Annotated in this window: 54 protein-coding genes (2 of these 54 running past the window's edge); 31 read left to right on the top strand and 23 right to left on the bottom strand. The window is 71.7% G+C overall.

From position 1 onward, the window contains the following. Together ACFWRT_RS31245 and ACFWRT_RS31240 are read right to left on the bottom strand one after the other, a co-directional pair. Positions 1-500: the 5' portion of a ribonuclease FAU-1 family protein gene (locus ACFWRT_RS31245; RefSeq protein ID WP_380954002.1), read on the bottom strand. Its footprint begins 13 nt before the window's first position; 500 of the gene's 513 nt are visible here — the first part of the coding sequence; the start codon lies at positions 498-500; its stop codon lies off the left edge, out of view. Then, a complete protein-coding gene (locus ACFWRT_RS31240; protein ID WP_380954000.1) occupies positions 481-1,401 on the bottom strand; it encodes a GNAT family N-acetyltransferase in 921 nt (306 codons plus the stop codon). Before ACFWRT_RS31240 ends, ACFWRT_RS31245 begins: the two co-directional genes overlap by 20 nt. 127 nt (positions 1,402-1,528) lie before the next feature. Here ACFWRT_RS31240 and ACFWRT_RS31235 point away from each other — a divergent pair, with 127 nt between their 5' ends. Then, a complete protein-coding gene (locus ACFWRT_RS31235; RefSeq protein ID WP_380954014.1) occupies positions 1,529-1,903 on the top strand; it encodes a GntR family transcriptional regulator in 375 nt (124 codons plus the stop codon). Positions 1,904-2,013: 110 nt separating this feature from the next. Here ACFWRT_RS31235 and ACFWRT_RS31230 read toward each other — a convergent pair whose 3' ends face one another. Beyond that, positions 2,014-3,108, bottom strand: a complete 1,095-nt coding sequence (locus ACFWRT_RS31230; protein WP_380953999.1) for a DUF5925 domain-containing protein — start codon at positions 3,106-3,108, stop codon at positions 2,014-2,016. A gap of 211 nt (positions 3,109-3,319) precedes the next feature. Here ACFWRT_RS31230 and ACFWRT_RS31225 point away from each other — a divergent pair, with 211 nt between their 5' ends. Both ACFWRT_RS31225 and ACFWRT_RS31220 read left to right on the top strand, forming a co-directional pair. Then, on the top strand, positions 3,320-4,129 hold the full coding sequence (locus ACFWRT_RS31225; protein WP_380953998.1) for an SGNH/GDSL hydrolase family protein: 810 nt from the start codon (positions 3,320-3,322) through the stop codon (positions 4,127-4,129). Positions 4,130-4,370: 241 nt separating this feature from the next. Then, positions 4,371-4,634, top strand: coding sequence for a hypothetical protein (locus tag ACFWRT_RS31220; protein ID WP_380953997.1), 264 nt, complete (start codon positions 4,371-4,373; stop codon positions 4,632-4,634). Positions 4,635-4,713: 79 nt separating this feature from the next. Here the strand turns inward: ACFWRT_RS31220 and ACFWRT_RS31215 are convergent, their stop codons facing one another. Beyond that, a complete protein-coding gene (locus ACFWRT_RS31215) occupies positions 4,714-5,910 on the bottom strand; it encodes a CaiB/BaiF CoA transferase family protein (protein ID WP_380953996.1) in 1,197 nt (398 codons plus the stop codon). A 141-nt stretch (positions 5,911-6,051) separates the two neighbouring features. Beyond that, positions 6,052-7,335 carry a type ISP restriction/modification enzyme gene (locus ACFWRT_RS31210; RefSeq protein ID WP_380953994.1) on the bottom strand — a complete coding sequence of 428 codons (1,284 nt, stop codon included), beginning with the start codon at positions 7,333-7,335 and terminating at the stop codon, positions 6,052-6,054. 955 nt (positions 7,336-8,290) lie between these two features. On the opposite strand from ACFWRT_RS31210, the gene ACFWRT_RS31205 reads away from it, so the two are divergent. The 4 genes from ACFWRT_RS31205 to ACFWRT_RS31190 all read left to right on the top strand — a co-directional run bounded on the left by ACFWRT_RS31205 (position 8,291) and on the right by ACFWRT_RS31190 (position 12,947). After that, positions 8,291-9,790: a sensor histidine kinase gene (locus ACFWRT_RS31205; protein ID WP_380953993.1), complete on the top strand. Its 1,500-nt coding sequence runs from the start codon at positions 8,291-8,293 to the stop codon at positions 9,788-9,790. Next, positions 9,720-10,379: a response regulator transcription factor gene (locus ACFWRT_RS31200; RefSeq protein ID WP_380953991.1), complete on the top strand. Its 660-nt coding sequence runs from the start codon at positions 9,720-9,722 to the stop codon at positions 10,377-10,379. Before ACFWRT_RS31205 ends, ACFWRT_RS31200 begins: the two co-directional genes overlap by 71 nt. Positions 10,380-10,742: 363 nt before the next feature. Beyond that, positions 10,743-11,342 (top strand): carbonic anhydrase, encoded by a 600-nt coding sequence (locus ACFWRT_RS31195; RefSeq protein WP_380953989.1) that lies wholly within the window; start codon positions 10,743-10,745, stop codon positions 11,340-11,342. A gap of 129 nt (positions 11,343-11,471) precedes the next feature. Beyond that, positions 11,472-12,947, top strand: coding sequence for a SulP family inorganic anion transporter (locus ACFWRT_RS31190; RefSeq protein WP_380953988.1), 1,476 nt, complete (start codon positions 11,472-11,474; stop codon positions 12,945-12,947). A 435-nt stretch (positions 12,948-13,382) separates the two neighbouring features. Here the strand turns inward: ACFWRT_RS31190 and ACFWRT_RS31185 are convergent, their stop codons facing one another. Continuing rightward, positions 13,383-14,591 (bottom strand): PP2C family protein-serine/threonine phosphatase, encoded by a 1,209-nt coding sequence (locus tag ACFWRT_RS31185; protein WP_380953986.1) that lies wholly within the window; start codon positions 14,589-14,591, stop codon positions 13,383-13,385. Next, on the bottom strand, positions 14,588-16,195 hold the full coding sequence (locus ACFWRT_RS31180) for a CHASE3 domain-containing protein (RefSeq protein ID WP_380953984.1): 1,608 nt from the start codon (positions 16,193-16,195) through the stop codon (positions 14,588-14,590). Before ACFWRT_RS31180 ends, ACFWRT_RS31185 begins: the two co-directional genes overlap by 4 nt. A 112-nt stretch (positions 16,196-16,307) precedes the next feature. Here ACFWRT_RS31180 and ACFWRT_RS31175 point away from each other — a divergent pair, with 112 nt between their 5' ends. Then, positions 16,308-17,081 carry a response regulator gene (locus ACFWRT_RS31175; protein ID WP_380953983.1) on the top strand — a complete coding sequence of 258 codons (774 nt, stop codon included), beginning with the start codon at positions 16,308-16,310 and terminating at the stop codon, positions 17,079-17,081. A gap of 193 nt (positions 17,082-17,274) precedes the next feature. Here the strand turns inward: ACFWRT_RS31175 and ACFWRT_RS31170 are convergent, their stop codons facing one another. Beyond that, positions 17,275-17,709: a GNAT family N-acetyltransferase gene (locus ACFWRT_RS31170; protein ID WP_380953982.1), complete on the bottom strand. Its 435-nt coding sequence runs from the start codon at positions 17,707-17,709 to the stop codon at positions 17,275-17,277. Between the two features lie 476 nt (positions 17,710-18,185). Beyond that, a complete protein-coding gene (locus tag ACFWRT_RS31165) occupies positions 18,186-18,452 on the bottom strand; it encodes a LysR family transcriptional regulator (protein ID WP_380954013.1) in 267 nt (88 codons plus the stop codon). A gap of 63 nt (positions 18,453-18,515) precedes the next feature. Here ACFWRT_RS31165 and ACFWRT_RS31160 point away from each other — a divergent pair, with 63 nt between their 5' ends. Further along, positions 18,516-18,929 carry a CTP synthase gene (locus tag ACFWRT_RS31160; protein WP_380953981.1) on the top strand — a complete coding sequence of 138 codons (414 nt, stop codon included), beginning with the start codon at positions 18,516-18,518 and terminating at the stop codon, positions 18,927-18,929. A 111-nt stretch (positions 18,930-19,040) separates the two neighbouring features. Continuing rightward, the gene (locus ACFWRT_RS31155; RefSeq protein ID WP_380953979.1) at positions 19,041-20,063 is read left to right on the top strand and encodes a DMT family transporter; all 1,023 of its coding nucleotides are present in this window, start codon (positions 19,041-19,043) and stop codon (positions 20,061-20,063) included. Between the two features lie 94 nt (positions 20,064-20,157). Here the strand turns inward: ACFWRT_RS31155 and ACFWRT_RS31150 are convergent, their stop codons facing one another. The 7 genes from ACFWRT_RS31150 to hmgA form a co-directional block, all read right to left on the bottom strand. Further along, on the bottom strand, positions 20,158-20,307 hold the full coding sequence (locus tag ACFWRT_RS31150; RefSeq protein WP_380953977.1) for a hypothetical protein: 150 nt from the start codon (positions 20,305-20,307) through the stop codon (positions 20,158-20,160). Positions 20,308-20,588: 281 nt separating this feature from the next. Further along, complete coding sequence (locus ACFWRT_RS31145; protein ID WP_380953976.1) at positions 20,589-20,795, bottom strand: hypothetical protein; 207 nt, start codon at positions 20,793-20,795, stop codon at positions 20,589-20,591. 62 nt (positions 20,796-20,857) lie between these two features. After that, positions 20,858-21,658: an ABC transporter permease gene (locus ACFWRT_RS31140; protein WP_380954012.1), complete on the bottom strand. Its 801-nt coding sequence runs from the start codon at positions 21,656-21,658 to the stop codon at positions 20,858-20,860. A gap of 6 nt (positions 21,659-21,664) precedes the next feature. Further along, positions 21,665-22,528, bottom strand: coding sequence for an ABC transporter permease (locus ACFWRT_RS31135; protein WP_380953975.1), 864 nt, complete (start codon positions 22,526-22,528; stop codon positions 21,665-21,667). Further along, on the bottom strand, positions 22,525-23,496 hold the full coding sequence (locus tag ACFWRT_RS31130; RefSeq protein ID WP_380953973.1) for an ABC transporter ATP-binding protein: 972 nt from the start codon (positions 23,494-23,496) through the stop codon (positions 22,525-22,527). The genes ACFWRT_RS31135 and ACFWRT_RS31130 overlap by 4 nt, the downstream gene beginning before the upstream one ends. 154 nt (positions 23,497-23,650) lie before the next feature. Beyond that, a complete protein-coding gene (locus tag ACFWRT_RS31125; RefSeq protein WP_380954010.1) occupies positions 23,651-24,424 on the bottom strand; it encodes a GntR family transcriptional regulator in 774 nt (257 codons plus the stop codon). A gap of 272 nt (positions 24,425-24,696) precedes the next feature. Beyond that, complete coding sequence (gene hmgA, locus ACFWRT_RS31120) at positions 24,697-26,028, bottom strand: homogentisate 1,2-dioxygenase (protein ID WP_380953972.1); 1,332 nt, start codon at positions 26,026-26,028, stop codon at positions 24,697-24,699. A 195-nt stretch (positions 26,029-26,223) separates the two neighbouring features. On the opposite strand from hmgA, the gene ACFWRT_RS31115 reads away from it, so the two are divergent. From ACFWRT_RS31115 to ACFWRT_RS31085, 7 genes are all read left to right on the top strand, one after another. After that, positions 26,224-26,835, top strand: coding sequence for a TetR/AcrR family transcriptional regulator (locus tag ACFWRT_RS31115; protein ID WP_380953970.1), 612 nt, complete (start codon positions 26,224-26,226; stop codon positions 26,833-26,835). A gap of 196 nt (positions 26,836-27,031) precedes the next feature. Then, positions 27,032-29,272 (top strand): molybdopterin-dependent oxidoreductase, encoded by a 2,241-nt coding sequence (locus ACFWRT_RS31110; RefSeq protein ID WP_380953969.1) that lies wholly within the window; start codon positions 27,032-27,034, stop codon positions 29,270-29,272. A 192-nt stretch (positions 29,273-29,464) separates the two neighbouring features. Continuing rightward, positions 29,465-30,904, top strand: a complete 1,440-nt coding sequence (locus ACFWRT_RS31105; RefSeq protein WP_380953967.1) for a CitMHS family transporter — start codon at positions 29,465-29,467, stop codon at positions 30,902-30,904. Beyond that, complete coding sequence (locus ACFWRT_RS31100; protein WP_380953966.1) at positions 30,904-32,259, top strand: MFS transporter; 1,356 nt, start codon at positions 30,904-30,906, stop codon at positions 32,257-32,259. The genes ACFWRT_RS31105 and ACFWRT_RS31100 overlap by 1 nt, the downstream gene beginning before the upstream one ends. Positions 32,260-32,416: 157 nt before the next feature. After that, a complete protein-coding gene (locus ACFWRT_RS31095) occupies positions 32,417-33,823 on the top strand; it encodes an ABC transporter ATP-binding protein (RefSeq protein WP_380953964.1) in 1,407 nt (468 codons plus the stop codon). Positions 33,824-33,991: 168 nt separating this feature from the next. Beyond that, positions 33,992-35,386, top strand: a complete 1,395-nt coding sequence (locus ACFWRT_RS31090; RefSeq protein WP_380953962.1) for an aldehyde dehydrogenase family protein — start codon at positions 33,992-33,994, stop codon at positions 35,384-35,386. A 46-nt stretch (positions 35,387-35,432) separates the two neighbouring features. Beyond that, on the top strand, positions 35,433-36,512 hold the full coding sequence (locus tag ACFWRT_RS31085; protein WP_380953961.1) for a Zn-dependent alcohol dehydrogenase: 1,080 nt from the start codon (positions 35,433-35,435) through the stop codon (positions 36,510-36,512). A gap of 72 nt (positions 36,513-36,584) precedes the next feature. Here the strand turns inward: ACFWRT_RS31085 and ACFWRT_RS31080 are convergent, their stop codons facing one another. Together ACFWRT_RS31080 and ACFWRT_RS31075 are read right to left on the bottom strand one after the other, a co-directional pair. Then, on the bottom strand, positions 36,585-37,565 hold the full coding sequence (locus ACFWRT_RS31080) for a DMT family transporter (protein WP_380953959.1): 981 nt from the start codon (positions 37,563-37,565) through the stop codon (positions 36,585-36,587). 398 nt (positions 37,566-37,963) lie between these two features. Beyond that, a complete protein-coding gene (locus ACFWRT_RS31075; RefSeq protein ID WP_380953958.1) occupies positions 37,964-38,641 on the bottom strand; it encodes a TetR/AcrR family transcriptional regulator in 678 nt (225 codons plus the stop codon). A gap of 88 nt (positions 38,642-38,729) precedes the next feature. Between ACFWRT_RS31075 and ACFWRT_RS31070 the strand changes: the two genes are divergently transcribed. From ACFWRT_RS31070 to ACFWRT_RS31055, 4 genes are all read left to right on the top strand, one after another. Next, positions 38,730-39,881: an acyl-CoA dehydrogenase family protein gene (locus ACFWRT_RS31070; protein ID WP_380953956.1), complete on the top strand. Its 1,152-nt coding sequence runs from the start codon at positions 38,730-38,732 to the stop codon at positions 39,879-39,881. 103 nt (positions 39,882-39,984) lie between these two features. Next, positions 39,985-40,302, top strand: a complete 318-nt coding sequence (locus ACFWRT_RS31065) for a YiaA/YiaB family inner membrane protein (protein WP_380953955.1) — start codon at positions 39,985-39,987, stop codon at positions 40,300-40,302. 68 nt (positions 40,303-40,370) lie between these two features. Further along, positions 40,371-41,000 (top strand): TetR/AcrR family transcriptional regulator, encoded by a 630-nt coding sequence (locus ACFWRT_RS31060; protein ID WP_380953953.1) that lies wholly within the window; start codon positions 40,371-40,373, stop codon positions 40,998-41,000. Between the two features lie 43 nt (positions 41,001-41,043). Next, positions 41,044-42,189 (top strand): substrate-binding domain-containing protein, encoded by a 1,146-nt coding sequence (locus tag ACFWRT_RS31055; protein ID WP_380953951.1) that lies wholly within the window; start codon positions 41,044-41,046, stop codon positions 42,187-42,189. Here the strand turns inward: ACFWRT_RS31055 and ACFWRT_RS31050 are convergent. Then, positions 42,146-42,628, bottom strand: coding sequence for a MarR family winged helix-turn-helix transcriptional regulator (locus ACFWRT_RS31050; protein WP_380953950.1), 483 nt, complete (start codon positions 42,626-42,628; stop codon positions 42,146-42,148). The two genes, ACFWRT_RS31055 and ACFWRT_RS31050, sit on opposite strands and share 44 nt — an antisense overlap. Positions 42,629-42,983: 355 nt before the next feature. Here ACFWRT_RS31050 and urtA point away from each other — a divergent pair, with 355 nt between their 5' ends. The 5 genes from urtA to urtE are packed head-to-tail and all read left to right on the top strand — an operon-like array spanning position 42,984 to position 47,794. Further along, positions 42,984-44,231: an urea ABC transporter substrate-binding protein gene (gene urtA, locus ACFWRT_RS31045; RefSeq protein WP_380953949.1), complete on the top strand. Its 1,248-nt coding sequence runs from the start codon at positions 42,984-42,986 to the stop codon at positions 44,229-44,231. Beyond that, positions 44,228-45,112, top strand: a complete 885-nt coding sequence (gene urtB, locus ACFWRT_RS31040) for an urea ABC transporter permease subunit UrtB (protein WP_380953947.1) — start codon at positions 44,228-44,230, stop codon at positions 45,110-45,112. Before urtA ends, urtB begins: the two co-directional genes overlap by 4 nt. Beyond that, positions 45,109-46,272, top strand: a complete 1,164-nt coding sequence (urtC, locus tag ACFWRT_RS31035) for an urea ABC transporter permease subunit UrtC (protein WP_380953945.1) — start codon at positions 45,109-45,111, stop codon at positions 46,270-46,272. The genes urtB and urtC overlap by 4 nt, the downstream gene beginning before the upstream one ends. Then, on the top strand, positions 46,269-47,090 hold the full coding sequence (gene urtD / locus ACFWRT_RS31030; RefSeq protein WP_380953944.1) for an urea ABC transporter ATP-binding protein UrtD: 822 nt from the start codon (positions 46,269-46,271) through the stop codon (positions 47,088-47,090). Before urtC ends, urtD begins: the two co-directional genes overlap by 4 nt. Before the next feature lie 5 nt (positions 47,091-47,095). Beyond that, on the top strand, positions 47,096-47,794 hold the full coding sequence (gene urtE / locus ACFWRT_RS31025) for an urea ABC transporter ATP-binding subunit UrtE (protein WP_380953943.1): 699 nt from the start codon (positions 47,096-47,098) through the stop codon (positions 47,792-47,794). Positions 47,795-47,878: 84 nt separating this feature from the next. On the opposite strand, the gene ACFWRT_RS31020 is transcribed toward urtE, so the two are convergent. Beyond that, positions 47,879-48,340: a MaoC family dehydratase gene (locus ACFWRT_RS31020; protein ID WP_380953942.1), complete on the bottom strand. Its 462-nt coding sequence runs from the start codon at positions 48,338-48,340 to the stop codon at positions 47,879-47,881. 135 nt (positions 48,341-48,475) lie between these two features. Here ACFWRT_RS31020 and soxR point away from each other — a divergent pair, with 135 nt between their 5' ends. Beyond that, complete coding sequence (gene soxR / locus ACFWRT_RS31015; protein WP_380953941.1) at positions 48,476-48,964, top strand: redox-sensitive transcriptional activator SoxR; 489 nt, start codon at positions 48,476-48,478, stop codon at positions 48,962-48,964. A gap of 60 nt (positions 48,965-49,024) precedes the next feature. Here soxR and ACFWRT_RS31010 read toward each other — a convergent pair whose 3' ends face one another. After that, positions 49,025-49,765, bottom strand: a complete 741-nt coding sequence (locus ACFWRT_RS31010; protein WP_380953939.1) for a 3-keto-5-aminohexanoate cleavage protein — start codon at positions 49,763-49,765, stop codon at positions 49,025-49,027. A gap of 71 nt (positions 49,766-49,836) precedes the next feature. Next, positions 49,837-50,460 carry a hypothetical protein gene (locus ACFWRT_RS31005; RefSeq protein ID WP_380953937.1) on the bottom strand — a complete coding sequence of 208 codons (624 nt, stop codon included), beginning with the start codon at positions 50,458-50,460 and terminating at the stop codon, positions 49,837-49,839. Positions 50,461-50,822: 362 nt separating this feature from the next. Here ACFWRT_RS31005 and ACFWRT_RS31000 point away from each other — a divergent pair, with 362 nt between their 5' ends. Together ACFWRT_RS31000 and ACFWRT_RS30995 are read left to right on the top strand one after the other, a co-directional pair. Then, on the top strand, positions 50,823-51,296 hold the full coding sequence (locus ACFWRT_RS31000; protein WP_380953935.1) for a hypothetical protein: 474 nt from the start codon (positions 50,823-50,825) through the stop codon (positions 51,294-51,296). 50 nt (positions 51,297-51,346) lie between these two features. Further along, complete coding sequence (locus ACFWRT_RS30995) at positions 51,347-51,829, top strand: GNAT family N-acetyltransferase (protein WP_380953933.1); 483 nt, start codon at positions 51,347-51,349, stop codon at positions 51,827-51,829. 119 nt (positions 51,830-51,948) lie between these two features. Here ACFWRT_RS30995 and ACFWRT_RS30990 read toward each other — a convergent pair whose 3' ends face one another. Continuing rightward, the gene (locus tag ACFWRT_RS30990) at positions 51,949-53,214 is read right to left on the bottom strand and encodes an exo-beta-N-acetylmuramidase NamZ family protein (protein ID WP_380953931.1); all 1,266 of its coding nucleotides are present in this window, start codon (positions 53,212-53,214) and stop codon (positions 51,949-51,951) included. A 199-nt stretch (positions 53,215-53,413) separates the two neighbouring features. On the opposite strand from ACFWRT_RS30990, the gene ACFWRT_RS30985 reads away from it, so the two are divergent. Further along, positions 53,414-54,187, top strand: a complete 774-nt coding sequence (locus ACFWRT_RS30985; RefSeq protein ID WP_380953929.1) for an SDR family oxidoreductase — start codon at positions 53,414-53,416, stop codon at positions 54,185-54,187. Further along, on the top strand, positions 54,184-55,477 hold the 5' portion of the coding sequence (locus tag ACFWRT_RS30980) for an AMP-binding protein (RefSeq protein ID WP_380953927.1). Its footprint extends 392 nt past the window's final position; the window shows 1,294 of its 1,686 coding nt (coding positions 1-1,294); it begins with the start codon at positions 54,184-54,186; its stop codon lies off the right edge, out of view. The genes ACFWRT_RS30985 and ACFWRT_RS30980 overlap by 4 nt, the downstream gene beginning before the upstream one ends.

The raw sequence follows: 55,477 nt of genomic DNA, 5'->3' as shown, positions 1-55,477 counted from the left end.
GCCGTCAGCCCCTCCGCCCGGGCCAGCCGCTCCAGCTCGTCCAGGGCTTCGGCGGCCGAGCCGGCTGCCTCGGGGTCGCGTGCGGCCAGGCCGCTCGCCTCGAACTCGTCCTCGTCCAGCCGCAGTACGGAGGAGCCGTCCGCCGACACCCACAGGTCCAGGTCCAGGTCCTCGACCGTCAGCACCCCGTCGGCCAGGACCGCCGGACGCGTGATGTCGCAGTACCAGCCCTTCAGTTCGCCGTCGGCGGTACGGACCTCCTTCACCGCGAACCACCGGTTCCGCCAGTAGTGCTCGGTGAACACATCGCCCGGCTCGAACCGGACGAACCCGAAGTCCCGCACCCCGGGCGCGGCCCACGGCGCCCGGACGGTGACCCGGGTGCCGTCGTCGCGGACCAGCTCCGCCGGATACCTGATCTTGGTGCGGCCCGCCTTGGTCAGGGCCACGACCACGCCCTTGGACCGGGGCACGCGGGGCTCAGCCGAGGCTGCGGGCATGGCGGACCTCCGTGGCGCAGACCGTGTAGCCGAACCACTTGTTGATGGCCAGCATCGGGCCGTTGCCCGTGTCGTTGGCGGTGTAGGCGTCCGTGTAGCCGGCCGCCCGCGCCCGGTGCAGCGAGTCGTTCTTCGCCAGCTTGGCCAGGCCCCGACCCCGGAACGCCCGCAGGGTGCCGGTCATGTTGCTGGAGTACGTCCGGCTCCCGTCGGTGCCGGCCGCGCTGAACGCCGCCACCCGGCCGTCCACCAGGACCACCGTGGTCAGAGCGGCGTCGAACGTCGGGTGGCGCCAGATGTTCGTCAGCCAGTCCTCGTAGTCGTCCAGCTCGGTGGGGATGTCGGTCGGTTCGTCCAGCGTCACCTGGGCGTCCGCGTCGAAGAGCGGCCGGGGATCGTCGGCGAAGTCGGACCCCGGCCTCAGCTCGGCGCCCGCCGGGACCTCCTGGAGCGGCGGCAGGGCGCCGCCCGCCAGGTCCAGGTGCTGGAAGTGGGCGGAGCGGCCCGGCCGGTAGCCCCGGCCACGCGCGAACTCCAGGCTCTCCGGCGTGTCCAGCACCCAGGCGTGCACGACCGTGGCCCCCGCCTGCGCCAGATGCTCCTCCGCCGTGCTCAGCAGCAGCGAACCCGCCCCGTGGCCCGTGTGGCCGGGGAGCACGTGCGGGGTGCAGAACCCCTGGCCCGGCTCCGTGCCCTCGTGGGCGATGCCGGCCTGCGCGGTGCCGATGATCTCGCCGTCCCGCTCGGCCACCAGCAGCCGGTAGTGCCGGTCCGGATGGGCGTGGGCCAGATCGTGGGTCACCTGCTCGGGGGTGGACACCAGGTAGGGGACGGACGCCCGCCGGACGCGGGTCCACGCCTCCGCGTCGGATGGCCGGAAGTCGCGCACAATCACAGTCATGCGGCGGAGGTTACGCGCGGCCCCGCCGCGACCGCCTCCCCTTTTTCCGGCCGTGGTGCCGCCCGTGAGGGACAATCGGCGGGTGACTGAGAAGCCCGCTGCTGCGAAGCCCGCGACCGAGAAGCCCGTGACGGAGAACATCGTCCTGGACCCGCACTCCGGCATCGCCCCGTACGAGCAACTGCGTACCCAGCTCTCCGAACGGGCCCGTTCCGGCGCGCTCCCGGTCGGCCACCGGCTCCCGACCGTACGCGGCTTCGCCGAGGAGCTGGGCCTCGCCGCCAACACCGTGGCCAAGGCCTACCGCGCGCTGGAGGCCGACGGCGTGATCGAGACCCGGGGGCGCAACGGGACCTTCGTCGCGGCCGCCGGGGGAGCGGCCGAGCAGAAGGCGGCGACCGCCGCACAGCTGTACGCCGAGACCGCCGAGCGACTCGGCCTCACCCGGCAACAGGCCCTGGCCCTGGCCAAGGACGCGGTGCGGGCCGCGTACGGGGACTGAGGCCCGCGCCCCCCCGGCGCCCCTGAGGCCCGCGCCCCCGGCGCCCCTGAGGCCCGCCCCCCCCGAGCCCACCCCCGTACAGCCCCCCGAGCCCACCCCCGTACCGGCGGCTACAGATACAGCCCCGCGTCCGCCCCCGCGTCCTGCTTCGGCACCGACGCGGGGCCGATCCCCCGGCGCAGCGCGTACAGCTCCGCGAGCGAGCTGCCCTCCCGGCTCACGCCCTCCTCCGTGCCCAGCCAGGCCACCGACTCCCGGCGGGTCAGCGGGCCCACCTCGATCCGGGCCAGGCAGCGGCCCGGCCGGACGACCGCCGGGTGCAGCCGCTCCAGGTCCTCGTTGGTGGTGACGCCGACCAGCACGTTCCGGCCCTGGCCGAGCAGACCGTCCGTCAGGTTCAGCAGCCGGGACAGCGCCTGGCCCGCGGTGTGCTTGGCCTCGCCCCGGATCAGCTCGTCGCAGTCCTCCAGGAGCAGCAGCCGCCACCGGCCCTTCGCCGTGCCGTCGTCCTCGCCGATCGCGATGTCCATCAGATAGCCGACGTCGTTGAAGAGCCGCTCCGGGTCCAGTACGCAGTCGACCTGGCACCAGTCGCGCCAGGAGCGGGCCAGCGTGCGCAGCGCGGACGTCTTGCCGGTGCCGGGCGGACCGTGCAGCAGGAGCAGCCGGCCCGCGATGTCGTCCGGGGTGACCTTCATCAGCCGGTCCATGGCGTCGGCCACCGGGGCGGTGTAGTTGGGGCGGACCTCGTCCCAGCTCCCGGCGGTGATCTGCCGGGTGGTGCGGTACGGGCCGCGGCGCGGGGAGACGTACCAGAAGCCCATGGTCACGTTGTCGGGCTGCGGCTCCGGTTCGTCCTGGGCGCCGTCGGTCGCCTGCCCGAGGACCTTCTCCGCCAGCTCGGCGCTGGTCGCGGTGACCGTGACGTCCGCGCCCCGGCTCCACCGCGAGATCAGCAGGGTCCAGCCGTCGCCCTCGGCCAGCGTGGCGCTGCGGTCGTCGTCACGGGCGGACCGCAGCACCGAGGCGTGCGGGGGCAGCAGGGTCGCCCCGGCCTTGACCCGGTCGAGGGAGGAGCTGTGGGAGTACGGCTGCTCGCCCGTCGCGAAGCGGCCGAGGAAGAGCGCGTCGACGACGTCGGAGGGGGAGTCGCTGTCGTCGACGGTGAGCCGGATCGGCAGAGCGGACTCGGGGTTGGCAGACATGGCGCCCATGATCCGGCACGGGACCACCCCCCGCACCCAGGTTTCATCAGCCCGGGCCACCACCCGACACCGGCGCGTCAAGGCGCGCGCGTTGAACTCCGGACGGCGGACGGAAGCACTCATCACTTATTTTTGGCATGAACACTTCCAGAGAGCCGGGTGCGCTGCTACTACGGAGTAACGCAGTTACCCCTGCTCAAGGAGTCCCCCCATGAAAATGTCCAGACTCGTGGCGTTCTCGTCCTCGCTCCTGCTCGGTGCCGCCCTCGCCCTGACCGGTGCGGGGATCGCGAGCGCCGATTCCTCCGCCCAGGCCGTCGACTACGTCGCCCTCGGCGACTCGTACTCCTCCGGCGTCGGCGCCGGCAGCTACGAGAGCTCCAGCGGCGACTGCAAGCGCAGCACCCGCGCCTTCCCCAGGCTCTGGGCCAACGCCAACTCCCCCTCCAGCTTCGCCTTCACCGCCTGCTCGGGCGCCAGGACCAACGACGTCACCAGCGGTCAGCTCGGACCGCTCAACGCCTCCACCGACCTTGTCTCGATCTCCATCGGCGGCAACGACGCGGGCTTCGCCGACGTCATGACGACCTGTGTCCTGCAGTCCGAGGCCACCTGCCTCAACCGCATCGCCACCGCCCGCGCCTACGTCGACTCGACCCTGCCCGCCCGGCTCGACTCCGTGTACTCCGCCATCAAGGCCAAGGCCCCCTCCGCCCGCGTCGTCGTCCTCGGCTATCCCCGCTTCTACCAGCTCGGCGGCAACTGCGTGGCCGGCCTCAGCGAGAGGGAGCGCTCCGCCATCAACGGTGCCTCCGACCACCTGAACACCGCCACCGCCAAGCGCGCCGCCGACCACGGCTTCACCTTCGGTGACGTCAGGACGACCTTCACCGGGCACGAGATCTGCTCCAGCAGCTCGTGGTTGCACAGCGTGAACTGGCTCAATATCGGTGAGTCCTACCACCCCACCGCCGCCGGACAGTCGGGCGGCTATCTGCCGGTCTTCAAGTCGGCTGCCTGATAGGCGAGTTGCGCGACAAGTCGACTTTCCGAGCGGGAGGTCCCGGCCGTCGGGGCCTCCCGCTCCGTCGAGCAATCCATCCGAACTGTCCGAAGTCGCCCCGGAATCAGGCGGATTCGGTAACTGATCGTCAACCTCCTTATAGGTGTGCTGGTCCCGCAGGCGGGATACCCGTGTGTCACCGTGGGGCGATAGGGTTAACCTGCCCGGACCGGGTGCCCTCGTACGGGTGGGGAGTGACATGGAACAGATAACGGTGCGGAGCAGGCCTCGGGTGCCTGCCATCACCTGCGGAAGCGGTGCGACCAGTAGGCGCCTCGACCGCCATCTCGCGGTGCTCGGCGGCCCTGTCGTCCCGCAGCGCGAGTCGGCGGAAGCGACGCTGCTGATGCGCGAGCTGACCTCGCGTGATGCCGCGCACACCCGTCGGAGCAGGAGCGCCCGTGTGTCGCTCTTCGCCCCGCTGCGGCGACTGCGGCGTTCGCTCTTCGGCAGCCGCCACTGACCGACGTACGTCGATCACCGGGCCGGCCCGATGTCCGGGGCGGCCCTGCCGCTCGGTCCACCCCACCGCTCGGGGTGGCTCAGGCGATCACTCCGTCCCGGCGCAGCGCCGATGTCTGCTCGTCCGTCATCCCCAGGGCTCGCAGCAGCGCATCGGTGTGTTCACCCAGCGCCGGTACGGCACCCATCGAAGGTTCCGGGCCGCCCGGCAGCGTGATCGGCGGCAGCAGCGACCGCAACGGCCCGACCGGTGAATCCACTTCCCGCCACCGGTCCCGCGCCGCGAGCTGCGGGTGCGCCGCCACATCGGCCACCGTGTTCAGCCGGGCGCACGCGATCCCCGCCGCCTCCAGCGCGTCCAGCGCCTCCTGACCCGTCAGCCGCGCGAGCGCCCGCCCCACCACCTCGTCGGTCCGCTTCCGGTTGGCCGTACGCGCGGTGTTCGTGGCGAAGTCCGGGTCGTCAGCCAACTCAGGCCGTACGAGCACCTGTTCGGCGAGCCGCCGCCACTCCCGGTCGTTCTGCACGGAGAGCAGCACCTGTTCGCCGTCGGCCGTGCCGTAGGCGTCGTACGGCGCGATCACCGAGTGCGCGAGCCCCGTACGCGGCGGGGTCGCGGACCCGTGCATCCCCTGGTGCAGCGGGTGTCCCATCCACTCGGCCAAGGCGTCCAGCATGGAGACCTCCACCGGCCCGCCCCGCCCGGTCGTACCCCGTCGCAGCAGCGCCGCCAGCACTCCGGAGAACGCGTACATGGCCGCCGCGATGTCCGCCGCCGGAATGCCCGCCTTCACCGGCTGGTCGGCCGTCCCGGTGACCGAGACCAGGCCCGCCTCGCACTGCACGAGCATGTCGTAGGCCCGCTTGTGCGCGTACGGGCCGCCCTCCCCGTACCCGGAGATGTCCACGGCCACCAGCCGCGGGTGGGCCGCACAGAGCGTGGCGGCGTCCAGCCCGAGTCGGGCCGCCGCGCCCTGGGCCAGATTCTGTACGAACACATCGGCTCCGGCGGCGAGTTCACGCACCACCGCCAGACCGCGCGGGTCCTTCAGATCGACCGCCAAGGACTCCTTGCCCCGGTTGCACCAGACGAAGTGCGAGGCGAGACCGCGGGCCGCCGTGTCGTAGCCGCGGGCGAAGTCGCCGCCGTCCGGGCGCTCCACCTTGATGACCCTGGCGCCGAGGTCGGCGAGCTGGCGGGTGGCGAAGGGGGCGGCGACGGCCTGTTCGACGGCCACCACGGTGATGCCGTCGAGGGGGAGGGGCTGAGTGCTCATGGCCCGTGCTTACCCTGTGCATCGCCCATCTGCCACTCCCGCCCCGCCCCGCCCCGCACGGAAGGCTCACAGCAGCTCTGCCACTCCCGCCCCGCGTGGAAGGCTTACAGCAGCTCTGCCGCTCCCGCCCCGCACGGAAGCTCACAGCAGCGCGAACTGCCCCTCCGGCCCCTCCTCCTGGTGGCCGAGGACCGAGGCGGGCCGCCGTACGGATGCCGGTACCGGCAGCACCCCGGCCGCCCGCAGCTCGTCCCGGGAGATCAGGGGGGCCCGCTCCAGCCGGGCCCGCAACGCCTCCTGCCGGGGCCCTAGCCCGTCCAGGAGTGCCAGTACGGTGATGAGCTCCAGCAGCTCCGAGGTCCACTCCGGGGTCCACCCGCGCGACCCGACCACCTCCAGCCCGTCCGCCTCCGCGCCCTCGGGAACCGCGCCCACCGCTGCCGCCGCCCGGCGGTCGAACCAGAGCTCCAGCACCCGTACGCCGCTCACCGTGAACTCCCAGGCCCCCGGGGGCACCGGCGAGATCCGGCCGTCGCTGATGACCAGGGCCTCGGCCTCCGCGTCGTACACGATCCCGGTGGGCCGGGCCGGGAGCGCCGCCCGCACATAGGGCCTGCGCCCGCCCGGCAGCCGGGGCCGCTCCCCGCCCCGGGCGCCTCGCAGGTGCAGCCGCACCAGCTCCCGGCCGAGCGACACCCCGGCCGCCCACACCTCGGCGTCGGCGGGCAGCGGGACCCGGCATCCGGACGGGGAGGGCAGGGCGGCGGCCAGGATCCAGGCCAGGACGGACTCGGGGCCGGCCTCGTCCGGCCCCAGCCGCGTACGCACCACGTCCAGCAGGCCCGGTGCCAGGTTGGGGTCGGTGGCGTCGGGCCGCCGGTACAGCGGCCGGATCCGGCCCGGCCGCCCGGCGGGGGAGTGCCCGTCGGGGAGCAGGTGCGTCACCGACAGCGCGGGCCCGGCGGCCTGGGGCACGTAACCGTGCTCGACCGCGAAGAGCTGCCGCTCGTCGCCGACCCGCCACAGCTCCGGCCGGGCCGCGTCGATCAGCCGGTGGTCGGGCAGCAGCCACTGCTCGTCGAACGGGCCGTGCGCGATGCGTACGGGGTCGGGGCAGGCGCCCGGTTCACGGGCGAAGCGGCCGGTGCCGGTGGTGGACCGGCCGGGCAGCGCGGCGACCGGGGTGTGCGGCGTACGGGAGCGGCTCGGGCGGAACAGCCGCTCCTGCTCGGCGCCCTCGGCGGCGGCCAGCCGCTCCCAACGGGTCCGGAGCGCGGCGGGGTCGGGGCCGCTCACCCAGGAGCGGCCGGTCCTCAGCGGCCGCACCGACCAGGGCATCAGCTCGTCCAGCTCCACGGACGGCGGGTCCTCGCCCGATCCGGCCGCCGCCGTCGCCCCCGCCGCTGCGGTCCTGCGCGCTGCCACCGAGCCGTCCTCCCGTATCCGCTGACCCTGCCCCTGCCCCGGCCGGCCCCGTCCGCCGCGACCCCTTCGCATCGTATCGGCGGGGCCGGACACGCCCTAAGGGTTGTCCCGTAGCTGTGGTTGCGGGGCAGCCTCGCGCGAGGTGAGGTACTGCACGGAGTTGTCGGGCACGATCAGGAGCCCGTCGCTCTCACGGACCCGCTCTGCGTCCATGGCGAGAGGCGGCTCGTCATCGCGCCGGCTGCGCGCGAGAGACGCCACCGCGTCGGTGCCGGCCCGGCGTGACAGCGCCTGTGTCCATCGCGCTGACAAGCGGCCGCGGGACACGCGCACACTGCCGCTCATCAGTGAGACCCCTGCTGGAAACTCAGGCCCCGGGGTGCGCGGGCGCTCCCTACCACGACTGACAGTGCGTCGCGGATGGGTGAGGGCGCGACCTCGAAGATGAGAATGCTCTCCTCAAACCCATTTCCAGGGCCCCGCGAAGGCAGAATGGCCCGATGCGTTGGCGAGGGGTGGGGTCGGCTTTAGCGGGATGTGGCGCGGGGACAGTGGTGTTACTGGTCTTCTGGATATGGCCCGTGCAGAGTGTGCCACCCTCCATGGGGCCCGCGGTGGTTGTGCCCGCCCAGCACGGCCCGACATCTTTGGCCCCCTCCCCTCCCGGTCCCGGTGGTCACGCTGTGAAGCCGCCCACCGAGCCCGGTCCGTCCCGCACCTTCTCGGGCGGACGACCCGTGCGCCCGTCACCCCCGCCCACCGCCGACGAGGGGAGGGACAGCTCCCGGGACAGTGCGGGGGGCGCCGGGGACGAGCAGCCGTCATCGACCGTCGGAGGTGATGAGAGCGTATCGCGGGCGCCGCAAGGCGAAGCGGACGATGGCAGGACCGACGAGGACGACGACGAAACGTCGCGTGGCCGGCTGGAGGATGCGGACGATGAGTGGGACGACTGATGCTCCACCGTTCCACCAGCGCCCGCTCGCGCATCGTCGGCTGGATGCTCCTGCTGCTCAGCGCAGCCTTGGCCGTCCCCACCGTCGGGATCACGATGGTCTGGCAGGCGGAGCTGGACCGCCAGGTCGACGCGCAGCTCCTGTCCGAGGCTGACAAGCTACGCGCGTTCGCCCGCACGTCTCGCGACCCGTACACCGGTCAGCGCTTCACTTCCAGCGCCATGCTGCTGACCGCGTTCATGGCGGTCCACCGGCCCGAGCACAACGCGGCCTTCTTCAGCCTGGTCGACGGGCGGGCAGACCGGCGCAGTCCGGGTCCGGCCCCGGCCCGCTTGGACCGGGACCCGGCGGTCGTGGCTCTGATGGCGCGTACGACCGACACCCGTATCCGGTGGCTGGACTCCCCGGTCGGCAAGGTCCGCTACGGCGTCGTCCCGGTGCAGACAGCGGGCGACAACACCGACACCAGGCTTGTCCTGCTGTCCTTCCGGGACCAGGAGCTGCGCCAGGAGCGCCACATGGCCCGGCTCCTGCTGGCCTCGGGCTGCCTCGCTCTGGTGGTCGCGGGGCTGGCCAGCTGGCTGGTCGCGGGCCGGGTCCTGGCCCCGATCCGGCTGGTCCGGCAGACGGCCGAGCGGATCAGCGAGACGGACCTGACCCAGCGGCTCCCGGTGCGGGGGAGCGATGACGTGGCGGCCCTGGCCGAGACGTTCAACCACATGCTCGACCGCCTGTCGGGCGCTTTCACCGCGCAGCGCCAGTTCCTGGACGAGGTGGCGCACGAACTGCGGACTCCCATCACGGTTCTCCGCGGACATCTGGAGCTGATGGACGAGGACCCCGACAGCCGGCGCGGCCAGACCCAAGCCCTGCTCTTCGACGAACTCGACCGGATGCGACGGATCGTGGACGACCTGCTGCTCCTGGCACGGGCCGAACGCCCCGACTTCCTCACCCTGGGCCGGACCAGCCTGACCGACCTGGTGGTCGACGCAACGGCCAAGGCCCAAGCGCTGGGACGTCGGCGCTGGACAGTGGCCGAGGTCGCCGACGTCACCGTGCACCTGGACGAACAACGGGTCACCCAAGCCCTGATGCAGCTCGCGGCCAACGCGGTCAGCCACACCGGCGAAGGGGACACCATCGAGCTGGGGTCGCGCCTGTGGCGCGGGCGGGCGCTGCTGTGGGTGGCGGACACCGGGCCCGGCGTGGCCCCGGAGGATCGCGAACAGATATTCCAGAGCTTCTATCAGGGAGGCACGGCAGTCCCCGGGCGGGCCGCCGCCGGCATCGGTCTGGGGCTCGCCCTGGTCCGTGAGATCGCCCAGGCGCATGACGGCTCGGCGCGCGCCGAGGAGGCCCCCGGAGGCGGCGCGAGATTCGTCATCGACCTTCCCGCCCTCAACCCCACGACGGAAGGAACCTATGGTGAGCAGGATCCTGATAGCCGAGGACGAGGCGCGAATTGCCGCCTTCGTCGAAAAAGGTCTGCGCCGTAGCGGCTACGTCACCCGGGTCGTCGCCGACGGTGTCGCCGCCTATGAGCACGCCCGCGGCAAGGACTTCGACCTTCTCATCCTCGACCTCGGCCTGCCTGGCGATGACGGGCTGACCGTGTTGCGCAAGCTGCGCGAAGCGCACATCGCCCTGCCCGTCGTCATCCTCACCGCGCGGGACAGCGTCAGCGACATCGTGGCCGGGCTGGAGAGCGGGGCTGACGACTACATGGTCAAACCATTCGCCTTCGACGAGTTGCTGGCCCGCGTACGGCTGCGGCTGCGCCGTGAGGAGCCGGCGGAGAACTTCCTGCTGCGGGTGGGCGATCTCCTGCTGGACCTCCGGACCCGGAGGGCCCAGGTGGGCGAGCGCGTCGCCGATCTGTCCGCCCGGGAGTTCGCCCTTGCCGAGATCCTCATGCGCAACCCCGACAGGGTCCTGTCCCGGGAGCAACTGCTGAGCCGGGTATGGGGGTTCGACTACGATCCCGGCTCGAACATCGTCGATGTCTACATCCGCTACCTGCGGCGCAAGATCGGCGCCGACCGGGTCCAGACCGTACGGGGCGTCGGCTATCGGTTGCGGGTGTGACCTGCGCCGTCCCCGACAGCGATGTCGCCGAAGCGGGAGCGCACATCGTCGCGCCCGATGAGAACAGTCTCACCGCTGTCTCACAGCCACCTCATGGCCTGCCTCAAGACTCCTCCGTACGGGTCGCCGGCGACGCGAGACCCGTGAGTGACGCAGTTGATCGTCGCGGCCGCGCCCGGGACCAGGGCGTGGCCGCCACGCCGACGGCAGACGCGGGGGCGACCCCCCCGGCTGTCCCGCGCGACGACCGGCACCTGTTCCCGGCGAGACCCGGGCTGCCCGCATGCCGCGAAGGGCTGCTTGCCGCCGGGGTTGAAAACCCGCCTCTGGCGACGACACTCCACCCCCTATGGAGGCACTCCCGTGCGACGACTCATAGACCGCGCCCGTACGTTCCCCGCCCGCTGCGGTGGACTGGGCCGTGAACTCAAAGAATTCGAGGCCGGTCAACGGCCTTCCGTCATGTTCATCACCTGCTCCGACTCGCGGGTGGTGCCCACCCTGCTGACCGACTCCGGGCCCGGCGAGCTGTTCGAGATGCGCACCGCCGGGAACATCGTCCCGCCGTACGACCCGGACGTGCCCACGAGCGAGATGGCGACGATCGAGTACGCCGTCTGCGTGCTGGAGGTGTCCGACATCATCCTCTGTGGGCACTCCCACTGCGGCGCCGTCGGTGCCCTGGCCCGGCACGAGGACCTGCGCACCCTGCCGGCGGTACGCGGCTGGCTCGGCCGGCACAAGCCCGCAGGCGGCTTCCCGGACCCCGAGAATCTCGGCCCCGACTGCGAACAGCCCGCCCAGCGACATGCGGTGGCGCAACTGAACACCCTGCGCGACTACCCCTGCGTGAGCCGGGCCGTGGGCGAGGGCCGGCTCGGACTGCACGCCTGGTACTACGAGGTCCACACCGGCGCCGTGCAGACCCACCACCTCTCCACCGGGATCTTCTCCTCCCTGTGACAGCGACCTGAAGGCGACCGCAGCAGGCCCCCACCGGCGGTCTCTCCCCCCCACCGGCGGTCTCTCCCCCCCACCCCCCCCACCCCCCCCACCCCCCACCCCCCACTCCCCCCAGGAGCTGAAGCTCTCATGTCCTCTGTCCTCCACCGGTTACGTCCGGACGCCTCGTCCCGCGATGTTCTCGCCTCGATCGTGGTGTTCCTGGTCGCCGTCCCCCTGTGCGTCGGGATCGCGGTCGCCTCCGGTGTCCCCGCCGAACTGGGCCTGGTCACAGGCATCGTCGGCGGACTGGTCGCCGGCGCGCTGCCCGGCAGCTCGCTCCAGGTCAGTGGCCCTGCCGCCGGACTCACCGTCCTGGTGTACGAGGCCGTCACCACCTACGGCGTCACGGCGCTCGGCGTCCTCGTCCTGGCTACGGGGCTCCTCCAAGTCGGTCTCGGCCTCGTCGGTTTCGGCCGGTGGTTCCGCGCCATATCGACCGCCGTGGTCCATGGCATGCTCGCCGGGATCGGTCTCGTACTGATCAGCAGCCAGCTCTACGCCATGTCCGGAACCGCCGCTCCGGGGACCGGTCTCGACAACGTGGCGGGTCTGCCGGACCTGTTCCCGCGGATTACCGGGGCCGCGGCCATCTCCTCCACCGCGATCGGCGTCGGCACCATCGCTCTGCTGATCTTGTGGAAACGGCTACCTGGACGCCTGCCCGGGATGCTCCCCGGGCCACTGGTGGCCGTGGGGCTGACCACCGCGACGGTGGCTCTGTTCGACCTGCCCGTCGCCACCATCGAGGTCCGGGGCCTGATCGACTCGACGCGGCTGACGGGCCTGGAGGACTTCGGTCTCCTGGCGGACCCCGGACTCCTGGGTGTCGTCCTCGCCTTCACGCTCATCGCCTCGGCCGAATCCCTCTTCAGCGCCGCTGCCGTGGACCGGATGCACGACGGCCCGCGCACCCACTACAACAAGGAACTCATAGCCCAGGGAGCGGGCAACACCGTCTGTGGCCTCGTCGGAGCGCTGCCCATGACCGCCGTCATCGTGCGCAGCGCCGCCAACGTGCAGGCCGGCGCCGCCACCAAAGCGTCCCGGATCCTGCACGGTGTGTGGCTGCTGCTGTTCGCGGCCCTGTTCCCCGCCGCACTCGGCCTGATCCCCGTGGCCGCCCTCGCCGGGATCCTCGTCCACGCCGGCGCCAAGCTCATCCCCGTTGCCACCCTTCGCCCCCTCTGGCGTGAACACCGTGGCGAGGCCGTCGTCCTGATAGCGACCGCGCTGGCGATCGTCCTGACGGACATGTTCATGGGCGTGCTCGTCGGCATCGGACTGGCCGTGGTCAAGACGGCGTGGGAGACCTCAGCCGTCCGCCTGGACGTGGACAAGCGGGACGACCGCACCACGGTCGCCCTCAGCGGTACTGCGACCTTCCTGTGCCTGCCCCTGATCCTGGACACCCTGGAGCGCCTTCCGAAGGACCGGCCGGTGGAGCTCGACCTCTCACGGCTACGCCATCTGGACCACGCCTGCGGCACGGCGCTGGATGCGTGGAACACGCACGGCAACACCGTCGGGAGCCCGGTGCCGACGGCGGACGGCGCACCGCGCTGAGGAATGTCCCACAAGGGTGGCCGGCTGCCGGGACGACCGACAGCGTCGCGTCACAGATCCGTTCACAGGCGAGCCGGCCCCGGTACAGCCCGGCACGCCGCGCTACGAGGCATCGCGCGGGCTCGGACTGGATCAGACGCGGATCAGCCTGAGGTCAGGCGCCGGCGCCGACATGCTCCCCCGGGCGGTCGGGCCAGGCCACGGACCGCCGTCAGGCCTGGCGGAGCAGGGATTCAGGTGGTGTGCACCCGCTGAGTCCGTGTCATACGGCCGGTCCGGCGTGGGCGTGGAGCGCCGGTCATGCAGCCCGGGGGACGTCGGCCTGCGGCCTGCGGCCTGCGGCTGCCTTTCCGGGTCTGAGGGGCGGGATCGAGCACTTCGCCGGAGCCGGCACCCGGATCGAGTGGTCCGACTGCGAACAGGCCGAAGCCTTCGTCAGGGGTAGGTGGGCGGGTCGCCCCAGTCGAGGCGGAGGACGGCCAGGTCGTCGGAGTGGCGCCCCGCGTTCAGCCGGTGGGTTTCCTGGATGAGCCGGTCGACGTGGACGGCCGGGTCTGCCGGGGGGAGGTTCTCGATCAGTGTGAGGAGCCCTTCGACGCCGAGGCGGTCGTTGTCCGCGCCGCTGTGGCCTTCGGTGAGGCCGTCGGTGTACAGGGTCAGGGCTCCGGCGGCCGGGAGAGCGAGGGTTGTGGAGGGCCAGGAGCGAAGCCCGGGGACGATCCCCAGCGCCACACCGTGGGCCGCCGTCACTTCGCGGGTGCCGTCCGCTGTGGTCAGGAGCGGCTCGTGGTGGCCGGCGAGGTGGAGGGTGACGGTGCCGGCGCGCTGGTCCAGCTTGAGCAGGGTGCAGGTGGCGAACAGGGAGTGGCTGCCTCGCTCGGCGATCAGGATGCGCTCCATGAGATGGAGCAGATCCTCACCGTCGTGCCCGCCGAGGACGAGGGAGCGCCAGGCGATGCGCAGGAAGACGCCGAGGGCGGCGGCGTCGGGGCCGTGGCCGCTGACGTCGCCGACGACCGCCTGGAGGGGGCCGTCGTCGCATTCGACCACGTCGAGGAAGTCCCCGCCCAGCAGGGCCAGTTCGGCTCCGGGCAGGTAGCGGGAGGTCACTCGCACCGAGGAGGTGTCGAGAATGGGCTGCGGGAGGAGGCCGCGTTCCAGGCGGGCGTTCTCCTCCGCGCGCTGCCGGGCTGCCTGGGCTTCGGCGTTGGTACGTTCGGTCTGGCTGCGGTGGACGGCGTAGCGCAGCGTGCGGTGCAGGAGGTCGGGTTCGACCTTGCCTTTGACGAGGTAGTCCTGGGCGCCGGCGGCCATCGCTTCGGTGCCCGCCTGGGCTTCGGAGAGCCCGGTCAGGACGATGACGGCGGTGTTCGGGGCCAGGGCCCGTACGGCGGTGAGGGCGTCGATGCCCGACACGTCCGGCAGGTGCAGGTCGAGGAGGATGCAGTCGGCTTGGCTGGTGGCCAGTTCGGTGCGCGCCTGGGCGAGGGTGGTGCGGGTCGTCAGCTCGAAGGGAAGTCCGGTGTCGTCGAGGAGTTCCTCGACGAGCAGGGCGTCGCCCAGGTCGTCCTCGATGAGGAGGATGCGGTAGAGAGGCAGATCTGAGGGCGCGCTGCCCGGAAGGTGTTTTCCGGCGGTGGTCATCGTGCCTGCTCCGCCTCGGCGGGCGGGGCTTCCGGTGTGGCCGACAGGCCGGGGATCTGCGGTGGTTCGGGTGCCAGGGTGAAGATGATACGAGCACCGTCGCGGTAGTCCGGGTCGATGGTGATGCTGCCGCCGTGGAATTCGACGATCTTCTTGCACATCGCCAGGCCGATGCCGCTGCCGCTGTAGGTGTCCTTGGTGTGCAGCCGCTGGAAGATGACGAAGATCTTCTCGGCGTACTCAGGAGGGATGCCGATGCCGTTGTCGGTGACGGTGAACCGCCACAGCCCGGCTTCCGCGGCCGCCGTGATGTGGATCCTCGGCGTTTCTCCGGGGCGACGGAACTTGACGGAATTGCCGATCAGGTTCTGCCAGAGCATGACCATCTGGCTGGGGTCGGCGACCAGGGTCGGCAGGGCGTCGTGAGTGATCTTCGCCCCGGTCTCCTCGACGGCTACGCTCAGCGACGACAGGGTCTCCTCCAGCACCGTGTCCAGGTCGATGCTCTGGTGGGCCTTGTGCACGCGGCCCACGCGGGAGAAGTTGAGCAGGTCGCTGATGAGGGTCTGCATGCGGTTCGCCCCATCCACCGCGAAGTCGATGTACTGGTCGGCCCGCTCGTCGAGTTGGCCTCCGTAGCGGCGCTGCAGGAGCTGGGTGAAGCTGGACACCTTGCGCAGCGGTTCCTGGAGGTCGTGGGAGGCCACGTACGCGAACTGTTCCAGTTCGGCGTTGGAGCGCTGGAGGTCGGCGGCCTGCGCGTCCAGCCGCAGCCGTGCCTCCTCGGTGAAGGCGAGTTCCCGTACGAGGCGCCGGCGCATGACATCGATCTCACCGCTCAGGCGCCGCAGGTCGGCGGGGCCGGTGGGGGTGATGGGATGGTCGAAGTCACCTGCGGAGATGATGCGGGCGTCGGCGCCCAGCTGGTCCAGGGGCCGGTTGATGCCGCGGCGCAGCCCTTCGAAGACGAGAGCGGCGAGGGCGACGATGAGCAGCGCGATGGCGCTGAACACCCAGTTCCGCAGAGTGACGGTAGCCTGCAGGTCCGCTCTGGCCTGGACGCGGTCCGCGCGCAGCCTCTCGTGCTGGTTCTCCAGGGCCGCCCGAACCCTGTCGAAGGCCGCCTTGCCGTTGGCCAGCCGCTCCGCCTCCTGTGGGGAAGGCGTTCCCGCCGGTGCGGCGGCGACGGGCTCGGCGACCTCCTCCTGCCACCTGTCCACCGCCTTCTGGACCGATGCCAGGTCGTGAAGTCGGGCGGCATCACCGTGGAGCAGCTCCCTGAGCGACGCTGTGTGGGCCTTCTGGTCGGCCAGTCCCTGCCGGTAGGGGGCCAGGAACTCCTCGGTACCGGTCAGGCCGTAGCCGCGGATGCCGGTCTCCTGGTTGACCAGGGCTGTTTCCAGGCGGAACGCGGTGGAGAGGGAGGGCGACCGTACGTCGGTGAGGTTGTTGCTGATGGCCTGGCTCCGCCCCATCACCCAGGCCCCCGTCAGCCCCAGCAGGGTCAGCACGACCAGGGAGGCGCCGACCCCCACGCGAAGCCAGCGCCGGGTCGTCCAGGAGGACAGTCTTCGTCCGCGCGGTTGCTGTATGTCGCCGGTCATCCTGAGCGCTCCTCGCCGGGAAGCCGCCCTGGTGGAGTGCGGCCAGCACACTCTAGACCCAACCGACAACGCATGTTGTCGCCGGAGCGCTCGGGGACCTACAGTGCCGGGTATGCCGGGCAAGGATTTCGTACTGCGGACCACTTCCGAGGAGACTGCCGCCATAGCGGACGCGAGAATCAGTGATCTCGCGCATCGCCTTGCCCGCCAGCTGCAGGAAGAAGCTCCGGCGCCTCCCGCGTCCGGCGATCCGGCCTACCCGCTCACCCTGCTTCACGTACTCGACCAGCTGCAGCAGGCAACCGAGAGGCTACAGCGGCAGGCGGCCACGGACGCCGCCCGCGCGGGTGCCGGCTACCCGCAGATCGGCGCCGCCTGCGACATGACCCGCCAAGGTGCCCGGCGCCGCTGGCCGGGACTCTTCCACCACTCGAACGAAAAACCCACGGAGCACCCGACGATGACCAGCCCCGCCCGCCCCTTCGACGTCCTGCTCGTCGAGGACGACATCGCCGACGCCATGCTCATCGAAGAGGCCCTCTCCGAACGCGGCGCCCGCAACCTGGTCCAGGTCACCGACGGAGTCGCCGCCCTGGAACACCTCCGTGCCCCCGGCACGGTCCGGCCCGACCTCATCGTCCTGGACCTCAACATGCCCCGCATGAACGGCCACGACCTCCTGAAGGTCCTGAAGTCCGACGAGAACCTGCAGGCCATCCCGGTCGTCGTCCTCACCACGTCCACCGCGCCGGACGATGTCACCGGCGCGTACACCAGCCACGCCAACGCGTACGTGACCAAGCCCGTCAACCTGGACGCCTTCGAGCAGGCCGTCCAGAGCATCGACGCCTTCTACCTCGACACCGCCACCCGACCGCACCCGTAGACTCACCAGCCCGCATACCGCGAGGTGGGGAAGACGGCGATCTTGGCGTGACGGCGTTGCGCGGCGAGCAGCATGAGACCGTTCACGGCCTCGGGTCGCGAGCCTGAGTCGTCCGCCATGGGCCGATCCGGTGGCGGGCGAACTTCCCGTGAAGTCAGCCACCCCGTCCTCGCCGCATGTCGGCACAAGCCTCTTACGGCCTGTGGAGGCGAAGACTCGACTCTCCGGTGTGCGGGCACAAGCGAGCCGAACCGGTTGCAGGGATGGACATGCGGCGCAGGAGCTCACGCGTCGCGCGCAGGTTCAGGGTGCTGCGCCAGCTCACGCCCGGGTGACAGGAGCGCAGATGCGCCAGGGCGCGGGTCCCCAGCCCGGTGCCACGGAAGCGCTCCTCCAGGGTCACGTCGGTGATGACACCTTGTTCGCAATGGTCACAGAGCCGATAGCGGACCTGGCCGACGACCTTGCGGATATGGACCAGGAGGAGGCACTCCTCGTCCGGACGGGTGCCGCCGGGGACGCGGGACGACAGGAACTCGATCGATCGGTAGACGAGGAGCCGCCGCCGCAAGCGGCCCAGGGGTCGACCACGGCGGGAGTGCCGGGGGCCGTCCTGACCGTTCGCCATCTCCTGAGCTGGAAAGATCGGGCCGAACAGAGTGCTCGTAGGACGCGCATGTTGTCCGTGCATGCGAGCCCGTTTACCCCGAGACGCATCAGAGATGCCCCTCTTGCATGCAAAAGGGACTTCCGTGCTCGATCACCTCGACCGCGCCCTGGACGGCCCGCCGCGCGTGGATGTCCGTATGGCGTCCCAGGAACACCGCGTTCGGAGATCGGTCACGGTGGCCGATCCCCGAACGCCTCCCACCTGGATGATCGCGTGCGCTGCTGCCAGCAGACCCGTGATCCGTGCGGTGTGCCAGGGGGTGGCGGGGCGGCAGAGCCACCACCGGCTCCCGGCAGACCGGTACGCCGCGCAGCCCGGCCACCCGGGGCGGGCGCAGGGGGTCCTCGGGCGGGGCGAAGCCGTCGAGCAGGCCGAGGTCCAGTTCGCGGTGGCGGCGTCTTCGGCGACCGCCTGGCGAGACAGCGGATGTACCGTCAGCTCGTTGCACCGACCCGCCGGGACATCTCACCGATGATCCGCAGGAGGATCGAGGCCACGTGGTCCATCAGCCGGGCACCGGCCTCCGTCGGACCGACCGGTCGCCGACAGACCAACTCGACGCCCCGCTCCCCTTCCTGCGAAGCTGTCCGCTGGGACACGGCGGACCGCGTACAGCCCAACTCTCCGGCCGCGTAGGAGAAGGGGCCGTGCGTGATGACGGCCGAGAAGGTCTTGATCAGGCCCGTCCACCGGATCAGCATCACTTATCGAGGAATCAGAAGCCATCGTTTGTCCTTTTGCCAGGGCCGCTGCATGATTCCGGCGTGCCCACCACTGTCGCACCACGCCCCCAGGCCGACCCGGACCTCTCGCGCACCTGCTGTGCGCCGATGCTGGAGGCGCTGTGGCGCGGCGAACGGCTGCTGGTGGGCGCCTGCTGGTGGGCGCCTGCTGGCGTGTCGACCGCGCAGGCCGAGGAAGCGCTCGGCGCGCGTACCGTGGAGCGCCACCAGTGCACGCACGTTCTGGACCCCCGGTGTGCCGGCACCCTGCGCGACCACGGGTTGCGCTTCACCGGCCACGACGACGGCCACCCCTGTGTCGTCGAACTGCCGGGGTACCGGTTCTTCCTGTCCACCTTGTTCCGGCCCGAAGTGGCCGACGACACCTTCCGGCTCCATCCCCTGGTGCGCGGTTTCGCCTCGGCGGCGGCGGTCGGGCGCAGCACGGGGACGTGATCCAGCGGCACAGCTCCGCCCCCGTGAAGCGCACGACAGGAAGCGCATGACGAAGAGCGCACGGCAAGAAACGCACGGCAAGAAACGCACGGCAAATCGAAGGGACTCGAAGTGGCACGCTCCGTAAACGCCTTATCCGCTGTACCGGCCAAGTCGTGGGTACCTCAGTTCGTCATCTGCTCGATGATCTGGGGGTCCGGGTTCGCGCTCATCAAGATCGGCGTCGAAGCCGGTATCGAACCGGGTTGGGTCGCTTTCTGGCGGTGCTTCTTCGGAGCACTGGTGTTGTGGGGGCTGGTACTGGTGCGGCGGCTGGGAATGCCGCGTGACCTGCGGGTGTGGGGGCACGCCCTGGTGGTGGGGACGGTGCTCAATGCCTTCCCCTTCACCCTGTTCGCCTGGGGCGAGCAGTACATCGACTCCGTCACGGCCGGGGTGTGGAACTCCACCATTCCCCTGTTCACCCTGGTCTGGGTACTGGTCATGCTGCCGGACGAGAAGCCGAACCTGCGACGGCTGCTCGGCATCGCCACCGGCCTGTGCGGCGCCCTGGTGGTGCTCGGCGTGTGGTCGGGCGGGCAGTCCTCACTGATGAAAGGGAGTGTGATCTGCCTGGTCGCCACCGCTTCGTACGGGCTTGGCTACACCTACACCCGCCGTTACCTGTCCGGCGGAGACCTCCCCGCGATCACCCTGACCGCCATTCAGGTCAGCTGGGCGACCCTCGAACTCGCTCTGGTCGCACCACTGTTGAGTGGCGCACCGCATTGGGGCGGGAAGGGGCCGATGGCCGCCATGGTGGTGCTCGGTGCCGTGGGCACCGGGCTCGCGTACATGTGGAACCTGTCGGTGATCCGCGCCGTCGGCTCGACGGTCGCCTCCACGGTTGCGTATCTGACCCCGTTGTGGGCGGCGATCGTCGGAGTGTTCTTCCTGAACGAGTCGCTGGGTTGGAACACCGTGGTGGGCGCGCTACTGATCGTCAGTGGCGTATTGCTGACCCGCACCGCGCCGTCACGTCCGGTGGCCGGGAACAAGCCGGGCGCCGGGGCCGGGGCTGGGACCGGACCCGAAGCCGTACCACGGCCGGCCGAGGAGGAGGAAGAGGGGACTGTGCAACCGGCGCGACCCTGAGCAAGGCCGGCAAGCCCTCAATCGCCGGACGGCCTGTCCCCGCCGGGCAGCCCGTCCGGCAGCAGTACGGTGTCCAGCCGCCGCAGGCCCTCGGTCACCGTGTCGACGTCGAGGATGAAGCCCTCGTCAGCATGCCGTTGGCGTTGCAGGTGTCCTCGGCGCCGGACGTGCGGTCGGTCAGCGTGTACGTGCCGTCCGCGTTCTTCTTCAGGCCCTTGGAGCAGCCCACTCGCACTCCCGCCACCACCGCTGCGACACCTTGCCACGAAGGACGGAGAGGAGACCCAAATGTCCTTCAACTAGTCGGACCGCTCTCGGAAGGGTGACCCTTCCGGGCCATGGAAGGGCATATGGAATGCGCCAAGTTGGAGTTCCACTGCAACGACAGTCACTGCTGAAAAGAGTGCTGGTGACCAGTCATATCTTAGGCCTCCTCGGTGTGATCCCCTCAATAGTGCTCCTGGTCATAGGAATGACCGTCGGCGGCCTCACCGTCCTCGGCGTCACTCTGGCTACTTGGGTCGCTCAGGTGGCGTCGGCCGGCTGGTCGTCCTGCCAGACCCAGCGGCCGGTGGTGTCGGGTGCGTAGAGGCTGCTGCCGCCGAGGTAGGCGCAGCCGTCGTTGGGGATCGCGGTCCAGGGGTCTTCGTCGGTCAGGGTGACGGGCACGGTCCGTCCGTCCAGGGGCCCGCCGTGCAGTTCGACGGTGATCGTGATGTTGTCGTCGCTCATGGTGCTCTTGTGCCCAGACAGGTACAGACCAATATGCGGTCCGGCGTCGGGCGGGGGTCCGCTCAGTGGCCACTGCTCTCGTAGTGGCGGGACTGCCGCTCCCAGAAGCGGTACGCGGCGTACATGAGTACGACGCCGATGCCCGGCGCGCCCCAGGCGAGCCAATCCGGCACGGCGAGTTCCTCCTCCCGGTCCATCAGCACGGTCGCCGGCAGATAGGCGACGAAGGCCAGCGGGAAGACGAAGGTGAGCCCGAAGCCGGCCACCGGGCCGAAGATCTTCAGCGGGTAGTTGCCGAAGTCGCTGAAGATCATGTCGATGGCGAACTTGATGGGGGAGACCCTCTTCATCCTGAAGACCAGCGCGGAGGCGGCCAGTTGCAGGGCGCCTTCCACCAGCGCACCGCCCGCCACGGCGAGCAGGAGGAAGCAGACGGCTCCCGCCGACCAGTCGACCGGCGCGGAGGCCGAGGCGATGGACAGGAGGACCACTCCGCCCGCCAGGTCGCCGAGCGAGCTCAGCCGCACCCTGCGGGTGAGGAGCTGGACCAGCGGCGGCACCGGACGGACGAGGTAGCGGTCGTACTCGCCCTCGACGACGACCTCGTCGACGTGGATCAACTGGTGACCGGGGAGCAGCCACAGGCCGTGGGCGGTCAGTCTGATCCCGTAGAGGAAGGCGATCTCCGGCAGTCCCCAGCCGCCGACCTGCCCGAAGCGGTCCAGCACCGCCCAGATGAACGCCAGCCCGACGCCCTGGTAGAACAGGCCGCCGATGATGTTGATGAACAGGTTCCCCCGGTACTGGAACTCGGCGCGGAACGCCGCACCGGCCAGCAGCAGATAAACGCGTGGACCTCGCATCATCCCTCATCCCCCCTGCGACATGACGCGGTGCCGGGCGCGCGACCAGACGAACGCGGCCAGCGCGCCGAGCGCGGCGATCCACGCGAGCTGGACCCCGAGGGCGGCCGCGATGCCGGCGCCCTCGACCTGGCCCAGGTAGACGGCCGCCGGGGTGTACGCGGTGGCCTGGAAAGGCAGCCATTCCGCGGCCGCCCTGACCGGTCCCGGCATGAACCACAACGGGACCAGGGCCCCGGAGAAGAACTGTGCGACGAAGCGGTAGGCCATGAGGGCGCCGCTCACCTCCAGGGTCCAGAAGGAGACCATGCCGAGCAGCAGCCCGAGCAGTTGGTTCACGAGCAGCGCGCCGAGCAGGGCCACGGGGTAGGCGAACCCCGCAGCCGTCGACGCGGGTGCCTGGCCCGCGCCGATCAGCAGCGCGAACGGCAGTGCCACCAGCAGGACCGGTACCGCGGCCGATGCCCACCCGAGCTGGCCGGCGAGCATCTGCCCGGGGAAGCCGACGGGCCGCAGCAGGTCGACGGCGACCTTGCCCTCCCGTACCCGCTGGTCGATGGGGGAGGACCGCCACGGGCTGACGAGCTGGTACTGGAGCGTCGTCAGCGTCGCGTACGCCGTCATGGTGGTGAGGCCGAGTCCGTCCACCTCCGCGCGGCCGTCGTAGAGGGCCTTCCAGACCACCGTCAGCAGCCAGATCTGGAGGAGCATCATCGCGAAGGACGAGAAATAGGCCGTGCGGTAGGTGAGGGCGGCGCGGAACTCCATCCGGGCGCAGGCGAGATAGGCCCGGAGCAGCGTCCCGAATGGCTGCTTCGCGGCGGCGGGGGACGTCTTCGCCGAGGCGCGGGCCGTCGTCGGGGCGGTCATCCGCGGTCCGCGTAGATCCGGTGGATGACGCTCTCCAGCTCGGGTTCCACGATCGAGAGGTCGGTCACCCGGTGCCGCTCCAGCACCGCGGCCACGAGTTCGGCGGGTGGGGTGCGGACGGGATCGAAGCGCAGCCACACCTTGCCGTCCTCCCGCCGGACGACCTCCGCGCCCTCGACGCTCTCCAGCCCGTCGGTCTGCACGACGAGTTCGCGGTGCGGGGCGTAGCGGGCCTTCAGCTCGTCCACCGCTCCGTCGTAGGCGACCTTGCCGTGGTCGATGAGGATGATCCGGTCGCAGAGTTCCTCGACGTCGTCGAGGTCGTGGGTGGTGAGGACGACCGTCGTCCCCGATTCCCGGTTCAGCTCCCCGACGAACGTGCGTATCCGCTCCTTGGCGATGACGTCGAGCCCGACGGTCGGCTCGTCCAGGTAGAGGATGTCCGGGTCGTAGAGCATCGCGGCGGCAAGGTCGCCGCGCATCCGCTGACCCAGGGAGAGCTGGCGGACGGGAGTGTCGAGGAACGGGCCGAGGCCGAGCACCTCGCCGAACTGCCGCTGCCTCTCACGGAACCGGGCCTCCGGCACGTCGTAGAGGCGGCCGATCAGCCAGAGCGAGTCGCGCAGCGGCAGGTCCCACCAGAGCTGGCTGCGCTGGCCGAAGACCACGCCTATCCGGCGGGCGTTACGGGACCGGTCCCGCCAGGGCGTGGCACCGGCGACCGTGACCGTGCCGGAGGTGGGGACGAGGATGCCGGTGAGCATCTTGATGGTGGTGGACTTCCCCGCACCGTTGGGGCCGAGATAGCCGACCATCTCGCCCTGCCGGACCGTGAAGTTCACGCCGTCGACGGCACGCTTGACGGTCCGCTCACGGGTCAGGAGCGTGCGGATGCCCGCGAAGGCGCCCTCCTGCCGTTGGGGCCGGCTGAACTCCTTGACGAGGTCTGCCACTTCGATGACGGGCATGGGTGCCTCTCCTGGCGCGGGCCGGTCCCTGTCGGGCGGGTCGAGCGGAGAGTGTGCACATGAAGGCTTGGTCTAGTCCAATCAATTTCCGTGCGGTGGGCGTGATGAGGGGCGTGATGAGGGGTGTGATGGGGGGAGGGTGGGCCGAGTGGTCCTAGTGGGCCTCCACCGTCACCGAGAACGAGAACCGGTCGCCCCGGTAGCGGATCCGGGCCACATCCACGACGCGCCCCTCCTCGTCGTACGTCACGCCCGTGTAGTGCAGGATCGGGCTGAGCAGCGGGACCTGGAGGAGCTCGGCGGTGACCGGGTCGGCGAGCCGGGCCTCCACCGTGTCGGTGATCCGGGAGATCCTGACCCCGACGCCGTCGCGCAGCACCTTGGTCATCGGCCAGCGTTCGAGGTCGGCGACGTCGATCCGGGCGGCGATGTCGGGGCGTACGGCGTTCTCCGCCCAGTTGGTCGGCTCGTCGCTCTCGCCGTCCCGGCGCAGCCGCCGGTAGCTGACCACCTCGCCGCAGTCCGGGAAGAACTCCGCGAGGTCGCCCGGCACCGGCACCGCCCCGTGGCCGAGAACCGTCGTCGCCTCCCCGGACTGCTGGGCGACGATCGCGTCGACCGAGCCCAGCAGCCGGACCGGGGAGACCCGCCGGGCGCGCGGCTCGATGAACGTGCCGCGCCGCCGGTGCCGGCTGATCAGCCCCTCCGTCTCCAGCTCCTTCAGCGCCTGACGCATCGTGAGCACGCTGACCCCGTAGTGCCCGGCGAGCTGTTCCTCGGTGGGCAGCCGGAGGGAGGCGTCCTGGGGGCGCCCGAGTATGGAGGCCCGCAGGGACTGGGAGACCTGGTACCAGAGCGGCAGCTTACGGTTGAGGACGAGCGAGTCGGGGGCGAAGGCGGGCGGGTGTGCCCGGCCCACCGGGTTCACGCCGGACCCCGGCCGAGCCGCGGCGTCCCCGCGCGCGCCCGCTCCAGCCGTCCCCGTCTCGGCGGCCCGTGCTGCGGCCGTCCCCGCTCCGGTCGCCCGTGCTCCTGCCGTCCCCGCTCCGGCCGCCCCCACTTCGGGCCACCCTGCTCCGGCCGCCTCCGCCTCGGCAGTCCTCGCCTCGGTCGTCGTCTCATGGCTCTCTGTCACGTCGTCGTCCCCGTCCCGTCCCGCCGGGCCCCTCCGGCCGCCCGGCCCGTCTCCGCAGCAGCTCTCTACGGCCGGAAGTTGCGGCTCAGACCCTGCCATACGTCGTCGTAACCGCGCTGAAGATGGCCGGCTCCGGCCGCCTGCGGGGTGGCGATGATCGGCCAGCGGGTCTCGAACATGAAGGCCAGACCGTCCTCGATCTTCTGCGGCTTCAGCTCCGCAGCGCTCGCCCGGTCGAAGGTCTCGCGGTCCGGTCCATGGGCGGACATCATGTTGTGCAGCGAGCCGCCGCCGGGGACGAAGCCGTCGGCCTTCGCGTCGTACGCGCCGTCGATCAGCCCCATGTACTCGCTCATCACGTTGCGGTGGAAGTACGGCGGCCGGAACGTGTCCTCGCCGACCAGCCAGCGCGGCGCGAAGACCACGAAGTCGACACCGGCCAGGCCCGGGGTGTCCGACGGCGAGGTCAGCACCGTGAAGATCGAGGGGTCGGGGTGGTCGTAGCTGATCGACCCGATGACGTTGAACCGGCGCAGATCGTAGACGTACGGGGTGTGCGTGCCGTACCAGGCGACGACGTCCAGCGGGGAGTGGTCGTACGTCGCCGACCAGAGGTTCCCGCAGAACTTGTTGACCACCTCCACCGGCCGGTCGTCGTCCTCGTACGCGGCGACGGGGGCCAGGAAGTCCCGGGCGTTGGCAAGCCCGTTGGCGCCGATCGGTCCCAGGTCCGGGAGCACGAACGGGCGGCCGTAGTTCTCGCAGACGTACCCGCGTGCGGTCTCCTCCAGCAGCTCCACCCGGAAGCGGACACCGCGCGGGATCAGCGCGACGTGGCCCGGTTCGGCGCGCAGCAGGCCCAGTTCGGTGCGGAGCAGCAGCCCGCCGTGCTCCGGGACGATCAGCAGTTCACCGTCGGAGTCGCTGAACACCCGGTCGGTCATGGAGGAGTTGGCGTGGTAGAGGTGCACCGCCATGCCCGTGCGCTGGGCGGCGTCACCGTTGCCGCCGAGCGTCCACAGCCCGCTGACGAAGTCCGTGCCGGGCGCGGGGTCGGGGAGCGGGTTCCAGCGGAGCCGGTTCGGGTCGGGCACGCTCTCGGTGAAGGGCGCGGTGCGCAGATCGCCGTTGTCGGTCCGGGTGAAGGCCGGGTGTACGGCGGAGGGGCGGATCCGGTAGAGCCAGGAGCGGCGGTTGTCGGCGCGGGGCTCAGTAAATGCGGAGCCGCTCAACTGCTCCGCGTAGAGGCCGAGGGGGGCGCGCTGGGGGGAGTTACGGCCGTGCGGCAGCGCCCCCGGCACCGCCTCCGAGCTGTGTTCGTTGCCGAAACCGGAGGAGTACGCCAGTCCCTCCGCCGTCTTCCTCGCCTGCTTCCTCGCCTGCTCGATGCCGCTCATCCCGCACTCCCGGTGACCGTGAAGCCCTTGGATCCGCCGGACAACGAATCCTATGGGACACCGTAGGAATAGGAGGCTGGCGCGTCAACGGCCTGGATCACGCCATTCGGGGGGTCCGGACACCGATCCCGGGCGTGGGACGGCTTCCGAGGGGCTTGCGGACGGCGCCCGGGACGTGCACGGCATCATGGGTCCGTGCCCCACCCGAACCCGAACCTCCGCCGCGCCCCCGTACAGCAGCGCAGCGCCGACCGGCTCGCCCGGATACTCGACGCCTGCGCCGGACTGCTCGACGAGACCGGTTACGAGCAGCTCTCCACCCGTGACGTCGCGTTGCGCGCCGAGGTGCCCATCGGCTCCGTCTACCGTTTCTTCTCCAACAAACGGGCCCTGGTCGACGCCCTCGCGCTGCGCAACCTGGACCTCTACGCCGAGCGCATCACTGCCCGGCTCGGCTCCCTCCCCGCCGACGACTGGCGCGGGGCGATCGACGCGGTGCTGGACGAGTACCTCGCGATGAAGCGGACCGTGCCCGGCTTCGCCCTGGTGGACTTCGGGCCCCCGTCGCCCGCCGAGGACGCGTCGGACGACGCCAACCGCCGCCTCGCGGGCCGGCTCGCCGACCTGCTCGCCGGACACCTCGGCCGCGACCCCGGCCCGGAGCTGCTGCGGGCCATCCTGGTGAGCGTCGAGGCGGCGGACGCGCTGCTCCAGCTCGCCTTCCGTACGGACCCGTCGGGCGACCCGGCGATCGTCGCCGAGACCCGGACGCTGGTACGGGCGTACCTCGCGCAGATCCTGGACTGAGGGCGCCGGGGGGAGGAGGCCGGAGTGCGGGGCGTGGGGGCGGGCGGGGACGCGCGGGGGCCCACGGGGGCGGGCGGGGGCCTCGCGGGGGCGGGTGTCATGTTCCCGCCTCCAGCACCTCCCCGGCATGCCTACCGGTCGGTATGCTCGCCGTGCCGTCCGAGTGCCGCCACCGCCGTCGCCCCGGGGAGGGCCCATGTCCCACGCATCCCGTACCGCACCGCGCATCTGCCCCCTCTGCGAAGCCACCTGCGGCCTCACCCTCACCATCGAGGGGACCACCGTCACCGGTGCGCGCGGCGACCGCGACGACATCTTCAGCCGGGGCTTCATCTGCCCCAAGGGGGCGTCCTTCGGCGGCCTGGACGCCGACCCCGACCGGCTGCGCGTGCCGCTCGTGCGCGGGGAGGACGGGGACGGGGGCCGGGGCGGGGAGCTGCGGGAGGCGACCTGGGACGAGGCGTTCGACCGGATCGCCGCCCGCATACCGGCCCTGACCGAGGCCCACGGCCCGCAGGCCGTCGGCGTCGTGCTCGGCAACCCCAACGTCCACACCATGGCGGGCTCCCTCTACCCGCCCCTGCTCCTCGCCGCCCTGCGCACCCGCAACGTCTTCACCGCGAGCACCCTGGACCAGATGCCCAAGCACGTCTCCAGCGGACTGCTCTTCGGGGACGCCAACGCCATCCCCGTACCCGACCTCGACCGCACCGACCACCTCCTCCTGATCGGCGCCAACCCGCTGGAGTCCAACGGCAGCCTCTGCACCGCCCCCGACTTCCCCGGCCGGCTCAGGGCGCTGCGGCGGCGCGGCGGCACCCTCACCGTCATCGACCCGCGCCGCACCCGGACCGCCCGCCTCGCCGACCGGCACGTGGCGATCCGGCCGGGAGCCGACGCGCTGCTGCTCGCCGCGATGGCTCAGGTGCTGTTCGCGGAGAAGCTCGTGGACCCCGGCCCGCTCGCCGAGCACCTGGAGGGCGCGGACGAACTCGCCGCCGCCCTGGCCGACTTCACCCCGGAAACGGTCGCCGCCGCCTGCGATGTGGACGCGGCCACCATCACCGCCCTCGCCCGCGAACTGGCCGCCGCCCCCACCGCCGCCGTCTACGGGCGGATCGGCAGCTGCACCGTCGAGCACGGCACGCTGGCCAGTTGGCTGGTGGACGTCCTCAACATCCTCACCGGCAACCTCGACCGCCCCGGCGGCGCGCTGTTCCCGCTCTCCGCGACGGCCCGCGCCCCGCGCGAAGCCGCGCCCGGCAAGGGCTCTGCGCCCGGCAAGGGGTCCGCAGCACCCGGCAAGGGCTTCGCCCTCGGCCGCTGGACGTCCCGGGTCTCCGGCCACCCCGAGGCCAAGGGCGAACTCCCCATCGCCGCCCTGGCCGAGGAGATCGAGACCCCGGGCGAGGGCCGCATCCGCGCTCTCGTCGTCCTCGCCGCCAACCCCGTCCTCTCCGCGCCCGACGGCGACCGGCTGGACGCGGCGCTCGCCGGCCACCTCGACTTCATGATCAGCGTCGACCCGTATCTGAACGAGACCTCCCGCCACGCGGACGTCGTCCTGCCCCCGCCGCCGCCCTCGCAGAGCGCCCACTTCGACTTCGCGTTCAACTCCTTCGCCGTGCACAACCAGGTCCGCTACACCCGCGCGCCCGTCCCCCTGGAGGTCGGCCGCATGGACGAGAGCGAGATCCACGCCCGGCTGATCCTCGCGGTGAGCGGGATGCACGGCGCCCCGCCCTCCGCCGTCGACGACCTGGCCATCACCACCGCGCTCGCCAAGGCCGGCGCCCCGAAGGAGCTGGCCGACGAGCTCACCGGCGACAGCGGCCCCGAACGCCGCCTGGACCTCATGCTGCGGCTCGGCCCGTACGGTCTGACGCTGGAGCAGCTCCTCGCCCACCCGCACGGCATCGACCTCGGCCCGCTGAAGCCCCGCGTCCCGGAGATCCTGCGCACCCGCTCCGGCCGCGTCGAACTGCTCCCCGCCCCGATCGCCGCCGACCTGCCCCGCCTGCGCCGGGCGCTGGGCGACCGTCCCGCCCCGCTCGTCCTCGTCGGCCGCCGCCATCTGCGTTCCAACAACAGCTGGATGCACAACGTCGGCTCGCTCAGCGGCGGTTCCAACGTCTGCACCCTCCAGATCCACCCCGACGACGCGGCCCGCCTCGGGCTCGTGGACGGGGCCACCGTACGGATCGAGTCGGCGGGCGGCGGGATCGAGGCCCCCGCCGAGATCACGGACACCGTACGCAGCGGAGTGGTGAGCCTCCCGCACGGCTGGGGCCACATCCGCCCCGGGACCCGCATGGCGGTCGCCGCCGCCCACCCCGGGGCCAACGTGAACCAGCTCCTCGACGGCACGCTGCTCGATCCGCTCTCCGGCACCGCCGTGCTGAACGCCATTCCGGTGACGGTGACCCCGTCCCCGTAACCCCCGCCGTAGGCCTCCCCGAGGCCGTCACCCCCGCCGTGCCCCTCCTCGTACACCAATGCGTTGACCTGGGGTTTTGCTCGTATTGCTCACGTGTCAACGTCTTGTTAACTCTTCGAGGAGGCCCCTAACGTCGTCCGGACCGACCGCCGAGACCGGTGGGAGTTCAAGGATGAACGTTAGGTATCCCTCATGCTGACAATCCTCGGCTTCGCCATGATCGCGACCTTCCTGGTCCTGATCATGACGAAGAAGATGTCGCCGATCGCGGCGTTGGTACTGATCCCCGCACTGTTCTGTGTCGCCGTCGGACAGGGGGCGAACCTCGGCGACTACGTCATCGAAGGCGTCGGCAACCTGGCGCCGACCGCCGCCATGCTGATGTTCGCCATCGTCTACTTCGGCGTGATGATCGACGTCGGCCTCTTCGACCCGATCGTCCGGGGCATCCTGCGGTTCTGCAAGGCGGATCCGATGCGGATCGTCGTCGGTACGGCGGTGCTCGCCGCGATCGTCTCGCTGGACGGCGACGGCTCCACCACCTTCATGATCACCGTCTCGGCGATGTATCCGCTCTACAAACGCCTCAAGATGAGCCTCGTCGTCATGACCGGTGTGGCGGCCACGGCGAACGGCGTCATGAACACCCTGCCCTGGGGCGGCCCCACGGCCCGCGCCGCCACCGCGCTCAAGCTGGACGCCTCCGAGATCTTCATCCCCATGATCCCGGCGCTGGCCGTCGGGCTGCTCGCCGTCTTCCTGCTCTCGTACGTGCTGGGCCTGCGCGAGCGCAAGCGCCTGGGCATGCTCACGCTGGACGAGGCGCTGGTACGGGAGCCGGAGCAGGAGACCGTGCTCGCGGGGGCCGGCACGGGCGCGGGCGGCGGCTCGGGTCGCGAGGACCGTCTGCGTAAGGGCTCCGGCGGCTCGGGTTCGGCGGACCTCACGCAGGACGGCGATGGTGACGAGGAAGGCGAGGACGAGGAGGAGTTCAAGGGCCTCGACCCCAACCGCTCCACCCTGCGGCCCAAGCTCTACTGGTTCAACGCCGGTCTCACCGTCGCCCTGCTGACCGCCATGATCATGGAACTGATGCCGATCCCGGTCCTCTTCCTCCTCGGCGCCGCCCTCGCCCTCACCGTCAACTTCCCCCACATGCCCGACCAGCGGGCCCGGATCGCCGCCCACGCGGACAACGTCCTCAACGTCTCCGGCATGGTCTTCGCCGCCGCCGTCTTCACCGGCGTCCTGACCGGCACCGGTATGGTCGAGAACATGGCCGACTGGGTGGTCGGGGCCGTCCCCGACGCGATGGGCCCGCACATGGCCATCGTCACCGGGCTGCTCAGCCTGCCGCTCACCTACTTCATGTCGAACGACGGCTTCTACTTCGGCGTCGTCCCCGTCCTCGCCGAAGCCGGCGCCGCGCACGGCGTCTCGCCGCTGGAGATCGCCCGCGCCTCCCTGGCCGGCCAGGCGCTGCACATGTCCTCGCCGCTGGTCCCCGCCGTGTACGTGCTCGTCGGCATGGCGAAGGTGGAGTTCGGCGACCACACCCGGTTCACCGTCAAGTGGGCGGTGCTCACCTCGCTGGTGGTGCTCGGGGCGGGCATCCTCTTCGGCACGATCTGATGTCACGCGCGCGACGGCCCGGGGCCGGGCCGGGCAGGGGCTCTGCCGGGCCCGGCAGGGGCTGGCTGCTGCGCCTCGTCATCGCCTTCGCCTTCGCGCAGGGGGCGGTGTCGATGGCGCGGCCCGCCGTCTCCTACCGGGCCCTCGCGCTCGGCGCGGACGAGACCGCCGTCGGCGTCATCGCCGGGGTCTACGCCCTGCTGCCGCTGTTCGCGGCCGTCCCGCTCGGCCGCCGCACCGACCACGGCCGGTGCGCGCCCCTGCTGCCGATCGGCGTGGTGCTGATCTCCGGCGGCTGCGCGCTCAGCGGGGTCGTCTCCTCGCTGCCCGCGATGGCCGCCTGGAGCGGGGTGATGGGCCTCGGCCACCTCTGCTTCGTGATCGGCGCGCAGTCGATCGTGGCCCGGCAGTCCGCTCCGGCCGAACAGGACCGCAACTTCGGCCACTTCACCATCGGCGCCTCGCTCGGCCAGTTGGGCGGTCCGATCGCGGCAGGAGCGCTGATCTCCGGTGAGAGCGGTGCTCTGGGGCGTACGAGTGCCCTCGCGCTCCTTGTCTCGGCGGGGGTCTGCGCGGTCGCGCTCACCTCGCTGTGGCGCATCGAGCACCGGCGTACGTCGGGCGCCGGGCCTGGTGGGCGGAAGGCCGCCGCCAAGGTTCCGGTCACCAGGATCCTCGGCGCGCGGGGTGTCCCGGCCGGGATCTTCATCAGCATGGCGGTCCTGTCCGCCACCGACATCCTCACCGCCTACCTGCCGGTCGTCGGCGAGCACCGGGGGATCGCCCCCGCCACGGTCGGGCTGCTGCTCAGCCTGCGGGCCGCCGCCACCATCGCCTGCCGTCTGGTGATGACCCCGATGCTGCGGTTCCTCGGCCGGACGGTCCTGTTGACCACGAGCTGCCTGCTGGCCGGCCTGCTCTGCGCGGGCATGGTCCTCCCGGTCCCCGTCCCGGTGCTCGCCGTCATGCTGGCCGCCCTCGGGTTCTGCCTGGGCGCCGGCCAGCCGCTGTCGATGACCACGGTGGTCCAGGCCGCCCCCGCCGAGGCCCGGTCCACGGCCCTGGCCCTGCGCCTCACCGGCAACCGGCTGGGTCAGGCCGCCGCCCCCGCCGCCGCGGGCCTGATCGCGGGTACGGCGGGGGCGGCCGCCCCGTTCGCCCTGCTCGGGGTCTTGCTGCTGGTGGCGGCGGGCCTGGGCCTGCGGAGCGGACGAGCGCCCGGGGCCTCCTCCGTACCGGCGGAATCGGCGCCCATACCGCCGGAGCCCGCGCCCGTACGCGGCAGGGAACGGGCAGGGGAACAGGAACAGGCACAGGCGGACGGCGCGTCCCTGGCCGACCCGAACCGCTCCTGAGACACCCGCCCGACGCAACCCCGTACGCCCCAGCCATCCCACACGTCCCAACCTTCGCGCAAGTCATTCCCACACCCCGCCCGGTGGGCTAGCTTCCCTCCACAGCCGCTCCCCACCGCGACGTACACCTCGTACACCTTGATCCCGGGGACACCTCATGACGCGCGCCATCTCCCTGCACCACGTCAGCAAGAGCTACGGCCGGGACCGGCGGGCCGTCGACCGGTTCACGCTCACCATCGACCCCGGCGAGTTCATCGTCCTGCTCGGCCCCTCCGGCTGCGGCAAGTCGACCGTGCTGCGCATGATCGCGGGTCTTGAGGAGATCAGCGAGGGCGATCTGCTGCTGGACGGCGAGTTCGCCAACCACATCCCGCCCCGCGAACGCGGCATGGCGATGGTGTTCCAGAACTTCGCGCTGTACCCGAGCATGACGAACCGCGCCAACATCGGCTTCCCGCTGAAGCTGGAGAACCCGCGCGAGGACAACACCGCACGGATCGAGGCCACGGCCCGGATGCTCGGCATCGAGCACGTACTCGACCGCTACCCCGCTCAGCTCTCCGGCGGCGAGCGCCAGCGGGTGGCGATGGGCCGGGCCATCTCGCGCCGGCCCTCCGTCTTCCTGATGGACGAGCCGCTCTCCAACCTGGACGCCAAGCTCCGCAACCACCTCCGCGCCGAGATCGCCCTGCTCACCAGGGAACTCGGCGTCACCATCGTCTATGTGACGCACGATCAGGCCGAGGCGATGTCCCTCGGGGACCGGGTGGCCGTGATGCGCGGCGGTGTCCTGCAACAGGTCAGCCCGCCCCGGGAGGTCTACGCGCTGCCCGAGAACGTCTTCGTGGCCGCGTTCATCGGCACCCCGCGGATCAACCTCCTCCAGGCCGTCGTCCACGCCCCGCTGGAGGGGCGGATGTCGATCGACCTGGGTCGGCAGCGGCTAGCCCTGCCCGAACCCCTCAGCCCCGACCACCAGTTGCTCCGCATCCAGCAGGGCCGCCGGATCATCGTCGGGCTGCGCTCGGAGGCGGTCCGGATCGCCCCGCCCAGCCACGCCCGCCCCGGCGAGGTGGCGCTCAGCGGGATCGTGGAGCACGTCGAGTACCAGGGGCATGAGGCGCTGGTCCACCTCAACACCGGTTCGCGGCCCGCCGTCGTCCCGGATCTGGAATCGGCCCAGCCCCGCGCCATGCCCCGCCGCCGCAGAGCAGCGGCGGGCCGTTCCGGAGGCAGCCGGCAAGGCACACCAGGCGCGCTCGGCGTCCTGGACCGGCTGAAGGGGCGGACCGGGGCGCGGATCAGCGGCCCGGTCGTCACGCTCGACGAACCCGCCCCGGACCCGACGGCGGTCCGTGCCCCGGACCCCACGGCGGTCCGCACCCCTGACCGGCCCTCCGTCATCTCCGGCGACCTGGTGGTGCGCACCGGCCCCGACATGCGGCTGCGGACCGGCGGCCAGGTGCCGCTGCTGGTGGACCTGGCCCACCTGTACGTCTTCGACCACTACGGCCGCCGCATCTGCCCGCTGCCGCAGGACGTCCCCGGACTGGACGGCTGAGGCCTCTCCTCGGACCGGCCGGGGGCGTGCGCCTCCCGGCGTGACCGGCGTCTCCGGAAGCTCCCTGGCGCCGGAAAACTAACGGCGCTAGTTTGGGCGGGGTGCGAGGACACCTCGCACCCCGCCGGAGCGCCGGCACAGCCCGTCCCCGTCCGGGAGGAAACAGCCATGAAGGCCCACGACCAGATGTACATCGGCGGCGCGTGGCGGCCCGCCGTCGGCCAGGACACGATCGCGGTCGTGAACCCGGCCGACGAGCGGCTCATCGGCCATGTGCCGGCGGGCACGGCCGAGGACGTCGACGCGGCGGTGCGGGCCGCGCGCGCCGCGTTCCCCGGCTGGGCCGCCACCCCGCCCGCCGAGCGCGCCGCCCGGCTCTCCGCGCTGAGCGACGCGCTGGCCGCCCGCAAGGACGAGCTGGCCGAGACGATCACCGCCGAGCTGGGCGCGCCGCTGCCGCTCTCGCAGATGGTGCACGCCGCCGTGCCGGTCATGGTTGCCGCCTCGTACGCCGAACTGGCCGCCTCGTACGCCTTCGAGGAGCGGATCGGCAACTCCACCGTCCTGCTGGAGCCGGTCGGGGTCGTGGGTGCGATCACCCCCTGGAACTACCCGCTCCACCAGATCGTCGCCAAGGTCGCCCCCGCGCTCGCCGCCGGCTGCACGGTCGTCCTCAAGCCGGCCGAGGACACCCCGCTCACCGCCCAGCTCTTCGCCGAGGCCACCGAGGCGGCCGGCCTGCCGCCCGGGGTCTTCAACCTCGTCACCGGCCTCGGCCCGGTCGCCGGCCAGGCGCTCGCCGAGCACGAGGGCGTCGACCTGGTCTCGTTCACCGGATCGACCGCCGTCGGCAAGCAGATCGGCGCCACCGCCGGAGCCGCGATCAAGCGCGTCGCCCTCGAACTCGGCGGCAAGTCCGCCAACGTGATCCTGCCCGGGGCCGACCTCGCCAAGGCGGTCAACGTCGGCATCGCCAACGTGATGACCAACTCCGGCCAGACGTGCAGCGCCTGGACCCGGATGCTCGTCGACTCCGAGCGGTACGACGAGGCCGTCGAGCTCGCGGCCCACGCCGTCCTCAAGTACGCCCCCGGCGAGCGGGTCGGCCCGCTCGTCAACGCCAAGCAGCAGGCCCGGGTGAGCGGTTACATCCGTACGGGTATGGAGGAGGGCGCCCGGCTGATCGCGGGCGGCCCCGACGCACCCCTGCCGACCGGCTACTACATCAGCCCCACCGTCTTCGCCGACGTCACCCCGGACATGACCATCGCCCAGGAGGAGATCTTCGGGCCGGTGGTCTCGATCCTCCGCTACGAGGACGTGGACGACGCCCTCCGTATCGCCAACGACACCGTGTACGGGCTCGCGGGAGCCGTGTGGGCCGCCGACGACGAGGAAGCGGTGGCCTTCGCCCGCCGGATGGACACCGGACAGGTCGACATCAACGGCGGCCGGTTCAACCCCCTGGCTCCCTTCGGCGGTTACAAGCAGTCGGGTGTGGGGCGCGAGCTGGGTCCGCACGGTCTGGCGGAGTACCTCCAGACCAAGTCGCTCCAGTTCTGACCCCCGTAACCCTTCCTTCTGACCCTTCCTTCTGAGGAGTCTGTTCGTGGTCCGCGCCGCCGTACTCTCCGCCGTCGGAGCTCCGCTGGAGATCACCGACATCGTCCTGCCCGAGCCAGGCCCCGGCCAGGTGCGCATCGCGCTCGCCGCGGCGGGGGTCTGCCACTCCGACCTGTCCCTGTCCAACGGCACCATGCGGGTGCCGGTGCCCGCCGTCCTCGGCCATGAGGGCGCCGGTACGGTCCTGGCGGTCGGCGAGGGCGTCACCCATGTCGCGCCCGGCGACGGCGTGGTCCTCAACTGGGCGCCCTCCTGCGGAGCCTGCTTCCACTGCGGGATCGGCGAGGTCTGGCTCTGCGCCGACGCCCTGAAGGGGACCGCCAACCGCCACGCCCGTACGGCGGAGGGCGCCGACCTCCACCCCGGCCTCAACGTGGCGGCCTTCGCGGAGGAGACCGTCGTCGCCGCGAACTGCGTGCTCCCCGCCCCCGACGGCATCCCGCTCACCGACGCCGCCCTCCTCGGCTGCGCGGTCCTCACCGGCTACGGGGCGATCCACCACAGCGCCCGGGTCCGCCAGGGCGAGAGCGTGGTCGTCTTCGGGATCGGCGGCGTCGGCCTCGCCGTGCTCCAGGCGGCCCGGATCGCGGGCGCCTCCAAGATCATCGCGGTCGACGTCTCCCCGGCCAAGGAGGAGCTGGCCCGGCAGGCGGGGGCCACCGACTACGTCATCGCCTCCGCCACCACCCCGCGCGAGATCCGCAAACTCACCGGCGGCCAGGGCACGGACGTCGCGGTGGAGTGCGTCGGCCGGCCCGCGACCATCCGGGCCGCCTGGGAGTCCACCCGGCGCGGCGGCCGTACGACGGTCGTCGGGATCGGCGGCAAGGACCAGGAGGTCACGTTCAACGCCCTGGAGATCTTCCACTGGGGCCGGTCCCTGACGGGCTGCGTCTACGGCAACAGCGACCCGGCCCGCGATCTGCCGGCCCTGGCCGACCACATCCGCGCGGGCCGCTTCGACCTGTCGATGATGGTCACCGAACGCATCGCCCTGGACGGCATCCCCGCCGCCTTCGACAACATGATCGCGGGCAAGGGCGGCCGGGCGCTGGTGGTGTTCTAGACGCTTGATCCGGCGGCCCGGCGGCCCGGCGGCATGGAGGTCACCGGGCCACCGGCCACCGGCCGGGCGACGTCACGGTCGCCGCGCGCTCCGGTGCTCCGCGTCGGCACGGTCCTCCACCACCGGCAAGGCGGCCGGACTCGCCGCAGCGGGTCGCTGACGGCTCCGGGAGACCGCCACCCCGGCCAGGCAGAGCAGCCCACCGATCACGCCGAGCGGCGTCGGCACCTCGTCCAGCAGCACCCACGCCATGAGGACCACGATCGCCGGGACCGCGTACGTGGTGGCGCCCATCCGGCCCGCGGTGGTCCGGGCCAGCGCATAGCCCCAGGTGGTGAAGGCCAGCGCGGTCGGGAAGACGCCCAGGTAGATCATGTTCAGCGTGGCGGACATCGGCGCGTCGGCCGCCTCGGAGATCAGCACCCCGGTGAACGGCAGGCAGACGACGGCGCCGATCAGGCAGCCGAAGGTGTTGATCTGGAGCGAGGAACCGTACGCGAGCGCCGGCTTCTGGCTCACCACGCCCAGCGCGTACACCACGGCGGCCAGCAGGCAGAGCGCCACGCCCAGCACGGACGAGCTGCCGTGCCCGGACATCGCGAGGCCGACGACGACGGCGCCGGAGAACGAGATCCCCATTCCCAGCAGGAGGCGGCGGGGCAGCCCCTCGCCGAGCATCCGGGCGCCCATCAGGGCCATGAGGATCGGCCCGATGTTCACGAGCATCGCGGCGGTCCCGGCGTCGACCTCCTGCTCGCCCCAGTTGAGCGCCACCATGTAGAGCCCGAACCAGAGCACCCCCGACGTGATGATGCCGCGCCAGGCCCCGCGCCCCGGAAGCCCTTCCCTGCGTACGAGGAGGATCGCCCCGAGCACGAGTACGCCCGACAGCAGCCGCCCGAGAGCGAGGGCACCGGGGGAGTAGGCCTCGCCCGCGCTGCGGATGGAGACGAAGGCGGATGCCCACAGGACCACGGTGGTGCAGGCGGCGGCGGTGGCACGCCAGGATCGGGCGGGGGTGGGGGTGGCCGGGGCGGCCGGGGTCGTCGTCATGGCCACGACCGTAAGGCCGAACGGCTTCGTCCCCCACCGAATTGTCGTCCCCCGTCAATCGACGACCCGCCACCCCTTCCAGCCCGCCCGCGCACCCTCTCAGCCCGTCCGGCGTTTGAGGACGGAAGGCCGGCCACTTTCAGCCCGTCCGGCGTTTGAGGACGGAACCGTGGCGGTGGCACCGGGCAACCCCTCCGTGTCCGGAGAGCACGGGCGCCGCCCATCCCGGACATGGGTTCCGTCCTCAAACGCCGGACGGGCTGACGTGGGCACCGGTCTCCGCCCTGGGCGCGCCGGACGGGCTGTCATAGGCACTGCCCCCCCCGGCACGCAGGCACGCGCCACGCCCGACGGCCCGGCGGCGGGGCGCGGTGAACGGCCCATCGGCCCAGGGCGCGTCAACGACGCTTCGGCCCCCGCCGAACCGTTTCCGTGGGCCCCGCGTACTCCTCGTACTGGAGCGCCAGCCCGTCCAGCAGCGCCCGCAGCCCCGTCTCGAACGCCCCCTCGTCCACCGCCCGCCGCCGCTCCGCCAGGAGATGCGCCTGGCCCAGGTGCGGATAGTCCGCCGGGTCGTACGCGCTCTCGTCGTCCACGAAGCCCCCGGCGAACGACCCCAGCGCCGACCCGGTGATGAAGTAGCGCATCAACGCCCCGATCCGGGTCGCCTGCGCCGCCGGCCACCCCGCCCCCACCATCGCCCCGAACACCGCGTCGGCGACCCGCAGCCCCGCAGGGCGCCGCCCCGGCCCCCGGGCGAGGACCGGCACGATGTGCGGGTGTGCGGCGAGGGCGGCCCGGTAGGAGAGCGCCCAGTCGTGCAGGGCCTCCCGCCAGTCGCGCGGGTCCGACGCCTCGAACATCGACAGATCGACCTGTACGGAGACGGCGTCGGCGACCGCGTCGAGGATCTCGTCCTTGTTGCGGAAGTGGTTGTAGAGCGAGGGCCCGCTGACCCCCAGGACGGCCGCCAGCCGGCGCGTGGAGACGGCGTCGAGCCCCTCGGCGTCCACGAGCGCGCTCGCCGCTTCCACGATGCGGTCTCTGCTGAGGAGGGGCTTGCGCGGTCGGGCCATGCGGCTCATAGTAGGCGCTGCGAACCAGAAACTAGCAGTGCTAATTAAGCGGCGTACGAAATCCGTGCGCGAGGAGTGGGGTGGCGCGATGAACCTGGAGCTCAGCGAGGAGCAGGAAGACGTCCGGCGGCTGGCCGAGGAGTTCGTGACCCGTGAGGTCGCGCCGCACGTCGTCGCGTGGGACCGGGCCGAGAATGTCGACAGGTCGATCGTGAAGAAGCTCGGCGCGCTCGGCTTCCTCGGCCTCACCGTCCCCGAGGAGTACGGCGGCTCCGGCGGCGACCACCTCACCTACTGCCTGGTCACCGAGGAGCTCGGCCGCGGTGACTCCTCCGTGCGCGGGATCGTCTCCGTCTCGCTCGGCCTGGTCGCCAAGACCATCGCGTCCTGGGGGAGCGAGGAGCAGAAGCGGCGGTGGTTGCCCCGGCTCACCTCCGGCGAGGCGATCGGCTGCTTCGGCCTCACCGAGCCCGGCACCGGCTCGGACGCCGGAAACCTCGCCACCAGGGCCGTACGCGACGGCGGTGACTACGTCGTCAACGGCACCAAGATGTTCATCACCAACGGCACCTGGGCCGACGTCGTCCTGCTCTTCGCCCGCACGAACGACGACCCCGGCCACCGCGGCGTCTCCGCCTTCCTCGTCCCCGCCGACACCCCCGGACTCACCCGCCGCACCATCCACGGCAAGCTCGGCCTCCGCGGCCAGGCCACCGCCGAAGTGGTCCTGGAGGACGTCCGGGTCCCCGCCGACACCCTCCTCGGCCCCGAGGGCAAGGGCTTCACGGTCGCCATGTCGGCCCTCGCCAAGGGCCGGATGTCGGTCGCGGCGGGCTGCGTCGGCATCGCCCAGGCCGCCCTGGACGCCTCCGTGCGGTACGCCGGTGAGCGCGAGCAGTTCGGAAAGGGCATCGCCGGACACCAGCTCGTCCAGGAGTTGCTCAGCGACATCTCCGTGGACGTCGAGGCGGCCCGGCTGCTCACCTGGCGGGTCGCCGACCTGGTCGACCGGGGCCAGGAGTTCGCCACCGCCGCCTCCCAGGCCAAGCTGTACGCCTCCGAGGCCGCCGTCCGCTGCGCCAACAACGCCATCCAGGTCTTCGGCGGCTACGGCTACATCGACGAGTACCCGGTCGGCAAGCTGCTCCGCGACGCCCGCGTGATGACGCTCTACGAGGGCACCAGTCAGATCCAGAAGCTCATCATCGGCCGCGCGCTGACGGGCGTCTCCGCGTTCTGAGCGCAGCCGTAGGCCTACAGGCCTGAACTCGTACGCGTGTCTGAGTACCCCGCTGAGTACGGGCACGGATGTGGCGCACGCCACGTCGCCGGATGCTGGGCCCATGAGTGACACGACATCGGTCAAGCAGCAGAGCACCGCCGCCTTCTACGGCCAGGCCGTCGCCTCCTTCCTGGTGGCGATGGGCGCGGTGGCCCTCGGTATCTTCTTCCTCGACGCCGACGCCTGGGTGCGCGGCTTCCTCGCCATCGGGGTGCTCTACCTCGTCACCTCCTGCTTCACCCTGGCCAAGGTGATCCGGGACCGGCAGGAGGCCGGGCAGATCGTCAGCCGGGTCGACCAGGCCCGGCTGGAGAAGATCCTCGCCGAGCACGACCCGTTCCGGAAGTCCGAATCCGCACCCCCCGTGAGACGCCCCTAAGCGCTTGCTCAGGTTCGGGGTATGGTGTTCGTCCTGTTGACGGAGTTGACGGAGAGGGGCCCTGGGCGATGAGTACGGCGGAGGAGACGAGCGGCGACGACGCTCCCTGGGGCGAGGTCACGCCCGAGGCGGCCAGGCGGCTCCTCGTCGCCGCGGTCGACGCCTTCGCCGAGCGCGGGTACCACGCGACCACCACCCGCGACATCGCCGGCCGGGCCGGGATGAGCCCGGCCGCGCTCTACATCCACTACAAGACGAAGGAAGAGCTGCTCCACCGGATCAGCAAGATCGGCCACGACCGGGCGCTGTACGTCCTCCAGGCCGAGGCCGACCGGGAGGGCACGGCCGCCGACCGGCTCGCCGGAGCCGTACGGTCCTTCGTCCGCTGGCACGCCGAGCGCCACACCACCGCACGCGTCGTCCAGTACGAGCTCGACGCCCTCGGCCCCGAGCACCGCACCGAGATCGTCGAACTGCGTCGCAGGAGCGACGCGGTGGTGCGCCGGATCATCAGCGAGGGGGTGGCGGCGGGCGAGTTCGACGTCCCCGACGTCCCCGGCACCACCCTCGCCGTGCTGTCCCTCTGCATCGATGTGGCCCGCTGGTTCAACGCCCAGGGCAGCCGCACGCCCGACGAGGTCGGCGCCCTCTACGCCGACCTCGTCCTGCGGATGGTCGGAGCCCCGCCTCAGCCCTGAGGGATGCCTTGGTCCCGGCGGACGGTGGGGCAATCATGGGCGCATGCCACCGCCGCCGCCGCCACCGCCACCGTCACCGCCTCCGCCCCGCCTCCGTCCCGCCGAGTGGTTCACCGTGGACGCGTCGGTGCTCAACGTGGCGCTGGTGTATCCGATGCAGGGGCCGGCGGGGATCTTCGGGCCGGGGTGCGAGGCGTGCGCCCGGCTGGCCGTGGAGGAGGTCAACGCGGCGGGCGGGGTGCTGGGGCGGGAGCTGCGGCTCCTTGAGGTGGACGGCGGGGCGGAGCCGTCGAGGGTCGCCGCGGAGGTCGGGGCACTGGTCGCCGCGGGGGTCGTGCAGGGAGTCACCGGCTGGCACATCAGCTCGGTACGGCAGGCGGTGGCACCGCGGGTGGCCCACCGGGTGCCGTACGTGTACACGGCGCTGTACGAGGGCGGTGAGCGGACCGAGGGCGTCTTCATGACCAGCGAGACACCGGCGGGGCAACTGCTCCCGGCGATGCGGATGCTCGCCCGGATCCGGGACGTGCGCCGCTGGTTCGTCGTCGGGAACGACTACGTCTGGCCGCGGTACACCGCCCGAGCCGCCCGCCTCTATGCGCGGGAGTCCCGGGGCCGGGTGTGCGGGGAGGCGTATCTGCCGCTGGGCACGGACGACTTCGCCGACGTCCTGCGCCGTATCGAGCGGGCGGACGCCGACGCCGTACTGATGCTGCTCGTGGGCAGCGACGCGGTGCGGTTCAACCGGGCGTTCGCGGCGGCCGGGCTGGACGCCCGCTGTCTGCGGCTGAGCACGTTGATGGACGAGAGCATGCTCCTCGGCAGCGGGCCCGAGGCCACCGCCGACCTCTACAGCACGGCCGGCTTCTTCGCCTCGCTCGCCGACGGCCACAGCATGGACTTCCACGGCCGTTATGCCGCCCGCTTCGGCGCGGACGCACCGGTCCCCGGCAGCCTCGGCGAGTCCTGCTACGAAGGCGTGCTGCTGCTCGCGGCGCTCATCGAGCGGGCCCGCACCCTGGACGTGTCCGCCATCGGCGCGGCCGCCGAGCACGTCCGGTACGAGGGCCCGCGCGGCCTGCTCGGCCTGGACGGGCGGCATGTGCGCCAGCGCATCTACCTGGCGGAGGCCGACGGCCTGGACTTCACCGTGCTCGCCCAACTGGATGCCCCGAAGCGGTCGTTGTGATCCCGTCGCCGCCGCCCTGTGCCGGCGCGCCGGACAACCGGGCGAGCAGCGGCATCAGTTGATCCTCCTCGTCCTCCGTGAGCCCCGGGGGCGTCGGTCCCCACTCCGCCCGTACCGCGCGGGAGAGCTGACGGCGCCGCCGTAGGCCCCGGGGGGTGAGCTGGACCAGGACCCGGCGGCGGTCGGCGGGGTCGACGCGGCGGAACACCAGGTTCTGGTCGACGAGTTGGTCGACGAGCTTGGTGAGGGTCGGTGCGGGCAGGGCGGCGTCCTCGGCGAGGGCCGTCATGCTCCGGCCCTCGTCGCCCGAGAGCAGGTCGAGGACCCGCCACGCGTCCACGGAGCAGTCGTACGCGTCGAGCACCGACTGGATACGACGCGCCGTGAGGCGCTCGGCCCGGGTCAGCAGGTGGAGCAGGTCCTGGGGCTGCCTCGCCATCGCACTCCTCGGGTTTCACGTCGGCACGACCCCCGCGGCGGGGGTGCGTCGGAGCCTACAACCGATCACCGCGCTGCCGGCAGACCGTATGCCGATTCTGATCCTTTCCGGTGGAAGTAATGAATGCGCGCACCGCGAATTCGTTCACCACGCGGCCGGTTGATGCCGACTCACATCGGTGCGCAACACGATTACTTCCGCCGGAAACTGTTCTTCAACTGCGCCGCAACGCACCCGAAACAGTTCCGCCGCAGGCTGTGGACCACTTCAGAGACCAGCCCGGAGGCCACCCCGGAACGGCTGGGCCCTCCCCCCCTTTCTTTCGCACCGCCCTTCGGGGCAAGGAGGTATTGCCATGTCCGGGCTCATCACCAGGCGCGGTCTTCTGGCCGGCATCTCCGCTCTCGGCGCCGGCGCGGCTCTCAGCGCCTGCGGCGCGAAGACCGGCAGCGACACGTCGAAGGCGGCCGGCGCCAAGGCCGACACCTCGGGCGACACCGTCAGGGTCGGCCTGCTGAACTCGCTTTCCGGCACGATGGCGATCAGCGAGGTGACCGTCCACAACGCGCTGCTGCTCGCGGTCAAGGAGATCAACGCCGCCGGCGGGGTCCTCGGCAAGCAGCTCAAGCCGGTCAGTCAGGACGGGGCGTCCGACTGGCCGACCTTCGCCGAGAAGGCGCAGGCGCTCATCACGGACTCCAAGGTCGTCGCCACCTTCGGCTGCTGGACATCGGCCAGCCGCAAGGCGGTGAAGCCCGTCTTCGAGCGGAACAAGTCGCTGCTGTTCTACCCCGTGCAGTACGAGGGCCTGGAGCAGTCCCCGTACATCTTCTACTCCGGCGCCACCACCAACCAGCAGATCGTGCCCGCGCTCGACTACCTCAAGAAGCAGGGCCTCACCAAGCTCTACCTCGTCGGCAGCGACTACGTCTTCCCGCGCACCGCCAACAAGATCATCAAGACGTACGCCAAGGCGAACGGCATGGAGGTGCTCGGCGAGGACTACGCGCCGCTCGGCTCCACGGAGTTCGCGACCATCGTCAACAAGGTCAGGGACGCGGGGGCCGACGCGGTCTTCAACACCCTGAACGGCGACAGCAACGTGGCCTTCTTCAAGGAGTACAAGTCCGCCGGGCTGACCGCGAAGAAGCTGCCCGTGCTCTCCGTATCCATCGCGGAGGAGGAGGTCAAGAGCATCGGAACGCAGTACCTGGAAGGGCAGTTGACGGCCTGGAACTACTACCAGACCACGCCCGGTGCCGCGAATCAGAAGTTCGTCGCCGCGTATCAGGCGGCGTACGGCAAGGACAAGCCGACCAGCGACCCGATGGAGGCGGCGTACATCTCCGTCCACCTGTGGAAGGCGATGGTCGAGAAGGCGGGGTCGTTCGACGTCGAGAAGGTGAAGGCGGCGTCGGACGGGATCGAGTTCGACGCGCCGGAGGGCAAGGTGACGGTCGACGGTGCGACGCAGCACGTCCACAAGACCGCCCGCATCGGCAAGGTCAGTGCGGGCGGGCTCATCGAGGAGGTCTGGAACTCGGGCGGGCCCATCAAGCCCGACCCGTACCTGAAGGGCTACGACTGGGCGGCGGACCTGTGACGGTCATCCTCAACCAGTCCTTCACCGGCGTCAGCATCGGCGCCGTCCTCCTCCTCATCGCCCTCGGCCTCACTCTCACCTTCGGGCAGATGGGCGTCATCAACATGGCGCACGGTGAGTTCATCATGGCCGGCGCCTACACGACGTACGTGCTCCAGAAGCCGATCGGCGACGCCGGTATCTCCCTCCTCCTCGCCCTGCCGGTCGCCTTTCTCGTGGCCGGGTCGATGGGCGCGCTCCTGGAGTGGCTGCTCATCCGGCGGCTGTACACGCGCCCGCTGGACACCCTGCTGGTGACCTGGGGCGTCTCCCTGATGCTCCAGCAGCTCGCGCGGGACATCTTCGGCGCGCCGAACGTACAGACGACCGCCCCGGGCCTGCTGACCGGGAGTGTGTCGGTCGCGGGGATGAACCTGGCGAACAGCCGGCTGTTCATCCTCGGGTTCGCGCTGCTGTGCGTGGCCGGCCTGGCGGCGATCCTGCGGACCACCCCGCTGGGCCGCCGGATCCGGGCGGTCGTGCAGAACCGGGACCTCGCGGAGGTGTCCGGGATCGCGACGGGCCGGGTGGACCGGACGACGTTCTTCATCGGCTCGGGGCTTGCGGGGATGGCGGGCGTCGCGCTGACCCTGATCGGCCCGATCGGTCCGACGACGGGGACCAACTACATCGTGGACGCCTTCCTGGTCGTGGTCGTCGGCGGCATCGGACGGCTCAGGGGCGCGGTCATCACCGCGTTCGTCCTCGGCCTGCTCCAGTCGGTCCTCGAATACTCCACGACCGTGAGTGTGGCGAAGGTGGTGGTCCTCGTGGGGATCGTCGCCTTCCTCCAGTGGCGGCCGCAGGGCCTGTACACCGTGCGCACCAGGAGCCTGGTATGACGACGACGAGCACCCCTCCGACGGCGACCGGCCCGGCCGCCGGACCCCCGTCCGAACCCCCGTCCGGGCCGCCGGAGACACCCTTCCTGACCCGCTTCCGTACCCCCGCCGCCTTTCTGCTCGGCGCGGTGCTGCTGGTGGGCGTCGCCCCGCTGGTCCTGTCGGACTTCCGGCTCGGCCTGCTGGCCAAGTACCTCTGCTACGGGATCGTCGCCGTCGGCGTGAGCCTCGCCTGGGGCCGGGGCGGGCTGCTGGTGCTCGGGCAAGGGGTCTTCTTCGGCCTCGGCGGCTACGCCATGGCGATGCACCTCAAGCTCGCCGACGCGGCGGCGACCGGAGAGACGCTGCCCGACTTCATGCTGCTGTACGGGACCGAGGGCGGGCTGCCCTGGTGGTGGCAGCCGTTCGCGAACCCGGCGTTCGCGCTGGCCATGACGGTGGTGCTGCCGATGGCCGTCGCCGCGCTGCTCGGCGCGCTCGTCTTCCGCCGCCGGGTGAAGGGCGCGTACTTCGCGATCCTCAGCCAGGCGCTGGCGGCCGCGCTGGCGATCTGGCTGGTCGGCCAGCAGGCCACCACGGGCGGCACCAACGGCCTGACCGACTTCCAGGGCTTCTTCGGCTACGACCTGAACGACCCGGTCAACCAGCGGATGGTGTACGTCATCATCGCGGTCGCCCTGCTGCTCCTGATGGCCGGTGTCCGGCAGCTTTTCGTCAGCCGGTACGGCGAACTCCTCATCGCCGTACGGGACTCCGAGGAGCGGGTGCGCTTCCTCGGCTACAACCCGGCCGACGTCAAGCTGGTGGCGTACGTGCTCGCGGCGGGCATGGCGGGTCTGGCCGGTGCGCTGTTCGTCCCGGCGGTGGGGATCATCTCCCCGGCGCTCATCGGGATCGTGCCGTCCATCGGCTTCGTCATCGGCGCGGCGGTCGGCGGGCGGGCGTCGCTGGTGGGCGCGGTGCTCGGGGCGATCGCGGTGGCCTGGGCGCAGAGCACGCTCTCGGACGCGTGGCCGGCCGGATGGACGTACCTCCAGGGCCTGCTGTTCGTCGTCGCGGTCGGCTTCCTGCCCAGCGGGCTGGCCTCGCTGCGGACGGTGCTGCGCAGACGGCGGACCTCCTCCGACCGAGTCGGGGCAACGAAGGGAGTGACCACATGAGCGGCGAGGGACTGACCGTCCGCGATCTGCGGGTGACGTTCGACGGGGGCGTCACCGCCGTCGACGGCGTCGACCTGGACATCGGCCCGGGCGACCTGCGCTTCCTGATCGGGCCGAACGGCGCCGGCAAGACGACCCTGGTCGACGCCGTCACCGGCCTGGTCCGGGCGACCGGATCGGTCCGCTTCGGCGGTACGGAGATCCTCGGCGAGCCCGTGCACCGCATCGCCCGCCGGGGCATCGGCCGCACGTTCCAGACGGCGACGGTCTTCGAGCAGCTCACCGTCGAGCAGAACCTCGACATCGCCGCCGGGGCCGGACGCAGCGCGCTGACCCTGCTCCGGCGGCGCCGAGACGTCCCCGAGTCCGTGGGGAAGGCGCTGGAGACCACCGGTCTGACCGCGCTCCGCCACCGCCCGGCCGGGGTGCTGGCCCATGGCCAGAAGCAGAGCCTGGAGATCGGCATGCTGCTCGTCCAGGACGTGAAGCTGCTGCTGCTCGACGAGCCCGTCGCCGGGATGAGCCACGACGAGCGCGAGGCCGCGGGCGCGCTGCTCCAGCGGGTCAGCGAGGAACGCACCGTCGTCGTCATCGAACACGACATGGACTTCATGCGCTCCTTCGCCCGCAGTGTCAGCGTCCTGCACGCGGGCCAGGTGCTCAGCGAGGGGACGGTCGCCCAGGTCCAGGCCGACGCCAAGGTCCAGGAGGTCTACCTCGGCCGCGCCTCGGAGCCCGAGCCGTCGGCCGCCGTTTCCGGCCCCGGCCCCGTTCCCGGCCCTGTTTCCGCCCCCGCCCCCGTCCGCGAAGAGGTGTGACCGCCGTGCTGGAGATCAACGACGTCCGTGCCGGCTACGACCGCACCACCGTCCTGCACGACGTGACCGTGGCGGTGCCGGACGACGGCGTCGCCGCCGTCCTCGGCCACAACGGCGCGGGGAAGAGCACCCTCCTGCGCACCGCCATGGGCCTCATCAGGCCATCGCACGGGACCGTTCTCCTCGATGGCGAGGACATCACCCGCCTGGCCCCGCATCAGCGCGTGGCCCGGGGCATGGCGTACGTCCCTCAGGGCCAGCAGTCCTTCCCCCACCTCACCACCGCCGAGAACCTCCGGCTCGTCGCCGACGGCTCCCCGCGCGGGGGCGGCCGGGACGCCATCGCCGAGGCCCTCGACCTCTTCCCGGTCCTCCGCGAACTCTCCCACCGCCGTGCCGGCCTCCTCTCGGGCGGCCAGCGCCAGCAACTCGCCATCGCCCGCGCCCTCGTCACCCGCCCCCGGCTCCTTCTCCTCGACGAACCGACCGAGGGCATCCAGCCCTCCGTCGTCGCCGAGATCGAGACCACGATCCTCTCCCTGGCCGCGCGGGGCGGCCTCTCGGTCCTCCTCGTCGAGCAGCACGTCGGCTTCGCCATGCGGGCGGCGGAGCGCTACTACGTCCTGGAGGCGGGCCGGGTCACGTCGTCGGGGGAGGGGGGAACGGGTGCGGAGCGGACGGTCCGGGAGGCACTGAGCGTGTGAGCGCCCCCGGGCCCTCCGCGGCGCAGGTCAGAACCAGCGGCGCAGGTCAGAACCAGCGGCGCGAGTCAGAACAAGCGGTGCGGGTCAGAAGTAGTAGCGCGACACCGACTCGGCCACGCAGGCCGGCTTCTCGCTGCCCTCGCGCTCGACCGTGACGAGCGCGGTGATCTGCACGCCGCCCCCGGCCTCCTCGACGTTCGTGAGGACGGCGGTGGCCCGCAGCCGTGAGCCGACGGGGACGGTGGAGGGGAAACGGACCTTGTTGGTGCCGTAGTTGATGCCCATCTTCATGTTTTCGACCCGCATCACCTGCGGCACCAGCGCGGGCAGCAGGGAGAGTGTCAGGTAGCCGTGCGCGATGGTCGTGCCGAACGGACCGGCTGCTGCACGCTCCGGATCCACGTGGATCCACTGGTGGTCGCCGGTCGCGTCGGCGAACAGGTCGATCCGCTTCTGGTCGACCTCCAGCCAGTCGCTGTGTCCGAGCTGCTCGCCCACTCCGTCGCGCAGCTCCTGTGCGGACGTGAAGATCTTCGGCTCTGCCATGTTCCGGGTCCCTGCCTTCCGGCTCGCCGCGCCGTCCGGCGCGATATCTAAGCGCTTGCTCAGCATCCTTGCGCGGTGGGCTCCTGTCAACGATTCCGGGGTGGCGTCCGCCGGGGGAGCAGTAGGGTCTGAGGAGTGCCACAGATCCCACAGACACTCCACGAACTCTCGGTCGGCCAGCTCTCGGCGCGCAGCGGCGCGGCGGTCTCCGCGCTGCACTTCTACGAGTCCAAGGGCCTGATCAGCAGCCGCCGCACCAGCGGCAACCAGCGCCGCTACTCGCGGGACGCCCTGCGCCGCGTCGCCTTCGTGCGGGCGGCCCAGCGCGTCGGCATCCCGCTGGCCACGATCCGGGACGCCCTCGCCGCCCTGCCGGAGGAGCGCACACCGAACCGGGAGGACTGGGCCCGCCTCTCCGAGGCCTGGCGCAAGGAACTGGACGAGCGGATCACGCAGTTGCACCGGCTGCGGGACCATCTGACCGACTGCATCGGCTGCGGCTGTCTGTCGCTGGAGACCTGTGTGCTGTCCAACCCCGACGACATCTCCGGCGAACGGATCACCGGCTCGCGCCTGATGCCCGAGAGCAAGCAGGACCCGGCGGAGGAGCAGGAGCACGGCTGACCCGACGGAAGATCCGGAGCGCGACGCTCACTGGCCGCAGCACGACACTCCCTGGTCCGCCTAGTCCGCCACCGGGCCGTTCCCGGACGCCGTCTGCCGTAACCGCACCGCCGCGGCAACCAGTTCCGCGTTCGAGCGCGCGGGACGGCCGTCCGGCAGCACCGTCACGTCCTCCGCCCCGATCCGTGTCGCCAGGCCGAGCCGGAAGGCCAGCGCCGCGACCGGCCACGCGCCGCCGTCCTCCCCGTGCAGCAGCACCGGGCGGCCGTGCGCGGTGCCCACCTCGGCGAGGAGCAGCCGGGCCGAGCCGGTCGCCGTCGCCGGGTCGGTGTCGGTGACCTCGGCCAGCACCCGCAGGACCCGGGGCGCCACGGGGGACCGGCGGAAGAGGCGGTGCCCCTCCGTACCCGACCAGAGCCCGGCCTCCACGCCCACGCCCCGCTCCAGCAGTGCGGCGGCCAGCTCCTCGGCGCCCGGCTCGTGCCAGTTGACCGAGGCGTGGTCGGGCAGCACCGACCACGCCCGTACGCGCTCCACCCGGCGCCGCGGATCCGGCTCGGCCCAGGCGCCCGTCGTCACCCCGACCGGGACGCGCACCGCCGCCCGTATCGCCGTCAGCGTCGCGGCCACCACGCGGGGCGAGAGCGTGTCCTGCCCGCAGGGGGTCCGCGGATGCACATGGATGTCCGTGGCACCGGCGGCGACGGCCTCGGCCGCCGACCGGGCCAGCGCTTCGGGTGACAGGGGCACGGCCGCCGAGGCATCCGCACCACGCCGACCGTTCAGGCAGACCTGGATCATGTCCCCGATGGTGACACCCGCCACTGACAACGGGCCCGGGAGCGACCGCCCGAGGGCTGCGGACCCGTCCCCTAAGCCGCGGCCGCCGCGGCGAGCCGCCGATGCCGTACCAACCGGGCCCGAGCCAGCGTGCGGTCCGTCAGCACCGGCTGCGGCACCGCGATCCCGCACGCCGTGCACACCGGACCCGACCACGGCTCGTGCCCGCGCTCGCGCTCCTGGCGCCACTCGATCCCGGTGTCCGCACAGACCGGGCAGGAGGAGCCGGGCCCGGAGCCGAGCGCCGCGATCAGCCGGCGCAGCACCTCGGCGAGCGGCTCGCTGGGGTGCACCTCCGGGTCCGCGCACCGCGCCACCCCGTGGCCGCCCCACGTCCGGCGGTGCCAGTCGTCGAAGGCGCCGGGCCGCCGCAGGCCCTCGTGCTTCTCGCGCCGCCGCCGCTCGGCGAACCCCGACTCGTAGGCGAGCCAGATCGCCCGCGCCTCCTCCAGCTCCTCCAGGGCGTCCAGCAGACGCGCCGGATCTGGTGCCCGGTCCTCGGGATCGATCCCGTGCCGGGCGCACAGATGGTCCCAGGTCGCCCGGTGCCCGTAGGGGGCGAACCTCTCCAGGCACTTGCGCAGCGAGTACCGCCGCAGTGCCAGGTCGCCCAGCGGGTCGCGGACCTGTCTCGCAAGACTCCGGAAACCGGCCATGCCACTGCCACCTCCGTCGTTCGTCCATCGGCGTCAAGGAGTGGACGTACGCCTGCCCGTTTCGGCTCCATCGAAAGATGAAATCCGTCCATTGGCTGAGACTGCCCATGTCGGACGAGGGAGACGGACGGAAGCGGAACGGCGCGCGGACGGGTGGTGCGAGGGCGCGCGGTCCTGCGGGAGGGGCCGGTGGCCAAGATCACCAACCGGTCGGTGGGTGGTTGATCCCCTTTGGGTAAAATCCGCCGTGACTGCTACGGCAAGAGCAAGTCGCATCACAGGACCCGTGACCAGTGCATCAGTTGCGTGAAGAACGGAAAGCTGTGGATCATCAGGAACAAGAAGCTCGTGAAGAGCAACGCATGATCCCTCTCCTCACGCGCCGTATCGCTGCCGCGCTGTTGCTGCTCCAGGCCGCCTACGTGGCTCTGCTCCAGATCGCCTTTCCGGTGCTCGGGCCGGACACCGCCGAGATCGACCACACCGATCCCGCCGGCTTCAGTCTGCTCGACGCCGTCCTGGTGGTGCTCGCGCTGGTGGTCCTGACCGGCGGTGCGGCCCTGCTGGGCCTGGATCGCGTCCGGTTCCGCGCGCCGCGTGCGCCGGCCCTGGTCTGGCTGGTTCTGGTGGGCGTCGGTCAGACGGCCCTCGCGGTGGTGGCCCTCGCCACCAGCGGTGACCCGGCGGGGCTCGGCCTGCCGGTCGCCCTGCTGGTGGCGGTGGGCTGCGCGGTGGTGGCCGTCGCCTGTGTGCTGACCATCCGCACGGACTCCGGGGCGCCCCGGGCCGCATCCGCCGTTCCCCCCTGCGCGGAGGCCGCTCGAACTCCCCGCTGACCAGGGAAAACCGGTGGCGGGACACCGGGCGGCTGGGCTTGGCTGTCCCCATGACAGCAGTCTCTCCCCGCCTGGAAAAGGTCACGCCCGACACGGTGCTCGACGCCTGTCGGCTGGAAGTCGCCCCCGAGCAGCGGAAGTTCGTCTCGCCGGTCGCGCAGTCCTTGGCCGAGGCCTATGTGCACCCCGAGGTCGCCTGGCCCCGGCTGATCTGTGACGGCGACCGGATCGTGGGCTTCGTGATGGCCTTCTTCGACGTCGCGTTCGACTACGACGCCGATGTGCCGGACGCCCCGAAGCGCTCCGGCCTCTGGCGGCTCGCCGTCGCCACCGGGGAGCAGGGGCGGGGGTACGGGCGGTTCGCCGTGGGCGCGGTGAACGAGGAGATCCGCCGGCGGGGCGGGGCGGTCTCGACCGTGACCTGGCACCCCGGCGAGGGCGGCCCGGAGGAGTTCTACCTCCGGCTCGGCTACCACAAGCGCGGCCTGACGGACGACGGCGAGTACCTCGGCGACCTGGACCTCACGGGCTGAGACAGGCAGGCCGAACAGGCAGACCGAACAGGCAGAGACCGGGGCACGTTTCCGCGAGCGCCCCGGCCCCGCCCGCACTACCCCCTGTACCTACCCCCCCTGTACCTACCCCCCGGAACCTACCCCCCGTACCGCAGATACCTCCGCCGCTTCGCCCGGAACGCCGTCAGGTCCGCCCGCCACGCGTTCACCACCTCGTCCGTGTCCGCCCCCGCGTCGATCATGGTGCGGACCCTGGTGTTGCCGGTGAGCTTGTCGATCCAGTGGTCGGGGCGCCAGGCGAACCCGCTCCACGTCTCCTTCGCCGTCACCAGCAGCGCGATGCCCGTACGGACCGGGTCGAAGACCTCCCGGTCCTGGACGTGCACCTGCACCCCGCCCACCGTCTTCCCCTGGAACTTGGAGAACGTCGGCGCGAAGTACGCCTCCCGGAAGGCGACTCCCGGCAGCCGCAGCGCGTTCACGGCGGCCGCCCAGCGGTGGTCGACGCCCTCCGCGCCCAGCAGCTCGAACGGCCGCGTGGTGCCCCGGCCCTCGGAGAGGTTCGTGCCCTCGAAGAGACAGGTGCCGGAGTAGACCAGGGCTGTCTCCGGCGTCGGCATGTTCGGGCTCGGCGGCACCCACGGCAGCCCGGTGTCGTCGAAGAAGTCCGAGCGCCGCCACCCCGACATCGTCACCACCTCAAGGCGTGCCGGATTCTCGTGCAGGAACTCCGCGTTGAAGAACAGCGCCAGCTCCGCCACCGTCATCCCGTGCGCCTGGGCGATCTCCCGGCGGCCGACGAACGTGGCGAACGCCGGATCCAGCACCGGCCCCAGCGCCGCCCGCCCGGTCACCGGGTTCGGCCGGTCCAGCACCACCAGCCGCTTGCCCGCGAGCGCGGCCGCCTCCATGCAGTCGTACAGCGTCCAGATGTACGTGTAGAAGCGCGCGCCGGCGTCCTGGATGTCGAAGACCACCGTGTCCACGCCCGACGCGGTGAAGATGTCCGCGAGCGGCTGCCCGCTCTTGAGGTACGTGTCGTAGACCGGCAGCCCGGTCGCCGGGTCGTCGTACCGCCCCTCCGAGCCGCCCGCCTGCGCGGTGCCCCGGAAGCCGTGCTCGGGGCCGAAGACGGCGGTCAGGTTCACCTGGTCGTCCGGGTGCATCACGTCGACGATGTGCCGTACGTCGGCGGTGACCCCGGTCGGATTGGTGACGACGCCGACCTTCTGGCCCCGCAGCAGCCGGTAGCCGTCGGCCGCCAGCCGGTCGAAGCCGGTACGGATCCGGCCGCGCCCGGGGCCACGTGCGGCAGCGGCGGCTCCACCGGTGCCGGCCGCCGTCGCCGCGAGCGCTCCCACGGCGCCTCCCGCGGCCAGCACACCACGTCGGGACAGGCTCATTCCGCTACCTCCATGATCGCGCCGACTGTCATGGCCACGCACGCTAGCGCGGGCACGGGCCGCACGGAACGACCCGGGCCGCGCCGATTCCCCGAGCCGGACCGCCGCCCCCGCCGACCTGCCCCGGGGCGCTTCCCGGCCCTTCCCCGATCACATACCGACCGGTTAGTCTGCCGGTGCAGACGGACCGAGAGGCGGGATGACGATGGATACGGTGCAGGACGCCGGCGTGGTGGTCACGGGAGCCGGAGGCGGCATCGGCGCCGCGCTGGCCCGCAGGTTCGCCGAGCAGGGCGCGCGGGTCGTCGTCAACGACCTCGACCTCGCGCGCATCGAGCCGCTCGCGAAGGAGATCGGCGGCACCGCCGTCGCCGGGGACGCCTCCGGCATCGTGGAGGCGGCCCGGGACGCGCTGGGCGGCACGGTGGACGTCTACTGCGCCAACGCCGGACTCGCCTCGCCCGGCGACGCGTTCGCCGACGAGGAGGTCTGGGCCGCCGCCTGGGACGTCAACGTGATGGCCCACGTCCGGGCGGCCAGGGCCCTGCTGCCGGACTGGCTGGAGCGCGGCAGCGGGCGCTTCGTCACCACCGCCTCCGCCGCCGGACTACTGACGATGATTGGCGCGGCCCCCTACAGCGTCACCAAGCACGGGGCCGTCGCCTTCGCCGAGTGGCTCTCGCTCACCTACCGCCACCGCGGCATCAAGGTTCACGCCATCTGCCCGCAGGGCGTACGTACGGACATGCTCACCGCCGCCGGTTCGGCCGGCGAGCTGGTGCTCGCCCCCGGGGCGATCGAGCCGACCGCCGTCGCCGACGCGCTGTTCGACGCGATGGCGGCCGACCGCTTCCTGGTCCTGCCGCACCCGGAGGTCGCCGGGTACTACCAGGCGCGCGCCGCCGATCCGGACCGGTGGATGGGCAATATGAACCGGCTCCAGCAGAAGTGGGAGGAGGCGAGCGGCGCATGACCGACACACATCCCACCCCCTCCCGCTATGCCGCCCAGCCCTGGCTCGCCCTCCTCAGCGACGCCCAGCGCGCCGCGGTGCACCCCGCCGCGACCGTGCTCCACGCCTTCCGGGACGCGGTCGCCCGGGCTCCGGAGGACCACCCCGCCCTCGCCTACTTCGACGGCCGCCTGACCTACCGCGAGACCGACACGCTCTCCGACTCGGTGGCCGGGCACCTCGCCGCCCGGGGCCTGCGGCGCGGCGACCGGGTCGCGATCATGCTCCAGAACAGCCCGCACTTCGTCCTCGCGCTCCTCGGCGCGTGGAAGGCCGGGGCCACCGTCGTACCGCTCAATCCGATGTACAAGTCCGGCGAGGTCGGGCACGTGCTGAAGGACGCCGGGGTCGCCGCGCTCATCTGCTCGGACCGGGCCTGGGCGGCGTATCTGCGAGAGACCGCCGAGGCCGCCCCGGACCTCACCATCGCGCTGACCGCCTGCGAGCTGGACCTCCAGAGCATGGACGACCCCCGTGTCCTCGGCTTCGAGCGGCTCCCCGCCCCCGGCCCGGACGACCTCGCCGACGACCTGCTCACCGCCGCCCGGGCCGGCCACGCACCCCCGGACGGCCGGGAGCTCACCGCCGCCGACGCGGCGCTGATCAGCTACACCTCCGGGACCAGCGGCACCCCCAAGGGCGCCATGAACTCCCACGCCAACATCATGGTCAACGCCGAACGGCAGCGCACCGGGCACCCCGTCGCCGAGGGCTCCGCCTACTTCGCGCTCGCGCCGCTCTTCCACATCACCGGCATGGTCTGCCAGCTCGCCGCCTGCATCGCCAACGCGGGCACCCTGGTCCTGGCCTACCGCTTCGAGGCGGGGGTCGTCCTCGACGCCTTCGCCGCCCACCGCCCCGCGTACACCGTCGGCCCCTCCACCGCCTTCATGGCCCTCGCCGCCCACCCCGACGTCACACCGGACCACTTCGCCTCCTTCCAGGTGATCTCCTCCGGCGGCGCCCCGCTGCCGCCCGCGCTGGTGGAGAAGTTCCGCGCCGGCTTCGGCCCGTACATCCGCAACGGCTACGGCCTCACCGAGTGCACCGCCCCCTGCGCCTCGGTCCCGCCCGAGCGCGAGGCCCCGGTGGACCCGGTCTCCGGCACCCTCTCCGTCGGCGTTCCCGGCCCCGACACCGTCGTACGGATCCTCGACGAGAGCGGGCAGGAGGTGCCCTTCGGGGAGCAGGGCGAGATCGCGGTGCGCGGCCCGCAGGTCGTCTCCGGCTACTGGAACCTCCCCGAGGCCA

Origin of the sequence: Streptomyces cyaneofuscatus (assembly GCF_042718795.1) — a bacterium.
GTDB classification, from domain to species: Bacteria; Actinomycetota; Actinomycetes; order Streptomycetales; family Streptomycetaceae; genus Streptomyces; species Streptomyces cyaneofuscatus_A.
This window is presented reverse-complemented; position numbering and strand designations above follow the sequence as displayed.

Bases quoted from the DNA above. Each gene is read 5' to 3' on its own strand.
- ACFWRT_RS31240 (WP_380954000.1), bottom strand. From the start codon at position 1,401: ATGACTGTGATTGTGCGCGACTTCCGGCCATCCGACGCGGAGGCGTGG.
- ACFWRT_RS31230 (WP_380953999.1), bottom strand. From the start codon at position 3,108: ATGTCTGCCAACCCCGAGTCCGCTCTGCCGATCCGGCTCACCGTCGAC.
- ACFWRT_RS31225 (WP_380953998.1), top strand. From the start codon at position 3,320: ATGAAAATGTCCAGACTCGTGGCGTTCTCGTCCTCGCTCCTGCTCGGT.
- ACFWRT_RS31220 (WP_380953997.1), top strand. From the start codon at position 4,371: ATGGAACAGATAACGGTGCGGAGCAGGCCTCGGGTGCCTGCCATCACC.
- ACFWRT_RS31215 (WP_380953996.1), bottom strand. From the start codon at position 5,910: ATGAGCACTCAGCCCCTCCCCCTCGACGGCATCACCGTGGTGGCCGTC.
- ACFWRT_RS31205 (WP_380953993.1), top strand. From the start codon at position 8,291: ATGCTCCACCGTTCCACCAGCGCCCGCTCGCGCATCGTCGGCTGGATG.
- ACFWRT_RS31190 (WP_380953988.1), top strand. From the start codon at position 11,472: ATGTCCTCTGTCCTCCACCGGTTACGTCCGGACGCCTCGTCCCGCGAT.
- ACFWRT_RS31185 (WP_380953986.1), bottom strand. From the start codon at position 14,591: ATGACCACCGCCGGAAAACACCTTCCGGGCAGCGCGCCCTCAGATCTG.
- ACFWRT_RS31180 (WP_380953984.1), bottom strand. From the start codon at position 16,195: ATGACCGGCGACATACAGCAACCGCGCGGACGAAGACTGTCCTCCTGG.
- ACFWRT_RS31175 (WP_380953983.1), top strand. From the start codon at position 16,308: ATGCCGGGCAAGGATTTCGTACTGCGGACCACTTCCGAGGAGACTGCC.
- ACFWRT_RS31170 (WP_380953982.1), bottom strand. From the start codon at position 17,709: ATGGCGAACGGTCAGGACGGCCCCCGGCACTCCCGCCGTGGTCGACCC.
- ACFWRT_RS31165 (WP_380954013.1), bottom strand. From the start codon at position 18,452: ATGCTGATCCGGTGGACGGGCCTGATCAAGACCTTCTCGGCCGTCATC.
- ACFWRT_RS31145 (WP_380953976.1), bottom strand. From the start codon at position 20,795: ATGAGCGACGACAACATCACGATCACCGTCGAACTGCACGGCGGGCCC.
- ACFWRT_RS31140 (WP_380954012.1), bottom strand. From the start codon at position 21,658: ATGCGAGGTCCACGCGTTTATCTGCTGCTGGCCGGTGCGGCGTTCCGC.
- ACFWRT_RS31135 (WP_380953975.1), bottom strand. From the start codon at position 22,528: ATGACCGCCCCGACGACGGCCCGCGCCTCGGCGAAGACGTCCCCCGCC.
- ACFWRT_RS31130 (WP_380953973.1), bottom strand. From the start codon at position 23,496: ATGCCCGTCATCGAAGTGGCAGACCTCGTCAAGGAGTTCAGCCGGCCC.
- hmgA (WP_380953972.1), bottom strand. From the start codon at position 26,028: ATGAGCGGCATCGAGCAGGCGAGGAAGCAGGCGAGGAAGACGGCGGAG.
- ACFWRT_RS31110 (WP_380953969.1), top strand. From the start codon at position 27,032: ATGTCCCACGCATCCCGTACCGCACCGCGCATCTGCCCCCTCTGCGAA.
- ACFWRT_RS31105 (WP_380953967.1), top strand. From the start codon at position 29,465: ATGCTGACAATCCTCGGCTTCGCCATGATCGCGACCTTCCTGGTCCTG.
- ACFWRT_RS31100 (WP_380953966.1), top strand. From the start codon at position 30,904: ATGTCACGCGCGCGACGGCCCGGGGCCGGGCCGGGCAGGGGCTCTGCC.
- ACFWRT_RS31095 (WP_380953964.1), top strand. From the start codon at position 32,417: ATGACGCGCGCCATCTCCCTGCACCACGTCAGCAAGAGCTACGGCCGG.
- ACFWRT_RS31090 (WP_380953962.1), top strand. From the start codon at position 33,992: ATGAAGGCCCACGACCAGATGTACATCGGCGGCGCGTGGCGGCCCGCC.
- ACFWRT_RS31080 (WP_380953959.1), bottom strand. From the start codon at position 37,565: ATGACGACGACCCCGGCCGCCCCGGCCACCCCCACCCCCGCCCGATCC.
- ACFWRT_RS31075 (WP_380953958.1), bottom strand. From the start codon at position 38,641: ATGGCCCGACCGCGCAAGCCCCTCCTCAGCAGAGACCGCATCGTGGAA.
- ACFWRT_RS31070 (WP_380953956.1), top strand. From the start codon at position 38,730: ATGAACCTGGAGCTCAGCGAGGAGCAGGAAGACGTCCGGCGGCTGGCC.
- ACFWRT_RS31065 (WP_380953955.1), top strand. From the start codon at position 39,985: ATGAGTGACACGACATCGGTCAAGCAGCAGAGCACCGCCGCCTTCTAC.
- ACFWRT_RS31060 (WP_380953953.1), top strand. From the start codon at position 40,371: ATGAGTACGGCGGAGGAGACGAGCGGCGACGACGCTCCCTGGGGCGAG.
- ACFWRT_RS31055 (WP_380953951.1), top strand. From the start codon at position 41,044: ATGCCACCGCCGCCGCCGCCACCGCCACCGTCACCGCCTCCGCCCCGC.
- ACFWRT_RS31050 (WP_380953950.1), bottom strand. From the start codon at position 42,628: ATGGCGAGGCAGCCCCAGGACCTGCTCCACCTGCTGACCCGGGCCGAG.
- urtA (WP_380953949.1), top strand. From the start codon at position 42,984: ATGTCCGGGCTCATCACCAGGCGCGGTCTTCTGGCCGGCATCTCCGCT.
- urtC (WP_380953945.1), top strand. From the start codon at position 45,109: ATGACGACGACGAGCACCCCTCCGACGGCGACCGGCCCGGCCGCCGGA.
- urtD (WP_380953944.1), top strand. From the start codon at position 46,269: ATGAGCGGCGAGGGACTGACCGTCCGCGATCTGCGGGTGACGTTCGAC.
- ACFWRT_RS31020 (WP_380953942.1), bottom strand. From the start codon at position 48,340: ATGGCAGAGCCGAAGATCTTCACGTCCGCACAGGAGCTGCGCGACGGA.
- ACFWRT_RS31010 (WP_380953939.1), bottom strand. From the start codon at position 49,765: ATGATCCAGGTCTGCCTGAACGGTCGGCGTGGTGCGGATGCCTCGGCG.
- ACFWRT_RS31005 (WP_380953937.1), bottom strand. From the start codon at position 50,460: ATGGCCGGTTTCCGGAGTCTTGCGAGACAGGTCCGCGACCCGCTGGGC.
- ACFWRT_RS31000 (WP_380953935.1), top strand. From the start codon at position 50,823: ATGATCCCTCTCCTCACGCGCCGTATCGCTGCCGCGCTGTTGCTGCTC.
- ACFWRT_RS30995 (WP_380953933.1), top strand. From the start codon at position 51,347: ATGACAGCAGTCTCTCCCCGCCTGGAAAAGGTCACGCCCGACACGGTG.
- ACFWRT_RS30990 (WP_380953931.1), bottom strand. From the start codon at position 53,214: ATGAGCCTGTCCCGACGTGGTGTGCTGGCCGCGGGAGGCGCCGTGGGA.
- ACFWRT_RS30985 (WP_380953929.1), top strand. From the start codon at position 53,414: ATGACGATGGATACGGTGCAGGACGCCGGCGTGGTGGTCACGGGAGCC.